Annotated in this window: 50 protein-coding genes and 3 pseudogenes (1 of these 53 only partly in view); 39 read left to right on the top strand and 14 right to left on the bottom strand. The window is 71.7% G+C overall.

Going from position 1 to position 56,843, the window contains the following annotated elements; translation table 11 throughout:
• Positions 1-73, top strand: the final stretch of a protein-coding gene (gene uvrA / locus ACFYVL_RS37895; protein WP_389253322.1) for an excinuclease ABC subunit UvrA. It extends 2,924 nt beyond the left edge of the window; only the last 73 of its 2,997 coding nucleotides appear in the window; its start codon lies off the left edge, out of view; the stop codon is at positions 71-73.
• A gap of 353 nt (positions 74-426) precedes the next feature.
• Positions 427-855, top strand: a complete 429-nt coding sequence (locus tag ACFYVL_RS37890; RefSeq protein WP_389253320.1) for a Rieske (2Fe-2S) protein — start codon at positions 427-429, stop codon at positions 853-855.
• A 402-nt stretch (positions 856-1,257) separates the two neighbouring features.
• Here ACFYVL_RS37890 and ACFYVL_RS37885 read toward each other — a convergent pair whose 3' ends face one another.
• The gene (locus ACFYVL_RS37885) at positions 1,258-2,322 is read right to left on the bottom strand and encodes a hypothetical protein (protein ID WP_389253318.1); all 1,065 of its coding nucleotides are present in this window, start codon (positions 2,320-2,322) and stop codon (positions 1,258-1,260) included.
• A gap of 269 nt (positions 2,323-2,591) precedes the next feature.
• On the opposite strand from ACFYVL_RS37885, the gene ACFYVL_RS37880 reads away from it, so the two are divergent.
• The 16 genes and pseudogenes from ACFYVL_RS37880 to ACFYVL_RS37805 all read left to right on the top strand — a co-directional run bounded on the left by ACFYVL_RS37880 (position 2,592) and on the right by ACFYVL_RS37805 (position 21,896).
• Complete coding sequence (locus ACFYVL_RS37880) at positions 2,592-3,242, top strand: papain-like cysteine protease family protein (protein WP_389253317.1); 651 nt, start codon at positions 2,592-2,594, stop codon at positions 3,240-3,242.
• Between the two features lie 5 nt (positions 3,243-3,247).
• On the top strand, positions 3,248-4,048 hold the full coding sequence (locus tag ACFYVL_RS37875) for a hypothetical protein (RefSeq protein WP_389253339.1): 801 nt from the start codon (positions 3,248-3,250) through the stop codon (positions 4,046-4,048).
• 88 nt (positions 4,049-4,136) lie between these two features.
• Positions 4,137-6,173, top strand: a complete 2,037-nt coding sequence (gene uvrC / locus ACFYVL_RS37870) for an excinuclease ABC subunit UvrC (protein WP_389253314.1) — start codon at positions 4,137-4,139, stop codon at positions 6,171-6,173.
• The gene (rapZ, locus tag ACFYVL_RS37865) at positions 6,148-7,125 is read left to right on the top strand and encodes an RNase adapter RapZ (RefSeq protein ID WP_389253312.1); all 978 of its coding nucleotides are present in this window, start codon (positions 6,148-6,150) and stop codon (positions 7,123-7,125) included. The genes uvrC and rapZ overlap by 26 nt, the downstream gene beginning before the upstream one ends.
• A complete protein-coding gene (yvcK, locus tag ACFYVL_RS37860; RefSeq protein ID WP_389253310.1) occupies positions 7,122-8,183 on the top strand; it encodes a uridine diphosphate-N-acetylglucosamine-binding protein YvcK in 1,062 nt (353 codons plus the stop codon). The genes rapZ and yvcK overlap by 4 nt, the downstream gene beginning before the upstream one ends.
• A pseudogene (gene whiA / locus ACFYVL_RS37855) lies at positions 8,174-9,154 on the top strand (DNA-binding protein WhiA); the annotation flags it as partial. The gene yvcK and the pseudogene whiA, both read left to right, overlap by 10 nt.
• 317 nt (positions 9,155-9,471) lie before the next feature.
• Positions 9,472-12,426 carry a M14 family zinc carboxypeptidase gene (locus tag ACFYVL_RS37850; RefSeq protein WP_389253308.1) on the top strand — a complete coding sequence of 985 codons (2,955 nt, stop codon included), beginning with the start codon at positions 9,472-9,474 and terminating at the stop codon, positions 12,424-12,426.
• Between the two features lie 255 nt (positions 12,427-12,681).
• On the top strand, positions 12,682-13,692 hold the full coding sequence (gap, locus tag ACFYVL_RS37845; protein WP_389253306.1) for a type I glyceraldehyde-3-phosphate dehydrogenase: 1,011 nt from the start codon (positions 12,682-12,684) through the stop codon (positions 13,690-13,692).
• A 108-nt stretch (positions 13,693-13,800) separates the two neighbouring features.
• Positions 13,801-15,012 carry a phosphoglycerate kinase gene (locus tag ACFYVL_RS37840; protein WP_389253304.1) on the top strand — a complete coding sequence of 404 codons (1,212 nt, stop codon included), beginning with the start codon at positions 13,801-13,803 and terminating at the stop codon, positions 15,010-15,012.
• A 7-nt stretch (positions 15,013-15,019) separates the two neighbouring features.
• Positions 15,020-15,799, top strand: a complete 780-nt coding sequence (gene tpiA, locus ACFYVL_RS37835; RefSeq protein ID WP_389253302.1) for a triose-phosphate isomerase — start codon at positions 15,020-15,022, stop codon at positions 15,797-15,799.
• Between the two features lie 124 nt (positions 15,800-15,923).
• Entirely contained in the window at positions 15,924-16,154 is a 231-nt protein-coding gene (secG, locus tag ACFYVL_RS37830) for a preprotein translocase subunit SecG (protein WP_389253300.1), read from the top strand.
• A gap of 171 nt (positions 16,155-16,325) precedes the next feature.
• Positions 16,326-16,661, top strand: coding sequence for an RNA polymerase-binding protein RbpA (locus ACFYVL_RS37825; RefSeq protein WP_078557164.1), 336 nt, complete (start codon positions 16,326-16,328; stop codon positions 16,659-16,661).
• Positions 16,662-16,834: 173 nt separating this feature from the next.
• Positions 16,835-18,055 (top strand): MFS transporter, encoded by a 1,221-nt coding sequence (locus tag ACFYVL_RS37820; RefSeq protein ID WP_389253298.1) that lies wholly within the window; start codon positions 16,835-16,837, stop codon positions 18,053-18,055.
• A gap of 50 nt (positions 18,056-18,105) precedes the next feature.
• A complete protein-coding gene (gene pgi, locus ACFYVL_RS37815; RefSeq protein ID WP_389253296.1) occupies positions 18,106-19,797 on the top strand; it encodes a glucose-6-phosphate isomerase in 1,692 nt (563 codons plus the stop codon).
• 30 nt (positions 19,798-19,827) lie between these two features.
• Positions 19,828-20,358 (top strand): PH domain-containing protein, encoded by a 531-nt coding sequence (locus ACFYVL_RS37810; protein WP_389253294.1) that lies wholly within the window; start codon positions 19,828-19,830, stop codon positions 20,356-20,358.
• A complete protein-coding gene (locus ACFYVL_RS37805) occupies positions 20,355-21,896 on the top strand; it encodes a PH domain-containing protein (RefSeq protein ID WP_389253293.1) in 1,542 nt (513 codons plus the stop codon). The genes ACFYVL_RS37810 and ACFYVL_RS37805 overlap by 4 nt, the downstream gene beginning before the upstream one ends.
• 459 nt (positions 21,897-22,355) lie before the next feature.
• Here the strand turns inward: ACFYVL_RS37805 and pgl are convergent, their stop codons facing one another.
• From pgl to tkt, 5 genes are read right to left on the bottom strand one after another with little or no spacing between them, the layout of a single operon-like run.
• The gene (pgl, locus tag ACFYVL_RS37800) at positions 22,356-23,138 is read right to left on the bottom strand and encodes a 6-phosphogluconolactonase (RefSeq protein WP_389253291.1); all 783 of its coding nucleotides are present in this window, start codon (positions 23,136-23,138) and stop codon (positions 22,356-22,358) included.
• Entirely contained in the window at positions 23,138-24,229 is a 1,092-nt protein-coding gene (gene opcA, locus ACFYVL_RS37795) for a glucose-6-phosphate dehydrogenase assembly protein OpcA (protein ID WP_389253289.1), read from the bottom strand. The genes pgl and opcA overlap by 1 nt, the downstream gene beginning before the upstream one ends.
• Positions 24,226-25,749, bottom strand: coding sequence for a glucose-6-phosphate dehydrogenase (zwf, locus tag ACFYVL_RS37790; protein WP_389253286.1), 1,524 nt, complete (start codon positions 25,747-25,749; stop codon positions 24,226-24,228). Before zwf ends, opcA begins: the two co-directional genes overlap by 4 nt.
• A gap of 5 nt (positions 25,750-25,754) precedes the next feature.
• Positions 25,755-26,873: a transaldolase gene (gene tal / locus ACFYVL_RS37785; protein WP_389253284.1), complete on the bottom strand. Its 1,119-nt coding sequence runs from the start codon at positions 26,871-26,873 to the stop codon at positions 25,755-25,757.
• Positions 26,874-26,909: 36 nt separating this feature from the next.
• The gene (tkt, locus tag ACFYVL_RS37780) at positions 26,910-28,997 is read right to left on the bottom strand and encodes a transketolase (RefSeq protein ID WP_389253282.1); all 2,088 of its coding nucleotides are present in this window, start codon (positions 28,995-28,997) and stop codon (positions 26,910-26,912) included.
• A 388-nt stretch (positions 28,998-29,385) separates the two neighbouring features.
• Here tkt and ACFYVL_RS37775 point away from each other — a divergent pair, with 388 nt between their 5' ends.
• The 3 genes from ACFYVL_RS37775 (at position 29,386) to ACFYVL_RS37765 (ending at position 32,025) form a co-directional block, all read left to right on the top strand.
• Positions 29,386-30,342 (top strand): heme o synthase, encoded by a 957-nt coding sequence (locus ACFYVL_RS37775; protein WP_389253337.1) that lies wholly within the window; start codon positions 29,386-29,388, stop codon positions 30,340-30,342.
• Positions 30,343-30,443: 101 nt separating this feature from the next.
• Positions 30,444-30,800: a hypothetical protein gene (locus ACFYVL_RS37770; protein WP_389253281.1), complete on the top strand. Its 357-nt coding sequence runs from the start codon at positions 30,444-30,446 to the stop codon at positions 30,798-30,800.
• Between the two features lie 121 nt (positions 30,801-30,921).
• A complete protein-coding gene (locus tag ACFYVL_RS37765; RefSeq protein WP_389253279.1) occupies positions 30,922-32,025 on the top strand; it encodes an amidohydrolase in 1,104 nt (367 codons plus the stop codon).
• Positions 32,026-32,050: 25 nt separating this feature from the next.
• Here ACFYVL_RS37765 and ACFYVL_RS37760 read toward each other — a convergent pair whose 3' ends face one another.
• The 3 genes from ACFYVL_RS37760 to ACFYVL_RS37750 are packed head-to-tail and all read right to left on the bottom strand — an operon-like array spanning position 32,051 to position 34,768.
• Entirely contained in the window at positions 32,051-33,022 is a 972-nt protein-coding gene (locus ACFYVL_RS37760; protein ID WP_389253277.1) for a heme A synthase, read from the bottom strand.
• Positions 33,023-33,077: 55 nt separating this feature from the next.
• Complete coding sequence (locus tag ACFYVL_RS37755) at positions 33,078-33,845, bottom strand: ABC transporter permease (RefSeq protein WP_389253275.1); 768 nt, start codon at positions 33,843-33,845, stop codon at positions 33,078-33,080.
• On the bottom strand, positions 33,842-34,768 hold the full coding sequence (locus ACFYVL_RS37750) for an ABC transporter ATP-binding protein (protein ID WP_389253273.1): 927 nt from the start codon (positions 34,766-34,768) through the stop codon (positions 33,842-33,844). The genes ACFYVL_RS37755 and ACFYVL_RS37750 overlap by 4 nt, the downstream gene beginning before the upstream one ends.
• Positions 34,769-34,901: 133 nt before the next feature.
• Here ACFYVL_RS37750 and ACFYVL_RS37745 point away from each other — a divergent pair, with 133 nt between their 5' ends.
• From ACFYVL_RS37745 to ACFYVL_RS37705, 9 genes are all read left to right on the top strand, one after another.
• On the top strand, positions 34,902-35,696 hold the full coding sequence (locus tag ACFYVL_RS37745) for a formate/nitrite transporter family protein (RefSeq protein ID WP_389253271.1): 795 nt from the start codon (positions 34,902-34,904) through the stop codon (positions 35,694-35,696).
• 142 nt (positions 35,697-35,838) lie between these two features.
• Positions 35,839-36,564, top strand: a complete 726-nt coding sequence (locus tag ACFYVL_RS37740; RefSeq protein ID WP_389253268.1) for a helix-turn-helix transcriptional regulator — start codon at positions 35,839-35,841, stop codon at positions 36,562-36,564.
• Positions 36,561-37,985 carry a Fe-S cluster assembly protein SufB gene (sufB, locus tag ACFYVL_RS37735; RefSeq protein ID WP_389253266.1) on the top strand — a complete coding sequence of 475 codons (1,425 nt, stop codon included), beginning with the start codon at positions 36,561-36,563 and terminating at the stop codon, positions 37,983-37,985. The genes ACFYVL_RS37740 and sufB overlap by 4 nt, the downstream gene beginning before the upstream one ends.
• A gap of 62 nt (positions 37,986-38,047) precedes the next feature.
• Positions 38,048-39,226: a Fe-S cluster assembly protein SufD gene (gene sufD, locus ACFYVL_RS37730; protein ID WP_389253264.1), complete on the top strand. Its 1,179-nt coding sequence runs from the start codon at positions 38,048-38,050 to the stop codon at positions 39,224-39,226.
• A complete protein-coding gene (locus ACFYVL_RS37725; RefSeq protein ID WP_389253262.1) occupies positions 39,226-39,543 on the top strand; it encodes a non-heme iron oxygenase ferredoxin subunit in 318 nt (105 codons plus the stop codon). Before sufD ends, ACFYVL_RS37725 begins: the two co-directional genes overlap by 1 nt.
• Positions 39,544-39,550: 7 nt before the next feature.
• Complete coding sequence (sufC, locus tag ACFYVL_RS37720) at positions 39,551-40,315, top strand: Fe-S cluster assembly ATPase SufC (RefSeq protein ID WP_189821525.1); 765 nt, start codon at positions 39,551-39,553, stop codon at positions 40,313-40,315.
• Positions 40,312-41,568 (top strand): cysteine desulfurase, encoded by a 1,257-nt coding sequence (locus tag ACFYVL_RS37715; RefSeq protein ID WP_389253259.1) that lies wholly within the window; start codon positions 40,312-40,314, stop codon positions 41,566-41,568. Before sufC ends, ACFYVL_RS37715 begins: the two co-directional genes overlap by 4 nt.
• 13 nt (positions 41,569-41,581) lie before the next feature.
• Positions 41,582-42,046 carry a Fe-S cluster assembly sulfur transfer protein SufU gene (sufU, locus tag ACFYVL_RS37710; protein ID WP_389253257.1) on the top strand — a complete coding sequence of 155 codons (465 nt, stop codon included), beginning with the start codon at positions 41,582-41,584 and terminating at the stop codon, positions 42,044-42,046.
• Positions 42,043-42,381 carry a metal-sulfur cluster assembly factor gene (locus ACFYVL_RS37705; RefSeq protein WP_389253255.1) on the top strand — a complete coding sequence of 113 codons (339 nt, stop codon included), beginning with the start codon at positions 42,043-42,045 and terminating at the stop codon, positions 42,379-42,381. Before sufU ends, ACFYVL_RS37705 begins: the two co-directional genes overlap by 4 nt.
• Before the next feature lie 87 nt (positions 42,382-42,468).
• Here the strand turns inward: ACFYVL_RS37705 and ACFYVL_RS37700 are convergent, their stop codons facing one another.
• A complete protein-coding gene (locus tag ACFYVL_RS37700) occupies positions 42,469-43,620 on the bottom strand; it encodes a hypothetical protein (RefSeq protein WP_389253253.1) in 1,152 nt (383 codons plus the stop codon).
• Positions 43,621-43,879: 259 nt separating this feature from the next.
• Here ACFYVL_RS37700 and ACFYVL_RS37695 point away from each other — a divergent pair, with 259 nt between their 5' ends.
• Positions 43,880-45,193: a DUF3616 domain-containing protein gene (locus ACFYVL_RS37695; RefSeq protein ID WP_389253251.1), complete on the top strand. Its 1,314-nt coding sequence runs from the start codon at positions 43,880-43,882 to the stop codon at positions 45,191-45,193.
• Positions 45,194-45,486: 293 nt separating this feature from the next.
• Here ACFYVL_RS37695 and ACFYVL_RS37690 read toward each other — a convergent pair whose 3' ends face one another.
• A complete protein-coding gene (locus ACFYVL_RS37690) occupies positions 45,487-46,035 on the bottom strand; it encodes a MarR family winged helix-turn-helix transcriptional regulator (RefSeq protein WP_389253249.1) in 549 nt (182 codons plus the stop codon).
• Positions 46,036-46,158: 123 nt separating this feature from the next.
• On the opposite strand from ACFYVL_RS37690, the gene ACFYVL_RS37685 reads away from it, so the two are divergent.
• Positions 46,159-46,659, top strand: a complete 501-nt coding sequence (locus ACFYVL_RS37685) for an SgcJ/EcaC family oxidoreductase (protein WP_389253247.1) — start codon at positions 46,159-46,161, stop codon at positions 46,657-46,659.
• A 43-nt stretch (positions 46,660-46,702) separates the two neighbouring features.
• Positions 46,703-47,023 carry a DMT family transporter gene (locus ACFYVL_RS37680; RefSeq protein ID WP_389253245.1) on the top strand — a complete coding sequence of 107 codons (321 nt, stop codon included), beginning with the start codon at positions 46,703-46,705 and terminating at the stop codon, positions 47,021-47,023.
• On the opposite strand, the pseudogene ACFYVL_RS37675 reads toward ACFYVL_RS37680, so the two are convergent.
• Positions 47,001-47,519, bottom strand: a pseudogene (locus ACFYVL_RS37675) (peroxiredoxin); the annotation flags it as partial. The gene ACFYVL_RS37680 and the pseudogene ACFYVL_RS37675 sit on opposite strands and share 23 nt — an antisense overlap.
• A gap of 52 nt (positions 47,520-47,571) precedes the next feature.
• On the opposite strand from ACFYVL_RS37675, the gene ACFYVL_RS37670 reads away from it, so the two are divergent.
• The 3 genes and pseudogenes from ACFYVL_RS37670 to ACFYVL_RS37660 all read left to right on the top strand — a co-directional run.
• Positions 47,572-48,909 carry an MFS transporter gene (locus ACFYVL_RS37670; protein ID WP_389253243.1) on the top strand — a complete coding sequence of 446 codons (1,338 nt, stop codon included), beginning with the start codon at positions 47,572-47,574 and terminating at the stop codon, positions 48,907-48,909.
• Between the two features lie 10 nt (positions 48,910-48,919).
• Entirely contained in the window at positions 48,920-49,909 is a 990-nt protein-coding gene (dapD, locus tag ACFYVL_RS37665; protein WP_389253241.1) for a 2,3,4,5-tetrahydropyridine-2,6-dicarboxylate N-succinyltransferase, read from the top strand.
• Positions 49,910-50,049: 140 nt separating this feature from the next.
• Positions 50,050-50,268 (top strand): annotated as a pseudogene (locus ACFYVL_RS37660) (hypothetical protein); the annotation flags it as partial.
• Between the two features lie 53 nt (positions 50,269-50,321).
• Here ACFYVL_RS37660 and ACFYVL_RS37655 read toward each other — a convergent pair.
• Positions 50,322-51,227, bottom strand: a complete 906-nt coding sequence (locus tag ACFYVL_RS37655; protein WP_389253239.1) for a 4-hydroxy-tetrahydrodipicolinate synthase family protein — start codon at positions 51,225-51,227, stop codon at positions 50,322-50,324.
• 115 nt (positions 51,228-51,342) lie between these two features.
• Here ACFYVL_RS37655 and ACFYVL_RS37650 point away from each other — a divergent pair, with 115 nt between their 5' ends.
• Positions 51,343-52,017: a DUF4232 domain-containing protein gene (locus ACFYVL_RS37650; RefSeq protein ID WP_389253237.1), complete on the top strand. Its 675-nt coding sequence runs from the start codon at positions 51,343-51,345 to the stop codon at positions 52,015-52,017.
• Positions 52,018-52,199: 182 nt separating this feature from the next.
• Positions 52,200-52,973, top strand: coding sequence for an antibiotic biosynthesis monooxygenase (locus ACFYVL_RS37645; protein ID WP_389253235.1), 774 nt, complete (start codon positions 52,200-52,202; stop codon positions 52,971-52,973).
• A 61-nt stretch (positions 52,974-53,034) separates the two neighbouring features.
• Here ACFYVL_RS37645 and ACFYVL_RS37640 read toward each other — a convergent pair whose 3' ends face one another.
• Positions 53,035-54,885: an endonuclease/exonuclease/phosphatase family protein gene (locus tag ACFYVL_RS37640; RefSeq protein ID WP_389253233.1), complete on the bottom strand. Its 1,851-nt coding sequence runs from the start codon at positions 54,883-54,885 to the stop codon at positions 53,035-53,037.
• A 233-nt stretch (positions 54,886-55,118) separates the two neighbouring features.
• Between ACFYVL_RS37640 and ACFYVL_RS37635 the strand changes: the two genes are divergently transcribed.
• A complete protein-coding gene (locus ACFYVL_RS37635; protein ID WP_389253231.1) occupies positions 55,119-56,594 on the top strand; it encodes a hypothetical protein in 1,476 nt (491 codons plus the stop codon).
• The last annotated feature ends 249 nt before the right edge of the window (positions 56,595-56,843 follow it).

The following is a 56,843-nucleotide window of genomic DNA, read 5'->3' as shown; positions in this document are numbered from 1 at the left end:
GAAGCCGGCGGCGGCCAAGAAGGCGGCCCCGGCGGCGAAGAAGACCGCGGCCAAGAAGTCCACCGCACGCTGACCCGCACACCGACGGGCGGCCCCGGCCCACGGGGCCGCCCGTCGCGTGCGTCCGGGGTCCGCGCGTCACACGGTCGCCCGGTAGCGGGTGCCCGTCCGTGCGCCGGGCGGCTGCCCGCCGTGGGGGTCCGGGCGGCGTGCCGCGGGGCGGTCGGGCGTGGGTGTCCGGGCGGCGTGCTGCGGGGGCGGTCGGCCGTGGGTGTCCGTGTCCGGGCGGCGCTTCGGGCGGTCGCCCGGCGCGTGCGGTTGGTCGTGCACCTCCCCGGCGACGTTCCGGCACCCGCCCCCGGTATCGTCGGTCAGGGTCCAGCGGACCCACCCGTACCGCCATCCCCTCGTACCACGGGAGTCACCATGTCCGGCCAGCCCACCCCCCGCCGCACCGTGCTGAAGGGCGCCGCACTCGCCGGCGCGGCAGGCCTGGGCGTGGCCGCGTGCTCCACCGAGTCCAAGCTGGGCCACGCCCAGACGCCGACCCCCACCGCTCCGGTCGACCTCGGCGACGCGGCGGCCGTGCCCGTCGGCGGCGCCAAGCTCTACCGCGACCAGCGCCTGGTCGTCAGCTGCCCGGCCAAGGGCGAGTACAAGGCGTTCAGCGCCCAGTGCACGCACGCCGGCTGCGTGCTGGACAAGCTGGAGGCCAACGAGGGCAACTGCCCCTGCCATGGCAGCCGGTTCGACGTCACCACCGGCAAGGCGCTCAAGGGCCCGGCCACCGCCCCGCTGCCCGCCGTCCCGGTCAAGGTCAAGGACGGCAAGCTGGTCGCGGGCCCGGACGCCTGAGACCCGGACCGCCGTCCCGCGGGGCCGGATCGGCCGGGCCGCGGCCGAGTCCCGTCGGCCCACGCACCGGATCGGCCGGGCCCCGGCCCGCGGTCCGGTCGGCCCGTGCACCGGATCGGCCTGGACCCGGGCCGCGGTCGCGTGACTGGAGGCCTGCGGTCCCGTCGGCCCGCCCACCGCAGAGCCGTACACCGGAGGCCCGCAGCCGCAGGCCCGTGCACCGGAGGCCCGCCCACCGGAGGTCCGCAGTCGCAGGGCCGCGCAACGCAGGCCCGCGCAACGCAGGGCCGCGCAACGCAGGCCCGCGCAACGCAGGCTCGCGCGCCGGAGGCCCGCCACCGGAGGCCCCGCAGGGCCGTACACCGCAGGCCCGCCGGCGTCGTACGCCTCCGTCCACGGGGGCTACTCCCAGTCCCAGTCCACCCCCAGGATCCCCGGCCGCACCCCCTGCTCCACGAAGTGCACCGTCCCGTGCCTGCCGCTCAGCGTCAGGTCCTGGCGGGCCGTGCGCGGGGCCGCGGCCGAGGCCTGGGCGAAGCGCCGGCAGCGCACCGGCAGGGCCGCCTCGTCGAACCGCACCTGCAGCACGTACTGCCCGCCCGCGAAGCTGAAGCCGCGCACGTACTCGCCGCTCTGACCGCCGGTGCCGTCCTCGAAGCCGTACCCGAAGAGGTACGTGTCCCCGGCCCGCAGCCGGGCGTCGAAGAGCAGTTCCGCGACCACCACCCCGGTGTCCCGCTGCCACCGCACCCGCCCCGTACGGCAGTTCTCCCGCGCCCGCACCACCACCCGCGCCGGGTCGCAGCCGGGGTCGCCGTGATGGATGGCCAGATAGCGGTCGATGCCGTCCCGGTGCGCCCGTACGACCTGCTGGGACTCGCGGCCCACCAGCGCCCGGTCGGGGCCGATCCGCACCCGTTCGTGGTGGCCGACCGTGTGCAGCCCGCCGTCCTGCGGCGACTCCAGCTCCGCGAGCAGCCGCTCCACCGAGCCGGACGCCTCCACCAGCGCCCGGTAGGAGCGGGTCGCGGGCCGCTCGGCCTCACCGCCGGGCCCCTCCGCCACCAGCAGCCGGATCAGCGACTCGGCGGGCAGGTGCAGCACCGCCTCCAACTCCCGTACGGCCCGCAGCGACTCCGGGCGCTGCGGGCGCCGGGCACCCTGCTGCCAGTAGCTGAGGCTGGTCACCCCGACCTTGACGCCCCGGCCCGCCAGATGGTGCTGCACCCGCTGCAACGGCAGCCCGCGCAGCGCCAGCGCGGCCCGCAGCGCCAGGTGGAACGGGCCGGTGCGCAGCAGCAGTTCGAGATCGGCCCCGGCGGGAACGTCGGGCACCCCCGAGGACAAGGAGGGCACCCCGGAGGGAAAGGAGGGCACCCCGGCGGGCACCGGCGGCGCCCCGGCGGGTTCGTGGGGGCCCCGGCCCGGTATCGGCGGGCCGGTGTCCGGCGACGGGTGCTGCCGCATCACAGCTCCTTGCGTGGCGGTGAACATTCACGACGGCACACCGCACCGGCCTGCCGCCGTCGGCGAAGCGGGCTGGTGGACGGGAACGGGACGTTCACATCCCGCTCACCCCGTTCACAGCACCGCGTCACCCCGCATTGAAGCGTGTTGACCTGCACTCGACAACACCGGATGCTCCTCAGCAGCGTCCGGACGCGCTCCTCCAACCCTCCCCGTCCCCGGTCCCGCCGGAGCGGGGGAGGGCCCACCCCCGCCTCGGGAGGAACGCGATGCGCAACCCCAGCAGGAGACGGCTCACCCTGGCCGCTCTCGCCACCGCGACCCTGCTCGCCGTCCCCACGGCGACAGCGGCCGCGGCACCCGCCCCCGCCGATCCCGCCGCCCCGGCCGCCGCCGGCCGGCAGGCCGCCCCGCAGTCCGGCGAGCAGGCCCCGCTGCTCGCCGCCAAGCGCCTCAACATCACCATGCAGGCCCAGGAGAAGACCAACTGGTGCTGGGCCGCCGGCGGCAACACCATCGCCTCCTGGTTCGGCAAGAAGTACAGCCAGAACCAGTTCTGCAACGCCGCCTTCGGCCGCAGCCAGAACACCACCTGCCCCAACAACCAGGCCACCCTGGGCAATGTCCAGAACGGCCTCGACTGGGCCGGCATCAACCCCGGCTCCTACGTCACCGGCTATCTGCGCTACACGACCGTGCAGAGCGAGATCGCCGCCGACCGCCCCGTCGAGACCCGCATCCAGTGGTCCAGCGGCGGCGGCCACATGCACGTGATCTACGGGTACGACACCGCCAACAGCTGGGTCTACTGGGGCGACCCGTGGCAGACCAGCGACCGCTACAACTGGGCCTCGCACGCCTGGTACGTGAACAACAACTCCTTCTCCTGGACCCACTCGCTCTACCAGATCGGGGCGTGACGACGATGACCTCCACCTTCCGGTCCGCCGCCGTCGCGGCCGTCACCGCCACCCTCCTGCTCGGCGCCGCCGCCGAGGCGGGCGCGGCCGGGCGGCCCGCCCCCGTGCCCGACCGGGCGGCGGCCCGCGCCGCGGCCACCGCCCCCGCCACCCTCGACACCCTGTCCCGCTTCTTCGCCCGGGACGGCGCACTCGCCCGCGCCGCCGCCGCCCCGCGCGTGCAGCAAGCCACCGTCGAGGTCAACACGCTCTCCCCGGACTTCGTCGCGGGCCGGCCCGGGGCGAAGGTGGCCGAACTGGAGTTCATGGCCAGCACTGCCGTCTCCTCCGACGGGCGGAAGGCGTCCCTGTGGGCCGCGCCCCTCCAGGGCAAGTGGCAGGTGGTGAACATCGCCACCGGCGACGACGAGACGCGCTACGCAACCGAGGGCGCCCGCAGGCTCCCCGGCGGCACCGTCTTCCGCGAGCCCCAGATCGACGGCTGGTACGTCGCCGACGCGCGGCGCGTACTGCCCCTCGACGAGGACGCCACCCGCGCCGTCGGCGCCCGGGGCGTGACCCTGGCCGCCTACGGGCAGCGGGTGCGCGCCGCGTACGCCGACAAGCTCCCCGGCAGCGCCTACGCCCGGCAGGGCAAGGCGGGCGGCTACGCGCAGGGGGCCACCGGCACCACCACGGCGGCGGCCGACGCACCCCCTGCCGAGGACGCCGCCTTGGCCGCGCCCCTGGCCGCCGCCGGCGGAGCCGCGCTGCTCGCCCTCGCGGGCTTCGCCGTCGTACGCCTGCGCCGTCGCGAACAGTCCTGACGCCCCGCACGGTGACACGCTCCTGAACAGTCGGGGCGCCCCACCCGGGGCGCCCCGACTGTCGGTGCCCGCAAGTAGGCTGTGGGGCATGGCAGACCCCTCCAGTTACCGTCCCAAGCCGGGCCAGATCCCCGACTCGCCGGGGGTCTACAAATTCCGCGACGAGCACCGCCGGGTGATCTACGTCGGGAAGGCCAAGAGCCTGCGCCCCCGCCTCTCCTCGTACTTCCAGGACCTGGCGAACCTCCACCCGCGCACCCGCACCATGGTCACCACCGCCGCCTCCGTGGAGTGGACGGTGGTGGCCACCGAGGTCGAGGCGCTCCAGCTGGAGTACTCCTGGATCAAGGAGTTCGACCCCCGGTTCAACGTCAAGTACCGCGACGACAAGAGCTACCCGTCCCTCGCCGTGACGATGAACGAGGAGTTCCCGCGCGTGCAGGTGATGCGCGGCCCCAAGAAGAAGGGCGTGCGCTACTTCGGCCCGTACGGCCACGCCTGGGCGATCCGCGAGACCGTCGACCTGATGCTCCGGGTCTTTCCCGTACGCACCTGCTCCGCCGGTGTGTTCAAGAACGCGGCCCGCTCCGGCCGCCCCTGCCTGCTCGGCTACATCGGCAAGTGCGCCGCCCCCTGCGTCGGCCGGGTCACCCCCGAGGAGCACCGCGAACTCGCCGAGGACTTCTGCGACTTCATGGCCGGCCGCACCGGTACGTACCTCAAGCGCATCGAGCAGCAGATGATGATCGCCGCCGAGGACATGGAGTACGAGAAGGCGGCCCGGCTGCGCGACGACATAGAGGCGCTCAAGCGCGCCCTGGAGAAGAACGCGATCGTCTTCAACGACGCCACCGACGCCGACCTCGTCGCGCTCGCCGAGGACGAGCTGGAGGCCGCCGTACAGATCTTCCACGTGCGCGGCGGACGGGTGCGCGGCCAGCGCGGCTGGGTCACCGACAAGGTCGAGAACGTCGACACGGCCGGCCTCGTCGAGCACGCCCTCCAGCAGCTGTACGGCGAGGAGAAGGGCGACGCGGTGCCCAAGGAGGTGCTCGTCCCCGCGCTCCCCGAGGACGCCGAGGCCGTCAACACGTGGCTGAGCGAGCGCCGGGGCTCCCAGGTCTCGCTGCGCGTCCCGCAGCGCGGCGACAAGAAGGACCTGATGGCCACGGTCCGGCGCAACGCCCAGCAGGCCCTGGTCCTGCACAAGACCAAGCGCGCCTCCGACCTGACCACCCGCTCGCGCGCCCTGGAGGAGATCGCCGAGGCGCTCGGGCTCGACGGCGCACCGCTGCGCATCGAATGCTTCGACATCTCGCACCTCCAGGGGGACGATGTCGTGGCGTCCATGGTGGTCTTCGAGGACGGGCTGGCCCGCAAGAGCGAGTACCGCCGCTTCGAGATCAAGAGCTTCGAGGGGCAGGACGACGTCCGGTCCATGCACGAGGTGATCGGCCGCCGGTTCCGGCGCTACCTCCAGGCGAAGGAGAAGACGGGGGACTGGGTGGGGGGTGAGGTGCCGGAGGAGGTCCAGGAGGAGGACGGGAAGCCGAAGCGGTTCGCCTACCCGCCGCAGCTCGTCGTCGTCGACGGCGGGCAGCCGCAGGTGGCCGCCGCCAAGCGGGCGCTCGACGAGCTCGGTATCGACGACGTCGCCGTCTGCGGTCTCGCCAAGCGCCTCGAAGAGGTCTGGCTGCCCGACGAGGACGACCCGGTGGTTTTGCCGCGCAGCAGCGAGGGCCTCTACCTCCTCCAGCGGGTACGTGACGAAGCCCACCGCTTCGCCATCACCTACCAGCGCAACAAACGGGCCAAGCGCTTCCGCAGCGGGCCCCTCGACGAGGTTCCCGGCCTCGGCGAAACCCGCAAGCAGGCACTGCTGAAGCACTTCGGTTCGGTGAAGCGACTCCGGTCCGCCACAATTGACCAGATCTGCGAGGTTCCCGGCATCGGTCGCAAGACCGCCGAGACCGTCGCCGCCACCCTCGCAAGCGCGGCCCCGGCCGCACCCGCCGTGAACACGGCGACAGGAGAGATCATTGAGGACGACGGGCCGACCGCACCCGCGGCCGTCCCGCCGGAGAACGGGGGCAGCACCGATGACCGAACAGCGCCAAGAACATGACCCGGCCCCAGACCACGGCCAGGACCCAGACCGAGACGGAGCACACGTGAGTACGGGCACGACGCGGGAGACCGCCGAGCCGGCCGAGACGCCCATCCCCGAGCTGGTCATCATCTCCGGCATGTCAGGGGCGGGCCGCAGCACCGCCGCGAAGTGCCTGGAGGACCTCGGCTGGTTCGTCGTCGACAACCTGCCGCCCGCGCTGATCCCCACCATGGTGGAGCTCGGCGCCCGCTCCCAGGGCAACGTGGCGCGCATCGCCGTCGTCGTCGACGTCCGCGGCCGCCGCTTCTTCGACAACCTCCGCGAATCCCTCGCCGACCTCGACGCCAAGGGCGTCACCCGGCGCATCGTCTTCCTGGAGTCCTCCGACGACGCCCTGGTCCGCCGCTTCGAGTCGGTCCGCCGCCCGCACCCCCTCCAGGGCGACGGCCGGATCACCGACGGCATCGCCGCCGAGCGCGACCTGCTGCGCGAGCTGCGCGGCGACGCCGACCTGGTGATCGACACCTCCAGCCTCAACGTCCACGAACTGCGCGCCAAGATGGACGCCCAGTTCGCCGGCGACGAGGAGCCGGAGCTGCGCGCCACCGTCATGTCGTTCGGCTACAAGTACGGGCTGCCCGTCGACGCCGACCTCGTGGTGGACTGCCGCTTCCTGCCCAACCCGCACTGGGTCCCCGAGCTGCGCCCCTTCACCGGCCTCAACGAGGAGGTCTCGGGCTACGTCTTCAACCAGCCCGGCGCCAAGGAGTTCCTCGACCGCTACACCGAACTGCTCCAGCTCATCGCCACCGGCTACCGCCGCGAGGGCAAGCGGTACGTCACCATCGCGGTCGGCTGCACCGGCGGCAAGCACCGCTCGGTCGCCATGTCCGAGAAGCTGGCCGCCCGCCTCTCCTCCGAGGGCGTCGAGACCGTCGTCGTGCACCGGGACATGGGGCGCGAGTGACCAACCGCACCGTCCGGCTCCGCCGCCTGCGCCGGGTCGCCCCCGCGCCCGGCGGCGAGCCGGCCCCGCGCGCCGCACGCGGCAGGCGGCGCGGCGCCACGCCCAAGGTCGTCGCCCTCGGCGGCGGCATGGGCCTGTCCGCCTCGCTGGCCGCCCTGCGGCGCATCACGGGCGACCTCACCGCGGTCGTCACCGTCGCCGACGACGGCGGCTCCAGCGGCCGGCTCCGGGAGGAGCTGGGCGTGCTGCCCCCCGGCGACCTGCGCAAGGCGCTGGCGGCCCTGTGCGGCGACGACGACTGGGGCCAGACCTGGGCCCGGGTCATCCAGCACCGCTTCCAGTCCAAGGGCGACCTGCACGAGCACGCGGTCGGCAACCTGCTGATCGTCGCCCTGTGGGAGCAGCTGGGCGACCACGTGCAGGCCCTGGACCTGGTCGGCAAGCTCCTGGGCGCGCACGGACGGGTGCTGCCCATGTCCGCGGTGCCGCTGGAGCTCCAGGCGCTGGTCCGCGGCCACGACCCGGAGCGGCCGGACGACGTGGACACCGTACGGGGGCAGGCGACGGTCGCGCTCACCCCCGGCGAGGTGCAGTCGGTGCATGTCGTACCGCACGATCCGCCCGCCGTGCCGGAGGCGGTGGCGGCGGTTCTTGACGCCGACTGGGTGGTTCTCGGACCCGGTTCCTGGTTCTCCTCGGTGATCCCCCACCTGCTGGTGCCGGAACTGCTCGATGCCCTGGTGGAGACCAAGGCGAGGCGGATTCTGTCCCTCAATCTGGCGCCCCAGCCGGGCGAAACCGAGGGCTTTTCACCGCAACGTCATTTGGAGGTTTTGGCCCGACACGCCCCTAAACTCGCCCTCGACGTGGTGCTGGCCGATCAGGCCGCCGTGCCCGACCTTCCCTCGCTCGCCGATGCCGCGAAACGCTTCGGTGCGACGGTCGAGCTGGCGCCGGTGGCCCGGCCCGACGGAGCCCCCAAGCACGACCCGGAGCTCCTGGCAGCCGCGTACGACCGTATTTTTCGGATGCATGGAAGGATCGGCCCATGGCGATGACGGCAGCGGTGAAGGACGAAATCTCCCGGCTCCCCGTCACCCGGACCTGCTGCAGAAAGGCGGAGGTCTCGGCGATCCTCAGGTTCGCGGGCGGGCTGCACCTGGTCAGCGGGCGCATCGTGATCGAGGCGGAGCTGGACACGAGCTACGCGGCACGCAGGCTCAAGAAGGACATCCTGGAGATCTTCGGGCACAGCTCGGAGCTGGTGGTGATGGCCCCCAGCGGCCTGCGCCGCGGCTCGCGCTACCTGGTACGGGTCGTGGCGGGCGGCGACCAGTTGGCGCGCCAGACCGGGCTCGTCGACGGCCGCGGACGGCCGATCCGCGGGCTGCCCCCGCAGGTGGTCTCCGGGGCCACCTGTGACGCCGAGGCGGCCTGGCGCGGCGCCTTCCTGGCCCACGGCTCCCTCACCGAGCCGGGCCGCTCCTCCTCCCTGGAGGTCACCTGCCCCGGCCCCGAGGCGGCGCTCGCGCTGGTCGGCGCGGCCCGCAGGCTCTCCATCGGAGCCAAGGCGCGCGAGGTGCGCGGCGTGGACCGGGTCGTCGTACGGGACGGCGACGCGATCGGCGCCCTGCTGACCCGGCTCGGCGCCCACGAGTCGGTACTGGCCTGGGAGGAGCGGCGGATGCGCCGCGAGGTCCGCGCCACCGCCAACCGGCTCGCCAACTTCGACGACGCCAACCTGCGCCGCTCGGCACGCGCCGCGGTCGCCGCCGGGGCCCGGGTGCAGCGCGCGCTGGAGATCCTCGGCGAGGAGGTGCCCGAGCACCTCGCCGCCGCGGGCCGGCTGCGCATGGAGCACAAGCAGGCCTCGCTGGAGGAGCTGGGCGCGCTGGCCGACCCGCCGCTCACCAAGGACGCGGTCGCGGGCCGCATCCGCCGGCTGCTCGCCATGGCGGACAAGCGGGCCCAGGACCTCGGCATCCCCGGTACGGAGTGCAACCTGACCGAGGACATGAACGAGGAGATCGAGGAAGAAATGGCCAAGGGCCTGGCCAACGGCATGGCCGGGGGACTGGCCGGCGGTATGGCCGGAGGACTGACCGGGGGACTGACCGGCGGGCTGGTCGGCTGACCCTCCGTCGCCGCGTCCGGGGCCGCCGCCGTCCGCGCGGCGGGCCCGCCGCCCCGCGAAATCCCTGACTCCGTTTCAACCCGCCGTCCCCGGCGCCCAGTTGGGTGCCGGGGACAGCTTTTTGTGTCTGATATGCCCTATTGACATGACCATGAATGGTCATGATTCTGACGTCTGTTCACTCACGTGACGGACAACAGCAAGGGGGGCACATGAGACGCAGAGCGAGATCGATCCTCGCCGCTTCTTCACTGCTGATAGCCGGGGTCGCGGCCGTTCCCGCCGCCCAGGCCCAGCCCGCCGGGAACGCCGCAGGGGGCGGCGACGGCATCTCGGTGTGGAACGCCAAGGTCACCCGCGCACAGGTGCCGCTGCTGCTGAGGGCGGGCACCGACGCGCACGAGCTGAGCGAGCAGGTGCCGGCCAAGGGGACCGCCACCGTCGAGCTCGTGCTGAGCGCCGAACAGGCCGGAGAACTCCGCGCCCAGGGCGTCGACATCAGCGAGCGCAAGATCGCGAACAACGCCAGGGCCGCGGCCCCCGGCGACGGCGTGTACCGCCCGTACAGCGGCAAGGGCGGCCTCCAGGAGGAGATCCTGGCCACCGCCCAGCAGAACCCGGGCATCACCAAGGTCGTCTCCATCGGCAAGACCGTCCAGGGCAAGGACATCCTGGCGCTCAAGCTGACCAAGAACGCGAAGAAGTCCGCGGACGGCTCCAAGCCCGCGACGCTCTACATGTCCAACCAGCACGCCCGCGAGTGGATCACCCCGGAGATGACCCGGCGGCTGATGCACCACTTCATCGGCAACTACGGCAAGGACAAGAAGATCACCAGGCTGGTCGACTCCAGCGAGGTGTGGTTCCTGCTGTCCGCCAACCCTGACGGGTACGACTACACGCACACCGCGCCCGCCGACCGCAACGTACGGCTGTGGCGCAAGAACCTGCGCGACACCAACGGCACCGGGAAGACCGACGCGGGCGACGGCATCGACCTCAACCGCAACTTCGCCTACAAGTGGGGCTACGACAACGAGGGTTCGTCCCCCGACCCGACGGACGAGACCTTCCGCGGCCCCAAGGCGATGTCCGAGCCGGAGACGACCGCGCTCGACCGCTTCCAGAAGCGCATCGGCTTCAAGTACGCCATCAACTACCACTCCGCGTCCGAGCTGCTGCTCTACGGCGTCGGCTGGCAGGTGGCCACCAACACCCCCGACGACGTGGCCCTCAAGGCGCTGGCCGGCACCCCGGACAACCCGGCCGTCCCCGGCTACTACCCGCAGGTCTCCTCCGAGCTGTACATCACCAACGGCGAGGCCGACGGACACGCCGGCAACGTCAACGGCATCAAGATGTTCACGCCGGAGATGACGACCTGCCAGACCGCCTCCGACCTCGACCCGAACGACCGCTGGAACGCCCGCGACTGCATGTCGGGCTTCAACTTCCCCGACGACGAGAAGCTGATCCAGCAGGAGTTCGCCAAGAACGTCCCGTTCGCGCTCTCGGTCGCCGAGACCACGCTCTCCCCGGACCACCCGGTCTCCTCCGTGGGCATCGACGCCCCGGACTTCACGATCGACCCCTTCACCTCCTCCTACGCCCGTGACAAGGACCAGGAGGTGAACGTCACGGCCCGCAGGTCGGTCCGCGACAAGGAGCTCAAGTACCGGGTCAACGGCGGCAAGGTGCACGACCAGGCCCTGCGGGGCTGGGACGGCGGCGAGGTCTACGGCGACGAGGACAACACCTACTTCGACGACTACCGCGCCAAGGTCAAGGACGGAAAGCCCGGCGACAAGGTCGAGGTCTGGTTCACCGGCGTCACCCGGGCCGGGAGGCCCACCTCCAGCAAGCACTTCACGTACACCCTCGCCGACCGCCCCAAGGCCGCCCACCTGGTGGTCGCCGAGGAGGGCGCACCGGCCACCGAGGTCCAGAAGTACGTGGACGCGCTGCGCGCCAACGGCCGCTCGGCCACCGTCTGGGACGTCGCCACCCAGGGCGCCCCGCACGCGCTCGGGGTCCTCGGCCACTTCGACTCGGTCGTCCACTACAGCGGGGCGAACGGCCCCGGCGGCGAGACCCAGCTCCAGCTGCGCGCGTACCTCAACGAGGGCGGCAAGCTGGTCGAGGCGGGCGAGAAGGCGGGCGGCACGGCCAAGCTCGGCCCGGCCGACACCGACGACTTCAGCCAGTACTACCTCGGCGCCTACGGCCGGGTGAACGCCCCCGGCGTCACCGGGCTGGCCGGTGCCGGAGCCCTCGCCGGAGTGACCACCCCGCTGGCCGGTACCCCCGGCAACCCGCTGGACACCGCGGGCGCCTACCTGGTCACCTCCGACTCGCTGCCGGCCGCGCAGTTCCCGCAGTTCAAGAGCGCGCAGGCGGGCCGCTACACCGGGGTCGCCAACCCGTACGCCCCGTTCGAGGGCTCCTGGATGGCGTCCGCGACCAGCAACAGCGGCAACTGGAAGCGGCTGACCCGCACCGTCGACCTGACCGGGGTGAGCGCGGCCGACCGGCCCACCCTGAAGGCGGCGCTCAACTGGAACACCGAGAACGGCTTCGACCACGCCCTCCTGGAGGCGCACACCGCGGGCGCCGAGGACTGGACGACGCTGCCGGAGGCGGGCGGTCTCACGAAGACCACCGTGCCGACCCAGTGCGAGCAGGGCTTCTTCATGGAGGCGCACCCGTTCCTGACGCACTACCTGACCCGCGGCGACACCAGCTGCACCCCGAGCGGCACGAGCGGCCAGTGGAACAGCTTCACCGGCTCCTCCGGCGGCTGGAAGCCGGTCTCCTTCGACCTGAGCGCGTACGCGGGCAAGAAGGTCGAGCTGTCGATGAGCTACGTCACCGACCCCAGCGACCTGGGCCGCGGCGTGTTCCTCGACGACACCCGGCTCTCCGTCGGCGGCGCCGACCGGGAGACCGAGGGCTTCGAGACCTCGCTGGGCGCCTGGGCGCCCACCGCGGCCCCGGCCGGCAGTCCGGCGGTGACGGCCCCGTGGGCCCGCACCGGCGAGCTCTTCCAGACGTACGCGGCCATCACCACGCGTGACACCGCACTTCTCGGCTTCGGCCTGGAACACGTCCCGGACGCGGGCCAGCGCGCCAAGATCCTGGAGAAGGCGCTCCGAGGCATCAAGGGGTGAGCCGACCCCCGCTCAGATGATGTCAAGCACCCCTCCTGATGCTCACTCAGAGTAGTCAGGGCGAAGGTCCCGACGACCCGTACTTCCCGCTCCACTACTGGGGAGTACGGGTCGTCGGCCCGTATTCGACCCTCGCTCGGGCCCGCTCGATGCGACGTCAAGGTCTACGGAGAGGTAGGGTCGGAAGCGGTCGGGGACATCCCATACAACTCGCCGTGGCGTCGAAACCCGGCGTACCAACGAGGAGATCGGTTCGTGACGATCCGCGTAGGCATCAACGGCTTCGGCCGTATCGGGCGCAACTACTTCCGGGCCCTGCTGGAGCAGGGTGCGGACATCGAGATTGTGGCTGTCAACGACCTGGGTGACACCGCCACCACCGCGCACCTTCTCAAGTACGACACCATCCTGGGCCGCCTCAAGGCCGAGGTGTCGCACACCGAGGACACCATCACCGTCGACGGTCACACCATCAAGGTGCTGTCCGAGCGCGACCCGGCCGACATCCCGTGGGGTCAGCTGGGCGTCGACATCGTGATCGAGTCCACCGGCATCTTCACCAAGAAGGCCGACGCCGCGAAGCACATCGCCGGCGGTGCGAAGAAGGTCCTCATCTCGGCTCCGGCCTCCGACGAGGACATCACCATCGTGATGGGCGTCAACCAGGACAAGTACGACGCGGCCCAGCACCACGTCATCTCCAACGCCTCCTGCACCACCAACTGCGTGGCGCCGATGGCCAAGGTTCTCGACGAGAACTTCGGCATCGTCAAGGGCCTGATGACGACGGTCCACGCGTACACCAACGACCAGCGCATCCTGGACTTCCCGCACAAGGACCTGCGCCGCGCCCGTGCCGCCGCGGAGAACATCATCCCGACCACGACGGGTGCCGCCAAGGCCACCGCCCTGGTCCTCCCGCAGCTCAAGGGCAAGCTCGACGGCATCGCCATGCGCGTGCCGGTCCCGACCGGTTCGGCCACCGACCTGGTCGTCGAGCTCGGCCGCGAGGTCACCAAGGACGAGGTCAACGCCGCGTTCAAGAAGGCCGCCGACGACGGCGACCTGAAGGGCTTCCTGTACTACACCGAGGACCCGATCGTGTCCTCGGACATCGTCAGCGACCCGGCCTCCTGCACCTTCGACTCCTCCATGACCATGGTCCAGGAGGGCAAGACGGTGAAGATCCTCGGCTGGTACGACAACGAGTGGGGCTACTCGAACCGTCTGGTCGACCTGACCGTCTTCGTCGGCGGTCAGCTCTGATCACGCAGTACTGAGATCATCACGATGTGAGCGGCAGGGCTCGGGCAGCGCGAAGAAGCGCTGTGCGGGCCCTGCCGTCTGTCCAGCCCTTCTGAGGAGCCGTACTTCATGAAGACGATCGACGAACTCATCGCCGACGGGGTCGCGGGCAAGCGGGTCTTCGTCCGCGCCGACCTCAACGTGCCGCTCGACGGCACCACGATCACCGACGACGGCCGCATCCGCGCCGTCGCCCCGACGATCGCCAAGCTCGCCGCCGCGGGCGCGCGCGTGATCGTCGCCTCGCACCTGGGCCGCCCCAAGGGCGCCCCGGACCCGGCCTTCTCGCTGGCCCCGGCCGCCGCCCGGCTCGGCGAGATCCTCGGCGCCGACGTGGCCTTCGCGACCGACACGGTCGGCGACTCCGCCCGCGCCACCGTCGCCGGCCTGGCCGACGGCCAGGTCGCCGTCGTCGAGAACCTGCGCTTCAACGCCGGTGAGACCGCCAAGGACGACGCCGAGCGCGGTGCGTTCGCGGACGAGCTGGCCACCCTCGCCGACCTGTACGTGGGCGACGGCTTCGGCGCGGTGCACCGCAAGCACGCCTCCGTCTTCGACCTCCCGGCCCGCCTCCCGCACGCGGCCGGCGACCTCATCGCCACCGAGGTCGGCGTCCTGAAGAAGCTCACCGAGGACGTCAAGCGCCCGTACACGGTGATCCTCGGCGGCGCCAAGGTCTCCGACAAGCTCGCCGTCATCGACGAGCTGCTCGGCAAGGCGGACCGGCTGCTGATCGGCGGCGGCATGGCGTACACCTTCCTCAAGGCCCAGGGCCACGAGGTGGGCATCTCGCTGCTGCAGGAGGACCAGATCCCCGCGGTCACCGAGTACATGGAGCGGGCGAAGAAGAACGGCGTCGAACTGGTGCTCCCGGTCGACGTGCTGGTCTCCGCGGAGTTCCCCGACCTGAAGACCAAGGCCCCCGCCGACTTCGAGACGGTCGACGCCGACAAGATCCCCTCCGACAAGGAGGGCCTCGACATCGGCCCGAAGTCCCGCGAGCTGTTCGCCTCGAAGATCGTGGACGCCGAGACGGTGTTCTGGAACGGCCCGGTGGGTGTCGCCGAGCACCCGGACTACGCCGGCGGCACCGCGGCGGTCGCGCGCGCCCTGCTCGACTCCGTGGGCTTTACCGTGGTCGGCGGCGGCGACTCCGCTGCCGCCGTGCGCAACCTCGGCTTCGACGAGAACGCGTTCGGGCACATCTCGACCGGCGGCGGCGCAAGCCTCGAATACCTGGAAGGCAAGACCCTGCCCGGCCTTGCCGCACTGGAGGACTGATCCTTACATGAGCACCACCCGTACCCCGCTGATGGCGGGCAACTGGAAGATGAACCTCAACCACCTCGAGGCCATCGCCCACGTCCAGAAGCTCGCCTTCGCGCTGGCCGACAAGGACTTCGACGCGTGCGAGGTCGCGGTCCTGCCGCCCTTCACCGACCTGCGGTCCGTGCAGACGCTGGTCGACGGCGACAAGCTGAAGATCAAGTACGGCGCCCAGGACCTCTCGGCGCACGACTCCGGCGCGTACACCGGTGAGATCTCCGGCGCGATGCTCGCCAAGTTCAAGTGCGCGTACGTCGCGATCGGCCACTCCGAGCGCCGCCAGTACCACAACGAGACCGACGAGGTCGTCAACGCCAAGGTGAAGGCCGCCTACAAGCACGGCCTGACCCCGATCATGTGCGTCGGCGAGGGCCTGGACATCCGCAAGGCCGGCAACCAGGTCGAGTACACCCTCGCCCAGGTCGACGGCGGACTGAAGGACATCCCGGCCGAGCAGGCCGAGTCCATCGTCATCGCCTACGAGCCCGTCTGGGCCATCGGCACCGGTGAGGTCGCCACCCCCGAGGACGCGCAGGAGGTCTGCGGGGCGATCCGCGGGCGTCTGGCCGAGCTGTACTCGCAGGAGCTGGCCGACAAGGTCCGCATCCAGTACGGCGGCTCCGTCAAGTCGGGCAACGTCGCGGCGATCATGGCGAAGCCGGACGTGGACGGCGCGCTGGTCGGCGGCGCCGCCCTGGACGCCGACGAGTTCGTCAAGATCGTGCGTTTCCGCGACCAGTAATCGCGACCGGTAGTACCGCAGCGAGTAGGCCCTCGGGCCGATCCGTCGTACCCTGACGGGGCCGGTGGCCAGCCACCGGCCCCGTTGTCTTATCTGATCCGAGGAAGTTGGTCCAGCCGTGGTTATGGGGTTCTCGATCGCCCTGATCGTATTCAGCCTGCTGCTGATGCTGCTGGTTCTGATGCACAAGGGGAAGGGCGGCGGCCTCTCCGACATGTTCGGCGGCGGCATGCAGTCCTCCGTCGGAGGGTCCTCGGTCGCCGAGCGCAACCTCGACCGGATCACCATCGTCGTCGCCGTGATCTGGTTCGCGTGCATCGTGGTGCTCGCGCTCCTGATGAAGCTCAACGGCTGACCGGACGACTCCGGTACACCGGGGCGGGCGCGGCCTATCATGGGCGCAGCGTCCCGCCGCCGGGGTGTAACTACCGTCACTGGACGCGCGTTGGGCCTTATCGAGACCGGGCGCCCGCCGCGAGGCCGCTCGACGAAGCTTCGCAGCACCATCACGCAGGGAGTTACGACCGTGGCAAGTGGCAACGCGATCCGGGGAAGCCGGGTCGGAGCGGGGCCGATGGGTGAGGCCGAGCGCGGCGAGTCCGCGCCCCGCCTGCGCATCTCCTTCTGGTGCTCCAACGGGCACGAGACCCAGCCGAGCTTCGCCAGCGACGCGCAGGTTCCGGACACCTGGGACTGCCCGCGCTGCGGATTCCCGGCCGGACAGGACCGGGACGACCCCCCGGCCCCGCCGCGCACCGAACCGTACAAGACGCACCTCGCGTACGTGCGGGAGCGGCGCAGCGACGCGGACGGCGAGGCGATCCTCGCGGAGGCGCTGGCGAAACTGCGCGGCGAGATCTAGCACCGCGGCGAGGTCCCGCGGGGCGGCACAGCAGCAGATCCGGAGCGGCCCGGACACCACCCAAGGTGTCCGGGCCGCTCCGTTTTCCCGCGTTCTGGCAGGTCGGGGGGATTGTCAGTGGCGCCGCCTACAGTTCTCCCAAGATCTGAACAGGCGTACGGGCGGGGGACGTTGTGGCAGGGGCGCAAGCGGTACCGGCGGCGGACGGCGCCGCGCCCGCCTGGCGCGGCGGCTTCGGACGGCTGTTCTCGGCCGCCGTCGTCTCCCGCTTCGGCGACGCGCTGCGCGGGGCCGCCATGCCGCTCCTCGCGGTCACCCTGACCACCGACCCGCTGCTGGTCTCGCTGGTCTCTGCCTGCGGCTTCCTGCCCTGGCTGCTGTTCGGGCTGCTGGGCGGCGCGCTCGCGGACCGGGTGGACCAGCGGAGGGCGATGTGGGCGGTCGATCTGGTGCGGGCCCTGCTGATGGCCGCCTTCGCGGTGGCGGTCGCCCTGGGGCACGCCTCGATCGCGCTGCTCGTCGTGGTGGCGTTCGCCCTCACCACGCTCCAGACGCTCTTCGACAACGCGGCCACCGCGCTGCTGCCCGCGATGGTGCCGCCCGGGGCCCTGGGGGCGGCCAACGCCCGGCTGATGACCGGACAGCAGCTGGCGAGCACCTTCCTGGCCGCGCCACTGGTGCCGGTGCTGCTGCTCTGGGGGCCGTCGGTGCCGTACGCCACCGACGCGTTCACCTACGTACTGGCGGCGCTCCTGGTGGCCTCGCTGCGCGGCCCGGCGCCGGAGCGGGAGGCACGGCCCGCGGGCAGCACCCTGCGCGCGGAGATCGCCGCCGGGCTCAGGGTCCTGTGGGCGGACCGGCCGCTGCGCGGGCTCTGCGCCGCCACCACCCTGTGCAACCTCGGGGTGGGCGCGCTCATCGCCACCCTGGTGCTGCACATCACCGGCTGGCTGGACGGCGGGCAGGCCGGATACGCGGCGGTGCTCACCGCGTACGGCATCGGCAGCGTGGCCGGCGGACTGGGGGCCGACCGGCTGGCCAGGCGGACCGGGCGAATACGCAGCGTCCTGATCGCCGGAGCCGCCCAGACCGGCTGTCTGGTCGTGCTGGGCACCGTGCGGGAGCTCTGGGCGGCGGTCGCGGCGATGGCGGTGTTCGGGCTGATGGGCGCCGTGTGGAACGCCAACCAGGTCACCCTGATGCAGGAGCGCAGCCCCGGGGCCATGCTGGGCAGGGTCAGCGCGGCCTTCCGGACGCTCGCCATCGGCGGCTCGCCGCTCGGCGCGGTGCTGGGCGGACTGGCCGCCTCGGGGTGGGGGCTCAACACGCCCGCCCTGCTGGCGGCGGCACTGTTCGGACTGGCCGTGGCCTCGCTCGTACCTCTGATCAATTAAGTTGGAGGAGGCAGCGGGGGATGCATGCGGATACGAGTAGAAGTGGGCTGATGTCCGAGATGAACGCAATGGATTCGAAGAGCGGTTCGACCGGCGCCGACGGTCGTCCGAGGCTGAACCAGCTGCCCGAGTGGGCGGCGCTCGGCAAGCACCGGGAGCAGCTGGGCGACACGCACCTGCGCGAGCTGTTCGCCGCCGACCCGGCGCGCGGCAGCGGCTACACCCTCCAGGTCGGCGACCTCTACCTGGACTACTCCAAGCACCTGGTCACCGACGAGACGCTCGGCCTGCTGCGCGACCTGGCCGCCGCCACCGGCGTCGCCGAGCTGCGCGACGCCATGTTCCGCGGCGAGAAGATCAACACCACCGAGGACCGGGCCGTCCTGCACACCGCGCTGCGCGCCCCGCGCGACGCCGTGATCGAGGTCGACGGCGAGAACGTGGTCCCGGCCGTGCACGCCGTCCTGGACAAGATGGCCGCCTTCGCCGACAAGGTCCGCTCCGGCGAGTGGACCGGGCACACCGGCAGGCGCATCAGGACCGTCGTCAACATCGGCATCGGCGGCTCCGACCTCGGCCCCGCCATGGCCTACGAGGTGCTGCGCTCCTTCAGCGACCGCGAGCTGGACTTCCGCTTCGTCTCCAACGTGGACGGCGCCGACCTGCACGAGGCGGTCCGGGACCTGGACGCGGCCGAGACCCTGTTCATCGTCGCCTCCAAGACCTTCACCACGATCGAGACGATCACCAACGCCACCTCGGCCCGCAACTGGCTGCTGACGAACCTGCGCGCCGACGCCTCCGCCGTCGCCAAGCACTTCGTGGCGCTCTCCACCAACGCCGAGAAGGTCGCCGACTTCGGCATCGACACGGCCAACATGTTCGAGTTCTGGGACTGGGTCGGCGGACGCTACTCCTACGACTCCGCCATCGGCCTCTCGCTGATGATCGCCATCGGCCCGGACCGCTTCCGCGAGATGCTCGACGGCTTCCACCAGGTCGACGAGCACTTCCGCACCGCGCCCCCGGAGCAGAACGCACCGCTGCTGCTCGGTCTGCTCGGCGTCTGGTACGGGGCGTTCTTCGACGCCCAGGCCCACGCGGTCCTCCCGTACAGCCACTACCTGTCCAAGTTCACCGCCTACCTCCAGCAGCTCGACATGGAGTCCAACGGCAAGTCCGTGGACCGTGCGGGCAACCCGGTCGACTGGCAGACCGGACCCGTCGTCTGGGGCACGCCGGGCACCAACGGACAGCACGCGTACTACCAGTTGCTGCACCAGGGAACCAAGGTCATCCCGGCCGACTTCATCGGCTTCGCCCGCCCGGTCGCCGACCTCACCCCCGGCCTGGAGCCCCAGCACGACCTGCTGATGGCGAACTTCTTCGCCCAGACACAGGCCCTCGCCTTCGGCAAGACCCCCGACGAGGTACGCGCCGAGGGCGTGGCCGAGGAGCTGGTGCCGCACAAGACCTTCCGCGGCAACCACCCCACCACCACCGTCCTCAGCGACGAGCTGACGCCTTCGGTGCTCGGCCAGCTGATCGCGCTGTACGAGCACAAGGTGTTCGTACAGGGCGCGATCTGGAACATCGACTCCTTCGACCAGTGGGGCGTCGAACTGGGCAAGGTCCTCGCCAAGAAGATCGAACCGGTGCTGACCGAGGGCGAGGGCGGCGACCAGCTCGACAGTTCGACCGCCGCGCTGGTGGGCAAGTACCGTACGCTGCGCGGCCGTTGAGGCCGATGAACTGAGGGGCGAGGGGGGAACGTGGCGGGCACGGGCACGACGGCGGGGGCGGACGCGGACGCGGGGACGGTGCGGCTGAGACCGCCGAGGAACAGGTTCGACCGCAGGGTCGTCCCCTGGTGGCGGGCGCAGTGGTTCGCCCTGTTCCTGCCGCCCGTCCTCGTGCTCGTCCTGCTGGGCGTGCTCATCGAGCCGGCCAGGTTCTGGCTGCTGCTGCCCGCGGCGCTGATCGGGGTGCCGGGCCTGGCCGCCGCGCTGTTCCTGCCCGTGTGGTGGTACCGGGTGCACCGCTGGGAGGTCACCGACTCGGCGGTGTACATCCACACCGGGTACTTCTGGCGGGAGTGGCGCATCGCGCCGATGTCGCGCATCCAGACCGTGGACACCGTGCGCGGTCCGCTCCAGCAGTACTTCGGACTGGCCACCGTCGTCGTCACCACCGCGTCCGCCAAGGGCGCGGTCAAGATCGAGGGGCTCGACCACGAGCTCGCCGCCGAACTGGCCGAGCAGCTCACGGAGATCACCGGTGCCACTCCCGGGGACGCGACATGAGCGGGGACACACGGGTCCGGGCCCCGGACGCCGCGGGCGAGGGCGAGTGGCAGAAGCTCGACCGGCGCACGGTGCTCGTCGCGGCACTGCTCATGGGCGGGATCGCCTTCAGCGGCGGCGTGCCCACCACCCTCGCCCTCGTCGGGCCCTTCGGGCTGCCGGCCGCGCTCGCCTGGGTGCTGGGCGGAGCGGTGCTGTTCATTGTGGGAAGCGCGTTCCTGGAGTACCTGCGGTGGCGGCACACCAAGTACCGGATCGGCCCCGAGCGGGCCGAACTGCGCACCGGCCTGGTGCTGGTGAAGCGGCGTTCCCTGGCGCGCGAGCGGATCCGTACGGTCGACCTGACCGCGCACCCGCTGCTGCGCGTCCTCGGCCTGGTCAAGGTCCGCATCGGGACCGGGGAGCACAGCGCAGCGGGCGCGGACTCCATCATCCAGCTCACCCCGGTCACCCGGCAGGAGGGCGACCGGCTGCGGCGCGAACTGCTGACCCGGGCGGCCCGGGAGGGGACGGAGGAGAACACCGTCGGAAGGCTCGCCACCTTCGACCCCGCCTGGATCAGGTACGCCCCGATGTCCTTCGGGGCGCCGCTCCTCGGTCTCGCGGCCGGTGGTGCGGTGATGCAGGGCAGCGAGTGGTTCGGCATGCAGCTGAGCGTCATCCACTGGGTCGGCGGGCTGTTCACCGGGGTCGCCGTGCTCTGGATGGTCGTCGTGCTCGCGGCGGTGCTGCTGGTGGCGGGCGTGGTGGGCGCGCTCGGGCTGTTCGTCGAGATGTGGTGGGGCTACCGCCTCGACCGCGAGCCCGGCGGCACGCTGCGGGTGCAGCGCGGACTGTTCACGTCGCGGTCCATCTCGATCGAGGAGAGGCGGCTGCGGGGCGTCGAACTGGTGGAACCGCTCGGCATACGGCTGTCGCGGGCGGCCCGGGTGGACGCGGTGGCCACCGGTCTCGCCGAGACCGAGACCGACCAGAAGACCGACCGCAAGACCCTCGTCCCGGCCGTGCCGAAGGAAGTGGCGGACGCCGTGGCCGCGAAGGTGCTGCGGGAGCCGGTCGCGCCGACCTCCGCGGCCCGGCTGCGGGCGCACCCGAAGGCGGCCAGGGGGCGGCGGCTGAGGTGGTCCCTGGAGGCGGTGCTGCTGGTGCCGGCCGTGCTGGTGCCGCTCGGGGTGCTGCTGACGGACGTGCTGTTGTGGGTGGCGCTGGCGTTCGCCGTGGTGATGCTGCCGGTCGGCGTGCTGCTGGCGGAGGACGCGTACCGCGCCCTCGGGCACGGGCTGAGCGGGAACTACCTGGTCGTACGGTCGGGGACGGTCCGGCGGGCGACGGTGGCGCTGCGGCGGGACGGGGTGATCGGGTTCACCGTGAAGCAGTCCGTGTTCCAGCGGCGGGCGGGGCTGGTGACGGTGACCGCGACGACGGCGGCGGGGACGGGGGCTTACTCCGCCTACGACGCGGCGGCGGGGGAGGGGCTGGAGTTCGCCGGGGAGGCGGTGGAGGGGCTGCTCGCGCCGTTCCTGGAGCGAGGACCCTAGCGGCGGCCTGCGGGCGTCGAGCGGTAGCCGTTGTCCGCGAGTGCGCCGACGGCCGGCCGCGCGGGTGGGGCCCGCGTCCCCGGACGTGTGCCCCGCGCCCCGGTAGCCGCACTTCATGCTGCCCGTACGCACACCGAGGCCCGGCCACCCCCCTGTCCGGAAGCGCACGGAGGCCCAGGCCCCCTGTCAGGAGTCACACCGCGACCAGACCACCGCCCTGTCCGGAAGCGCACCGCGGCCCAGCCCCCTGTCCGGAGGCGCACCGAGGCGCGGCCATCCCCCTGTCAGGAGTCACACCGCGACCAGGCCACCGCCCTGTCCGGAAGCGCACCGCGGCCCAGCCGCTCTGCCCGTACGCACACCGAGGCCCGGCCACCCCCCTGCCCGGAAACACACCGCGGCCCGGCACCCCCCTTGGGGGGAAGTGCCGGGCCGCGGTGTGCGTGGGTTCGGCCTCGGTCAGGCCGACGCCGGGGGGTAGAGGGACCTCGGGAGTTCCGAGGCCGCCGCCTTGTCCAGCAGCCACAGCGTGCGGGCCCGGCCGTACGCGCCCGAGGCCGGGGCCTGGACCTCGCCGGGGCCCGACAGGGCGAGGGCCGCAGCCTTCGCCTTGTCCTCGCCCGCCGCCAGCAGCCACACCTCGCGCGCCGCCCGGATCGCCGGGAGGGTGAGCGAGATGCGGGTGGGCGGGGGCTTGGGGGCGCCGTGCACGCCGACCACCGTCCGCTCGGTCTCGCGCACCGCCGGGTGCTCCGGGAAGAGCGACGCGACGTGCGTGTCCGGACCGACGCCCAGCATGAGGACGTCGAAGGTGGGCACCTTGCCGTGGTCCTCGGGACGGGCCGCCGCGGCCAGTTCGGCCGCGTACGCCGCTGCCGCGGAGTCCGCGTCGTCGTGGCCCGCGTCCGAGGCCGGCATCGCGTGCACCCGGGCCGGGTCCAGCGGGACCGCGTCCAGCAGGGCCTCCCTGGCCTGGGTGTAGTTGCGTTCCGGGTCGTCGGCGGGCACGAAGCGTTCGTCGCCCCACCACAGGTCCAGGCGCGACCAGTCGATCGCGTCCCGGGCCGGGGAGGAGGCGAGCGCCGCCAGCAGCCCGTTGCCGTTGCGTCCGCCGGTGAGGACGACCGACGCGCTGCCGCGGGCGGCCTGCGCGTCGACGACCTTGGTGATCAGCCGGGCAGCCGCGGCCTGGGCCATCAGCTCCTTGTCCCGGTGGACCACCAACTGCGGTGCACCGCTCATCACTTGGACGCCGCCTTCTTGGCCGGCGCGGACTTCTTGGCGGCGGTCTTCTTCTCCGCCGAGCCGCCCGAGCCGCCCGAGGTGTCCGACCCGTCCGACCCCTCCGAGGCCGCGGCGACCTTGTCGCCGCCCGTGGCGGACGCCTCCGCGGCCGCCTGGCCGACGACCGCGCCCAGCCGGTCCACGCCGAACTTCAGCGCCGACGCGTAGGTGTCGTCCGGGTCGAGCCGGCGCAGCTCTTCCGCCAGCAGCTCCGCGGTCTCGCGGCGCTTGAGCGCCACCGCACGGTCCGGCTGGCCGTTCATGCACAGCGTGGCCAGCGAGCCGTCCGCGCGGTCCAAGACGACCGGGCCGTCCTTGGTCTCCATCCGTACGGCCGTGAGACCGGGACCGGCGGAGAGGGTGCGCTTCACCGGCACGTGCAGCCGGTCCGCCAGCCACATGGCGAGCAGCTCGCAGCTCGGGTTGAACTCCTCGCCCTCCACCTCCACCGAGGTGACCTCGGTGGGCAACTGGTCGAGCGCGGCGGCGAGCATCGAGCGCCACGGGGTGATGCGGGCCCAGGACAGGTCCGTGTCGCCCGGCGTGTAGTTCTCGCTGCGCGCGGTCAGCTCGTGTATCGGCTGCTCGGCGGCGTACGTGTCGGTGACACGGCGCTGGCCGAGAGCGCCCAGCGGGTCCTTGGCCGGGTCCACGGGACCGTTCACCGGCCACCAGACGACGGTCGGGGCGTCGGGCAGCAGCAGCGGCAGGACGACCGACTGGGCGTGGTTGATGACCTCGCCGTACAGGCGCAGGACAACCGTTTCCCCGGTGCCCGCGTCCGCGCCGAGCCGCACCTCCGCGTCCAGCCGCGCCTTCGAGCGGTCGCGCGGCGAGCGGGAGAACCGCTTGACGACGACCAGGGTGCGCGAGGGGTGCTCGCGGGACGCCTCGTTCGCCGCCTTCAGGGCGTCGTACGCGTTCTCCTCGTCGGTGACGATGACGAGGGTCAGCACCATGCCCACGGCCGGCGTGCCGATGGCCCGCCGCCCCTGGACGAGTGCCTTGTTGATCTTGCTGGACGTGGTGTCCGTCAGGTCGATCCTCATGGCCGGCGCCAGCTCCGTCCGTCTCGTGCGAGCATGTCGTTCGCCTCGTCGGGGCCCCAGGTGCCGGACGCGTACTGCGCGGGCTTGCCGTGCGTGTCCCAGTACTGCTCGATCGGGTCGAGGATCCGCCAGGACTGCTCGACCTCCTCCAGCCTCGGGAACAGGTTGGCGTCGCCCAGGAGCACGTCGAGGATGAGTCGTTCGTACGCCTCGGGGCTGGACTCCGTGAAGGACTCGCCGTACGCGAAGTCCATCGAGACGTCCCGGATCTCCATGGAGGTGCCGGGCACCTTGGAGCCGAAGCGCACGGTGACGCCCTCGTCCGGCTGGACGCGGATGACGATCGCGTTCTGGCCGAGCTCCTCGGTGGCGGTGTGGTCGAAGGGGGAGTGCGGGGCGCGCTGGAAGACGACCGCGATCTCCGTGACCCGGCGGCCGAGCCGCTTTCCGGTACGGAGGTAGAACGGCACGCCCGCCCAGCGGCGGTTGTCGATCTCCAGCTTGATCGCGGCGTAGGTGTCGGTCTTCGACCCGGGGTCGATGCCCTCCTCCTGGAGGTAGCCGACGGCCTTCGCGCCGCCCTGCCAGCCCGCCGCGTACTGCCCGCGCACGGTGTCACGGCCCAGGTCCTTGGGGATCTTGACCGCGCCCAGCACCTTGGACTTCTCCGCGACCAGCGCGTCCGCCTCGAAGGAGGCGGGCTCCTCCATGGCGGTCAGCGCGAGCAGCTGGAGGAGGTGGTTCTGGATGACGTCGCGGGCCGCGCCGATGCCGTCGTAGTAGCCGGCCCGGCCGCCGATGCCGATGTCCTCGGCCATGGTGATCTGCACGTGGTCCACGTACGACCGGTTCCAGATCGGCTCGAACATCTGGTTGGCGAAGCGCAGCGCCAGGATGTTCTGGACCGTCTCCTTGCCCAGGTAGTGGTCGATCCGGAAGACCTCGTTGGGCGGGAAGACCTCGTGGACGATCCGGTTGAGCTCCTGAGCGGAGGCCAGGTCGTGCCCGAAGGGCTTCTCGATGACTGCGCGCCGCCAGGAGTTCGCCTTCTGGTCGGCCAGCCCGTGCTTCTTCAGCTGCTGGACGACCTTGGGGAAGAACTTCGGCGGGACCGAGAGGTAGAAGGCGAAGTTGCCGCCGGTGCCCTGCTGCTCGTCGAGCTCCTGGATCGTCGACTTCAGCGTCTCGAACGCCTTGTCGTCGTCGAAGTCGCCCTGGACGAAGCGCATGCCCTGGATCAGCTGCTGCCAGACCTCCTCGCGGAACTCGGTGCGCGCGTGCTCCTTGACGGCGTCGTGGACGACCTGGGCGAAGTCCTCGTTCTCCCAGTCGCGGCGGGCGAAGCCGATGAGCGAGAAGCCCGGCGGCAGCAGGCCGCGATTGGCCAGGTCGTACACGGCAGGCATCAACTTTTTACGGGACAAATCGCCCGTGACGCCGAAGATGACCAGGCCCGACGGCCCCGCGATGCGCGGAAGCCGTCGGTCCTGTGCGTCACGCAGCGGATTGCTGCTGGACAAAGTGGTCAGCCCTCCGAAGGTGCGAGGCGCTTGAGCTCGGCCTCGGTCGACTTGAGCAGGTCGTTCCAGGAGTCCTCGAACTTGGAGACGCCCTCGGTCTCCAGCAGGCCCACGACGTCGTCGTAGGCGATGCCGAGCTTCTCGACGGCGTCGAGGTCGGCACGGGCCTGCTCGTACGTCCCGGCGATGGTGTTGCCGGTGATCGAGCCGTGGTCGGCGGTGGCCTCCAGGGTGGCCTCCGGCATGGTGTTCACCGTGCCCGGCGCGACCAGGTCGTCGACGTACAGGGTGTCCTTGTACGCCGGGTCCTTGACGCCGGTCGAGGCCCACAGCGGACGCTGCTTGTTGGCCTGCGCCTTGTCCAGGGCGGCCCACCGCTCGGAGGCGAAGACCTCCTCGTACGCCTGGTAGGCGAGCCGGGCGTTGGCGAGCGCGGCCTTGCCCTTGAGGGCCTTGGCCTCGTCCGTGCCCAGGCCGTCGAGGCGCTTGTCGATCTCGGTGTCCACGCGGGACACGAAGAAGGAGGCCACCGAGTGGATCTTGGAGAGGTCCAGGCCCGCGGCCTTCGCCTTCTCCAGGCCCGCCAGGTAGGCGTCCATGACCTCGCGGTAGCGCTCCAGCGAGAAGATCAGCGTGACGTTGACGCTGATGCCCCTGCCGATGACCTCGGTGATGGCCGGCAGGCCGGCCTTCGTCGCCGGGATCTTGATGAGCGTGTTGGGGCGGTCCACCAGCCAGGCGAGCTGCTTGGCCTCGGCGACCGTCGCCAGGGTGTTGTGCGCCAGGCGCGGGTCGACCTCGATGGAGACCCGGCCGTCCTGGCCCTGCGTCGCGTCGAAGACCGGGCGGAGGATGTCGGCGGCGTCCCTCACGTCCGCCGTCGTGATCATCCGGATGGCTTCCTCGACGGTGACCTTGCGCGCGGCGAGATCGGTCAGCTGGACGTCGTAGCCGTCGCCCTGCGAGATCGCCTTCTGGAAGATCGAGGGGTTGGTGGTGACGCCCACGACGTGCTGCTGGTCGATCAGTTCGGCCAGGTTGCCGGACGTGATCCGCTTGCGCGACAGGTCGTCGAGCCAGATCGCAACGCCCTCGTCGGAGAGGCGCTTGAGTGCGTCTGTCATGAGAATTGCATCTCCTACTTGTTGTCTGTACGAGCGTCAGCGCTGAGCGGCGGAAAGGGATTCCCGGGCGGCGGCGGCGACCGCCTCGCCGGTGAAGCCGAACTCCTTGAAGAGGACCTTGCCGTCCGCCGAGGCACCGAAGTGCTCCAGCGACACGATCCGGCCCGCGTCACCGACGTAACGGTGCCAGGTGAGCCCGATACCGGCCTCGACTGCCACTCGCGCCTTGACCGACGGCGGCAGGACGCTCTCCCGGTACCCCTGGTCCTGCTCCTCGAACCACTCGACCGACGGCATCGACACCACGCGCGTCGGGATGCCCTCGGCCTGCAGCGCCTCGCGCGCCTCGACCGCGAGCTGGACCTCGGAGCCGGTGCCGATGAGGACGACCTGCGGCGCGCCGCCGTCGGCCTCCAGGAGCACGTAACCGCCCTTGGCGGCGTCCTCGTTCACCTCGTACGTCGGCACGCCCTGGCGGGTCAGCACGAGGCCCGTGGGGGCGCCCTTGCCGAAGACCTTCGTGTAGCGGCGCATGATCTCGCGCCAGGCGATGGCGGTCTCGTTGGCGTCCGCCGGGCGGACCACGTTGAGGCCGGGGATCGCGCGCAGCGAGGCCAGGTGCTCGACCGGCTGGTGGGTCGGGCCGTCCTCGCCGAGGCCGACCGAGTCGTGCGTCCACACGTACGTCACCGGCAGGTGCATCAGCGCGGACAGTCGCACGGAGTTGCGCATGTAGTCGGAGAACACCAGGAAGGTGCCGCCGTAGATGCGGGTGTTGCCGTGCAGCGCGATGCCGTTCATCTCGGCGGCCATCGAGTGCTCGCGGATGCCGAAGTGGATCGTGCGGCCGTACGGGTCGGCCTCCGGGAGCGGGTTGCCCTCGGGGAGGAACGACGACGTCTTGTCGATCGTCGTGTTGTTGGAGCCGGCCAGGTCGGCCGAGCCGCCCCACAGCTCCGGGACGACCGCGCCCAGCGCCTGGAGGACCTTGCCGGAGGCGGCGCGGGTGGCGACGCCCTTGCCGGTCTCGAAGACGGGGAGCTTCTCCTCCCAGCCCTCGGGCAGCTCGCCCGCGGCGATGCGGTCGAACTCGGCGGCGCGCTCGCCGTTGGCGGTGCGCCAGGCGGCGAAGCCCTTCTCCCACTCGGCCTTGGCCTGGGCGCCGCGGTCCAGCGCCTTGCGGGTGTGCGCGATGACCTCGTCGGAGACCTCGAAGGTCTGCTCGGGGTCGAAGCCCAGCACGCGCTTGGTGGCCGCGACCTCCTCGTCGCCGAGCGCCGAGCCGTGCGCGGCCTCGGTGTTCTGCGCGTTCGGGGCCGGCCAGGCGATGATCGAGCGCATCGCGATGAAGGACGGCCTGTCGGTGACGGCCTTCGCCTGCTGGATGGCGTCGTACAGCGCCGCCGGGTCGAGGTCGCCGTCCGCCTTGGGCTCGACGCGCTGGACGTGCCAGCCGTACGCCTCGTACCGCTTGAGGGTGTCCTCGGAGATCGCCGTCTCGGTGTCGCCCTCGATCGAGATGTGGTTGTCGTCCCACAGCAGGATCAGGTTGCCGAGCTTCTGGTGCCCGGCCATCGAGGACGCCTCGGCGGAGATGCCCTCCTGGAGGCAGCCGTCACCGGCGATGGCGTAGATGAAGTGGTCGAACGGGGACTCGCCCGTCGCCGCCTCCGGGTCGAACAGACCGCGCTCGAAGCGGGCGGCCATCGCCATGCCCACCGCGTTGGCGACACCCTGGCCGAGCGGGCCGGTGGTGGTCTCGACACCGGTGGTGTGCCCGTACTCCGGGTGGCCCGGCGTCTTCGAACCCCAGGTGCGGAACGCCTTCAGGTCGTCCAGCTCCAGGCCGAAACCGGCCAGGTAGAGCTGGATGTAGAGGGTCAGGGACGAGTGGCCCGCGGAAAGTACGAAGCGGTCGCGGCCCGTCCACTCGGCGTCCGCCGGGTCGTGCCGCATCACCTTCTGGAAGAGGGTGTAGGCGGCCGGCGCCAGGCTCATCGCCGTACCGGGATGGCCGTTGCCGACCTTCTGTACGGCGTCCGCGGCCAGGATGCGGGCGGTGTCCACGGCCCGCTGGTCCCACTCGGTCCACTCAAGGTCTGTGGTGGTCGGCTTGGTGCTCACCCTGGTCAGGGCTCCTCTCCACAATGATTTGGGCCCGGTGGCTATTGGTCGCACCGGGGCGCTGTCGAGCCTACCCCCGCAGGAACGTGCGGGATTTCGGCTTTGGGTGGACGCCCGCGACGGGGAAAACACAGCTGCGTCCAGAGTGCGCGCGAGGCGGGCAGTCCGCCTCCCGGCGGACCCCCGAGGAGTGCATTTCCGTATACATCCGGACAGTACTCCTCGTGTACGGCGCCTCCCGGGCCGCTCGGCCGCCCGTTCACGGTCGGCCCAACACGGGGCACCCCGACGAAGGGCGACGTATGGGCAACGTCTAGAGTGGCGTGGTACGCGCAAGTCTTTACCGGGCCTTCACGCCCGGAGCTTGCTTAAGAATTCTCTGTCAGGGGTGTGCGTGACGGCCGTCGAGTCCCGACCCGCAGGGGTCGCCTTGACTTCCAGCCCGGGGGGCCATCGGCCGTTCGGAGCACGGGTCAAGGCGTTTGTGGCACTGACCAAGCCGAGGATCATCGAGCTTCTGCTGATCACCACCGTTCCGGTGATGTTCCTGGCGGAGCAGGGTGTCCCCGACCTGTGGCTGGTGCTGGCGACCTGCTTCGGCGGATATCTGTCCGCCGGCGGTGCCAATGCGCTCAACATGTACATCGACCGCGACATCGACGCGCTGATGGACCGCACCTCGCAGCGTCCGCTGGTCACCGGCATGGTCAGCCCCGTCGAGTGCCTGGTCTTCGGCATCTCGCTCGCGGTGGTCTCCACGGTCTGGTTCGGCCTGCTGGTCAACTGGCTGTCCGCCGCACTGTCGCTCGGTGCGCTGCTCTTCTACGTCGTGATCTACACGATGATCCTGAAGCGCCGCACCGCCCAGAACATCGTCTGGGGCGGCATCGCCGGCTGCCTGCCGGTGCTCATCGGCTGGTCCTCGGTCACCAACTCGATGTCCTGGGCCGCGGTCATCCTCTTCCTCGTCATCTTCTTCTGGACGCCGCCGCACTACTGGCCGCTGTCGATGAAGGTCAAGGACGACTACGCCCGCGCGGGCGTGCCGATGCTGCCGGTCGTCGCGGGCAACAAGGCCGTCGCCAAGCAGATCGTGGCCTACAGCTGGGTCATGGTCCTCGTCTCGCTGCTGCTCCAGCCGCTCGGCTACACGGGCTGGTTCTACACCGTGGTCGCGGCCGTCACCGGCGGCTGGTGGCTGTGGGAGGCGCACGGCCTGCAGGCCCGCGCCAAGGCGGAGGTGACGGGCGCCAAGCTCAAGGAGATGCGGCTGTTCCACTGGTCCATCACCTATGTCTCGCTGCTCTTCGTGGCGGTCGCGGTGGACCCCTTCATCCGCTTCTAGGCACCCGCGGCGCCGTGCCGCGGCCGACGGGCGGGACACGTGGTCAAAACCACGTGTCCCGCCCGTCGCGCGTTTGGCTACTCGTCGGTAGCATCCTGCTCATGGCAGACACCAAGCAGGCAGAGCGGGCCGAGAAGTCGGCCGAGCGCAGGACCGCGAAGCTCGCCAAGCAGATCGGCGCCTTCGCCGGGCAGCACGGCGGTGCCGAGGGGCAGCTCGCGTACATCGGGCAGCGGGGCACCCGCATCGTCCTGGTCGGCGAGGACGGCGCCTGGGGCGATCTGGTGGCCCCGACCTACGACGTGGCCAGGGCGGCCACCGAGAAGGCCGGCATCACCGTCCACGAGGACTTCGACGGCGAGTTCGCGGCCAAGGTCGAGACCGGGCCCTACGAGTGGAAGCGGATGGCCGGCCTCCAGCTCGGCGGCACCCCCAACCCGCCCGCCGCCAAGGCCTGAACACGCCCGGCCCGGTCCCCGCGGCGGCTTCGGCCGGGGTCCGGCAGTACCCGGAGGCGGGGCTCACCCGTTAGGACCTGTGCAGGCGTCGCATCCGCACAGGTCCGTCCCGGGAGCCCCGATGTTCGTCACCCCGTTGTCCCTGGTGGACCAGTACTGCCACGGGGTGCTCCGCACCGAGCTGGGCCTGGGCACCTTCGAGGCGCACCTCGCCCGCACCCCGGCCCCGCCCGCGCCGGGCACCACCTTCTTCGACACCCAGACCGGCTTCGCCGTACGCCGCTGGTGTCCGCCCCTGCTGGGCCTGGAGCCGCACTGTCCGCCCGCCGGCTACCTCGCCAGACGCCGTGAGCTGGGCGCGCCCGCCGCGGGACGGCTGCTGCTGCGGGGCACCGGGATCGTCACCTATCTGGTCGACACCGGGCCGCCCGGCGACCTGATGGGCCCCGGGGAGCTGGCCGCGGCGGGGGACGCCGAGGCGCGCGAGATCGTACGGCTGGAAATGCTCGCGGAGCAGATCGCCGACACGTCGGGAACGGCCGAGGGGTTCCTCGCCAACCTGGGCGAGGCCATGCAGGCCGCGACCGCGTCCGCCGTGGCGTTCACCTCCGTCGCGGCGGCACGCCACGCCCGCGCGCTCGCCCCGCACCCGCCGGGTCCCGGCGAGGTGCGCGGGGCGGCCGGGCGGTGGCTGGCCGGACGCCGGGCGGGGGAGCGGCTGCGGGACCCCGTACTCCTGCGGCACCTGCTGTGGAACGCGCTGGGCCGGGGGCTGCCGCTGCAGCTGCACGTGACGGGGGAGCCGGAGCAGCTGACGGAGTTCGCGGCGGCCAGTGCCGGGCTCGGCACCGACCTGGTGCTGCTGCACGGCCACCCCCACCACCGGTACGCGGCACGGCTGGCGAGCGACTTCCCGCACGTGTACGCGGACCTGGGGCCCGCGCTCGCGCACACGGGCGCGCGGGCCCCGGACGTACTGGCGGAGATCCTGGAGATCGCGCCCTTCGGCAAGCTGCTGTTCTCCAGCGGAGCGCGCGGACTGCCCGAACTGCACGTGGTGGCCGCACAGGTGTTCCGGTCGGCACTGCGCCGGGTGCTCGGCGGCTGGGTGGCCGACGGGGCGTGGTCGGGGGCGGACGCGGAACGGGTGGCGGGGCTGATCGCGGCGGGCAACGCCCGCCGCGTCTACCGGCTCACCGAATCCCTGTCCGACACCCGCGGCTGAGGGCCCCGCCCTCGGGCCGCGTACCTCAGACCGCGGCGGAGAGGGAGGGGTCGGACTGCGCCGGGATCGCCGGGCTCTCCACCGTGCGCTCGCGCAGGCTCAGCAGCAGCCGGACCACCGCGATCCACAGCAGCGCGGAACCGAGCATGTGCAGGCCGACCAGGATCTCCGGCACCCCGGTGAAGTACTGGACGTAACCGATGGCGCCCTGCGCGAGCAGCACCACCAGCAGGTCGCGGGCGCGGGCCCGGGTGTCGGCGGGGGCGTCGACCATGCGCAGCACCAGCCACATCGCGATGGCCAGCGCGCACACCACCCACGCCGCGATGGCGTGCAGATGGGCGGCGGCGGTCCAGTCCCACGGCATGCGCGGCACCTCGCTCTTGTCGCCCGCGTGCTTGCCCGAACCCGTCACCGTCGTACCGAGGACGATGAGGACCACCGTGACGGCGGCCAGCGCCCACGACAGCTTGCGGACCGGGCGCGGCACGCGCGGCTTCGGCTCGCCGTCGCCCTCGCCGGTGCGGTGCCAGACGACGGTCGCGACGGTCAGCAGGACGTTGGCGAGCAGGAAGTGCCCGGCCACCGACCAGGGGTTGAGGCCCATCCACACCGTGATGCCGCCGATGACGGCGTTGCCCATCACCAGCCAGAACATCGACCAGGCGGTACGGGTCAGTCCGCGCCGCCGGGGCTTGACCGACCGTACGGCGATGATCGCCAGGCCGACCGCGGCGGACAGGACGTAGGTGAGCATCCGGTTGCCGAACTCGACGAACCCGTGGAAGCCCTGTTCGGGCGTCACGAACAGGCTGTCTTCCGTGCACTTGGGCCAGGTGTCGCAGCCGAGGCCGGAACCGGTGAGGCGGACCGCACCACCGGTCACGATGATGAAGACGCTCATCACGACGGCCGTGAGCGCGGCGCGCCGCAGGGCGCGGGGGGTGGGAGTCCATCGCTGGGCGATGAGAGCGAGGGGGTTCAACACGGCAACCATCGTAGGCGGGCGCTTGTGCAGGATTTCACGAGGGGGGCCGTGGCGGACTGTGATGTCACTCCCAGCGGAAGAACCTGGCCGCCGCACCCAGTCCCAGCACCGCCCACGCCGCGAGGATCCCGAGGCTGCCCCACGGCATCGGGGCGCCGTGCTGGAGCACGTCGCGCAGCCCCTCGGAGAGCGCCGAGATCGGCAGCAGACCCAGCAGGTCCCGCACCGCTTCGGGGAACTTCTCCAGCGGCACGATCACCCCGCCGCCCACCAGCAGCAGCAGGAACACCAGGTTCGCCGCGGCCAGCGTCGCCTCCGCCTTGAGCGTGCCCGCCATCAGCAGGCCGAGCCCGGAGAAGGCGGCCGTGCCGAGGACCAGCAGGAGCAGCACCGCCAGCGGGTTCCCCCGCGGCGACCAGCCGAGCCCGAAGGCGATGGCGGTCAGCAGCACCACCTGGAGCACCTCGGTGAGCAGCACCGACAGCGTCTTGGCGGTCATCAGCGCCCACCTCGGCAGCGGCGAGGTGCCGAGCCGCTTGAGCACTCCGTACCGCCGCTCGAACCCGGTGGCGATGGCCTGGCCGGTGAACGCGGTGGACATGACGGCCAGCGCGAGGATGCCGGGGGCCAGGAAGTCCACGGACCGGCCGTCGCCGGTGTCGATGATGTCGACGGCGGAGAACAGCACCAGCAGCAGCGCCGGGATGATCACCGTCAGCAGCAGCTGCTCGCCGTTGCGCAGCAGCATCCTGGTTTCGAGCGCGGTCTGCGCCGCGATCATCCGGCCGAGCGGAGCCGCTCCCGGCATCGGGGCGTAGGGGGCGGTGCTCATGGACGCAGGTCCTTACCGGTCAGTTCGAGGAAGACGTCTTCGAGGGTGCGCCGTTCGACCGAGATGCCGTCCGGCATGACGCCGTGCTGGGCGCACCAGGTGGTCACCGTGGCCAGCAGCTGCGGGTCGATCTTCCCGCCGATGCGGTACGTCCCCGGGATCAGCTCCTCCGCGACGGTGTCGGCGGGCAGGGCCTTGAGGAGCGAGGCGAGCTCCAGACCGGGACGGCCGGTGAAGCGCAGGGTGTTCTCGGCGCCGCCGCGGCACAGGTCCGCGGGGGTGCCCTGGGCGATGACCCGGCCCGAGTCGACGATCACCACGTCGTCGGCGAGCTGTTCGGCCTCGTCCATGAAGTGGGTGGTGAGGATGACGCCGACGCCCGAGGAGCGCAGTTCGCGCACCAGGTCCCAGGTGGAGCGGCGGGCGTGCGGGTCGAGCCCGGCGGTCGGTTCGTCCAGGAAGACCAGCTCGGGGCGGCCGACCACGGCCATCGCGAGCGCGAGGCGCTGCTGCTGCCCGCCGGACAGCCGCCGGTAGGACGTACGTCCGCAGCCGGCGAGCCCCAGCCGCTCGATGAGCGCGTCCACGTCCAGCGGGTGGGCGTGCAGCTTGGCCATGTGGCGCAGCATCTCGTCCGCGCGGGCGCCGGAGTAGACGCCGCCGGACTGGAGCATCACACCGATGCGGGGGCGGAGCTTCGCCGCGTCGGCGACCGGGTCCAGGCCCAGGACGCGGACGGTGCCGGCGTCCGGCTTCCGGTAGCCCTCGCAGGTCTCGACGGTGGTGGTCTTGCCGGCGCCGTTGGGGCCGAGGACTGCGGTGACGGTGCCTGCGGCGACGGTGAGATCGAGGCCGTCGACCGCGGTCTTCGCTCCGTACCGCTTGACCAGGCCGTGGACCTGGACGACGGGCTCTTGTGACATGGGAGCGAGTCTAGGTCCCGCCCGCCGGGGCCCGGGGCAGGGGGCGGAGGTCCCGGGCGCGGGGGCCGGAAGCCTCGCAAGAGGTGACCTTTTCGGGCACGGGCCGGGGGCCGGGCGGTTCTAGCGTCGAAGCGTGATCAGCATCGCGGAGAACGTCGAGGAGACCGCCCGTCAGGCCGCCCACAAGGCGCACGGCCTCAGACGACCCAGCGGCTACCTGGTCTCCGCGCTGCTGGCCGGCGCGTACATCGCGGTGGGCGAGGTGCTGCTGCTCACCGCCGTCTCCCCGCTGGTCACCGCGGGGTCGCCGTGGGTGCGGCTGGTCGAGGGCGCGGTGTTCCCGATCGCCCTGACGCTGGTGATGTGCACCGGCGCGCAGCTGTTCACCTCGAACGTGCTGGTGATGATGGTGGGCGCGTTCACCGGCCGGACCGGCCGGCGCGCCCTGGTCGGCACCTGGGCCCTGTGCCTGGTCGGCAACCTCCTGGGCACCCTCGGACTGGCCGCCATGGCGCACGCCTCCGGGGTCACCGCCGCGCCCGGCGCCCGCGCGATGCTGCACGAGATGCTCCAGGCCAAGGAGGCGCTCACCGGCGGGCAGCTCTTCTGGCGCGCGGTGCTCTGCAACCTGCTGGTCTGCCTCGGGGTCTGGATGTACTTCCGGATGAGCGGCGAGGTCGCCAAGATCCTCGTGCTGTGGCTGCCGGTGCTGGTGTTCGTCGCGGCGGGCTTCGAGCACTGCGTCGCCGACATGGCGCTGTACGCGATCGGGATCTTCGAGGGCTTCTCGTCGCCCGGCGAACTGGTCCGCAACCTCCTGTTCACCGTGCCCGGCAATATCGTCGGCGGCGGACTGCTGGTCGGCGGGCTGAACTGGTACGTCGGCGGAGCGCTTCGTTCGGGTGGTGATCGCCCGGCAGCCGGGTGAGCCGGGGGCATACCCCCAGGTCAACAACGCTCATAGTGATCGTTTCCGCAGGTCAGCTTAGGTTTGCCTAAGTGACGCAGGGCACCGGAGTCGCCCAAGATCCGGGTTGTCAGGCTCTGAGGAATTACGCAACAATGGCGTTGTGAAATACGTCGACGAGGTCCCGCAGGAGGACGTGGCGACCGGAGAGCGGTCCACCCGCAACCGGGTCGCGCGCTCCATCCTGGACCACGGCCCGTCCACGGTCGCCGATCTGGCGAAGCGCCTCGGTCTCACCCAGGCCGCTGTGCGCCGCCACCTCGACGCGCTGGCCGCGGACGACGTGGTCGAGGCGAAGGAGCAGCGCGTCTACGGCGCGCGCACGCGAGGCCGGCCCGCCAAGGTCTTCGCGCTCACCGACTGCGGCCGCGACGCCTTCGACCAGTCCTACGACAAGCTCGCGGCGGACGCCCTCACCTGGATCTCCCGGGCGGCCGGCGGCGGCGAGCAGGGCGAGGCGGCCGTCACCGCGTTCGCCCGCGCCCGGATCGCCGCGCAGGCCGAGGCGTACCGCGAAGCGGTCGAGGCCGCACCCCCCGAACAGCGCACCGAGGCGCTGGCGAAGGCCCTGAGCGCCGACGGGTACGCTGCTACGGCGCGTAGCGCACCGGTCGGAGAGCAGCTGTGCCAGCACCACTGCCCTGTCGCCCACGTCGCGGAACAGTTCCCGCAGCTCTGCGAGGCGGAGACCGAGGTCTTCTCCGCGCTGCTCGGGACCCACGTACAGCGACTGGCCACCATCGCCCATGGCGACGGGGTCTGCACGACGTACATCCCCAAGACCAGTCATTCAGCATCAGCAAGCACGGCCGGGAGGAACCCCGCATGACTCTCCCTATCGAGGAGACTGCCCACCCCGAACTTGAGGGCCTGGGTACGTACGAATTCGGCTGGGCCGACTCCGACGCGGCAGGCGCCGCGGCCAAGCGAGGCCTGTCCGAGGCTGTCGTCCGCGACATCTCGGAGAAGAAGAACGAGCCCGAGTGGATGCTGAAGCTGCGTCTCAAGGGACTGAAGCTCTTCGGCAAGAAGCCCATGCCCAACTGGGGCTCGGACCTGTCGGGCATCGACTTCGACAACATCAAGTACTTCGTGCGCTCCACCGAGAAGCAGGCCGCTTCCTGGGAGGAACTGCCCGAGGACATCAAGAACACGTACGACAAGCTCGGCATCCCGGAGGCGGAGAAGCAGCGCCTCGTCGCCGGTGTCGCCGCCCAGTACGAGTCCGAGGTCGTCTACCACCAGATCCGTGAGGACCTGGAGGAGCAGGGCGTCATCTTCGTCGACACCGACACCGCGCTGAAGGAGCACGAGGAGCTCTTCAAGGAGTACTTCGGCACCGTCATCCCGGTCGGCGACAACAAGTTCGCGTCGCTGAACACGGCCGTGTGGTCCGGCGGCTCGTTCATCTACGTGCCCAAGGGCGTCCACGTGGACATCCCGCTCCAGGCCTACTTCCGTATCAACACGGAGAACATGGGCCAGTTCGAGCGGACGCTGATCATCGTGGACGAGGACGCCTACGTCCACTACGTCGAGGGCTGCACCGCGCCGATCTACTCCTCGGACTCGCTGCACTCCGCCGTGGTCGAGATCATCGTGAAGAAGGGCGGCCGCTGCCGCTACACGACGATCCAGAACTGGTCGAACAACGTCTACAACCTGGTGACCAAGCGCGCCGTGGCCTACGAGGGCGCGACCATGGAGTGGGTCGACGGCAACATCGGCTCCAAGGTGACGATGAAGTACCCGGCCGTCTACCTGATGGGCGAGCACGCCAAGGGCGAGACCCTGTCCATCGCCTTCGCGGGCGAGGGCCAGCACCAGGACGCCGGCGCCAAGATGGTGCACATGGCGCCGAACACGTCGTCCAACATCGTCTCGAAGTCCGTGGCGCGCGGCGGTGGCCGCACCTCCTACCGCGGTCTCATCGAGATCGGCGAGGGCGCCCCGGGCTCCAAGTCCAACGTGCTCTGCGACGCGCTGCTCGTCGACACCATCTCCCGTTCCGACACGTACCCCTACGTGGACGTGCGCGAGGACGACGTGTCCATGGGCCACGAGGCGACCGTCTCCAAGGTCTCCGAGGACCAGCTCTTCTACCTGATGAGCCGCGGTCTGACCGAGTTCGAGGCGATGGCCATGATCGTGCGCGGCTTCGTCGAGCCGATCGCCAAGGAACTCCCGATGGAGTACGCCCTGGAGCTCAACCGGCTGATCGAGCTGCAGATGGAGGGTTCGGTCGGCTGACCGGACTCCCTCAGGCAGCAACCGACTTCTTCTTGATCCAGAGAGAGAGCGCTACGACAGCCATGGCTGAGGCTCAGAACATCCCGGTGGGTTCCACCACCGCCGGTTCCATCGCGGTAGCGGCGGAGTCCACCACCGCCACCCGCATGAGTGCGCCGCCGTCCTTCGACGTGGCGGACTTCCCCGTGCCGCACGGCCGCGAGGAGGAGTGGCGGTTCACCCCGCTGTCCCGGCTGCGCGGGCTGCACGACGGCTCCGCCGAGGCCGGTGGCGTGCTAACCGTCCAGGTCGACGCCCCCGAGGGCGTCACCGTCGAGACGGTCGACCGCTCGGACGCCCGCCTCGGCAGGGCCGGCAAGCCGGTGGACCGGGTCGCGGCCCAGGCGTACACCTCCTTCGAGAAGGCCTCGGTCGTCACCGTGCCCAAGGAGAAGGTGCTCGACCAGCCGATCCGCATCGCGGTGCACGGCGAGGGCGGCACGGCCTACGGCCACCAGGTGATCGAGCTCGGCGCGTTCGCCGAGGCCGTCGTGGTCATCGACCACACCGGTGACGGCGTGCTCGCCGCCAACGTCGACTACGTGCTCGGCGACGGCGCGAAGCTCACCGTGGTCTCCGTCCAGGACTGGGACGACAAGGCCGTCCACGTCGCCCAGCACAACGCGCTGGTCGGCCGCGACGCCTCCTTCAAGTCCGTCGTCGTCACCTTCGGCGGCGACCTGGTCCGGCTGCACCCGCGCGTCTCGTACGCCGGAACGGGCGGCTCCGCCGAGCTGTTCGGCCTGTACTTCACCGACGAGGGCCAGCACCAGGAGCACCGCCTCCTGGTCGACCACAACGTCGCGCACTGCAAGTCCAACGTGGCCTACAAGGGCGCCCTCCAGGGCCAGGACGCGCACGCGGTGTGGATCGGCGACGTCCTGATCCAGGCCGCCGCCGAGGGCACCGACTCCTACGAGATGAACCGCAACCTGGTGCTCACCGACGGCGCCCGCGTCGACTCGGTGCCCAACCTGGAGATCGAGACCGGCGAGATCGCCGGAGCGGGCCACGCCTCGGCGACCGGCCGCTTCGACGACGAGCAGCTCTTCTACCTCCAGTCGCGCGGCATCCGCGAGGACGAGGCCCGCCGGCTGGTCGTGCGCGGCTTCTTCGCCGAGCTGGTCCAGCAGATCGGCCTCGACGACGTCGAGGAGCGGCTGCTCGCGAAGATCGACGAGGAGCTGGAGGCGTCCGTCTGATGGCGTTCGTACGAGTGGCCGCGCTGAGCGAGCTGGAGGCCGACACCCCCAAGCGGGTCGAGGTCGACGGCACGCCGGTGTCGCTCGTCCACACCGAGGGCGAAGTCTTCGCGATCAACGACATCTGCTCGCACGCGAACGTCTCGCTGTCCGAGGGCGAGGTGGAGGACTGCGCCATCGAATGCTGGCTGCACGGCTCCAGCTTCGACCTGCGCACCGGCAAGCCGTCCGGCCTGCCCGCGACGCGCCCCGTCCCCGTTTACCCCGTAAAGATCGAAGGGGACGATGTGCTCGTCTCCGTCACCCAGGAGTCCTGAGTACCCCATGGCAACGCTTGAAATCCGCGACCTGCACGTCTCCGTCGATGTCGAGAACGGCACCAAGGAGATCCTCAAGGGCGTCGACCTGACCGTGAAGCAGGGCGAGACCCACGCCATCATGGGCCCCAACGGCTCCGGCAAGTCCACCCTCGCGTACTCGATCGCGGGTCACCCCAAGTACACGATCACCAGCGGCACCGTCACCCTCGACGGCGAGGACGTCCTGGAGATGTCCGTCGACGAGCGTGCCCGCGCCGGCATGTTCCTCGCCATGCAGTACCCGGTCGAGGTCCCCGGCGTCTCGGTCTCCAACTTCCTGCGCACCTCGGCCACCGCCCTGCGCGGCGAGGCCCCCAAGCTGCGCACCTGGGTGAAGGAGGTCAAGTCCGCGATGGAGCAGCTCCAGATGGACCCGTCCTTCGCCGAGCGCAACGTCAACGAGGGCTTCTCCGGCGGTGAGAAGAAGCGTCACGAGATCCTCCAGATGGAGCTCATGAAGCCGAAGATCGCCATCCTCGACGAGACCGACTCCGGCCTCGACGTGGACGCCCTGCGCCAGGTCTCCGACGGCGTCAACCGGGTCCGCGAGACCGGCGAGGTCGGCACCCTGCTGATCACGCACTACACGCGCATCCTGCGCTACATCAAGCCGGACTTCGTGCACGTCTTCTCGGCGGGCAAGATCGTCGAGTCCGGTGGCCCCGAGCTGGCCGACCAGCTCGAGGCCGAGGGCTACGAGAAGTACACGAAGGGTGGCGCAGCCGCGTGACACACCTGCCGGGCCTCCTCGACACGGACGCGATCCGCAAGGACTTCCCCCTGCTGGACCGTGTCGTCCACGGGGACAAGAAGATCGTTTACCTGGACTCCGCTGCGACCTCGCAGAAGCCGCGCCAGGTGCTCGACGCGCTGAACGAGTACTACGAGCGGCACAACGCCAACGTGCACCGCGGTGTGTACACGGTCGCCGAGGAGGCCACGGCGCTGTACGAGGGCGCCCGCGACAAGGTCGCCGCCTTCATCAACGCGCCGAGCCGCGACGAGGTGATCTTCACCAAGAACGCCTCGGAGTCGCTCAACCTCGTGGCCAACATGCTCGGCTGGGCCGACGAGCCCTACCGGGTCGACCGCGACACCGAGATCGTCATCACGGAGATGGAGCACCACTCCAACATCGTCCCGTGGCAGCTGCTCGCGCAGCGCACCGGCGCGAAGCTGAAGTGGTTCGGCCTCACCGACGACGGGCGCCTCGACCTGTCCAACATCGAGGAGATCATCAACGAGAAGACGAAGATCGTCTCCTTCACGCTGGTCTCCAACCTGCTGGGCACCGTCAACCCGGTCGAGACGATCATCCGGCGCGCCCAGCAGGTCGGCGCGCTGGTCTGCATCGACGCCTCGCAGGCCGCCCCGCACATGGTGCTGGACGTGCAGGCGCTGCAGGCCGACTTCGTGGCCTTCACCGGCCACAAGATGGTCGGCCCGACGGGCATCGGCGTCCTGTGGGGACGGCAGGAGCTCCTGGAGGACCTCCCGCCCTTCCTCGGCGGCGGCGAGATGATCGAGACCGTCTCGATGCACTCCTCCACCTACGCCCCCGCGCCGCACAAGTTCGAGGCCGGTACGCCCCCGATCGCGCAGGCCGTGGGCCTCGGCGCGGCCGTGGACTACCTCACGGCGATCGGCATGGAGAACATCGCGCGCCACGAGCACGCGATCACCGAGTACGCGGTCAAGCGCCTGCTCGAAGTACCGGACCTGCGCATCATCGGTCCGGCGACGGCGGAGGACCGCGGCGCGGCCCTCTCCTTCACCCTCGGCGACATCCACCCGCACGACGTGGGCCAGGTGCTCGACGAGGAGGGCATCGCGGTGCGCGTCGGCCACCACTGCGCGCGCCCGGTCTGCCTGCGGTACGGAATTCCCGCGACGACGCGAGCGTCCTTCTATCTGTACTCCACGCCGGCCGAGGTCGATGCCCTGGTCGACGGCCTGGAGCACGTACGGAATTTCTTCGGGTAGGCGGGTAGCGACAGTGAAGCTGGATTCGATGTACCAGGAAGTCATCCTGGACCACTACAAGCACCCGCACGGGCGGGGGCTGCGCGACGGCGACGCCGAGGTGCACCACGTCAACCCGACCTGCGGCGACGAGATCACGCTGCGGGTGAAGTACGACGGGGAGCGCGTCGAGGACGTCAGCTACGAGGGGCAGGGCTGCTCCATCAGCCAGGCCAGCGCCTCGGTGCTGAACGACCTGCTGGTCGGCAAGGACCTGGACCAGGCCAGGAAGATCCAGGAGACCTTCCTGGAGCTGATGCAGTCGAAGGGCTCCATCGAGCCGGACGACGCGATGGAGGAGGTCCTGGAGGACGCGGTCGCGTTCGCCGGGGTCTCGAAGTTCCCGGCCCGGGTGAAGTGCGCCCTGCTGAGCTGGATGGCATGGAAGGACGCGACCGCTCAGGCCCTGGGCGAGAGTGCGAAGAAGGAGACGGCATGAGTGACGAGCAGACCCTGACGACCAAGCCGGCCTCCGAGGAAGAGGTCCGCGAAGCCCTGTACGACGTGGTCGACCCCGAGCTGGGCATCGACGTCGTCAACCTGGGCCTCATCTACGGCATCCACGTCGACGACGCCAACATCGCCACCCTCGACATGACGCTGACGTCCGCGGCCTGCCCGCTGACCGACGTCATCGAGGACCAGGCGAAGTCCGCCACGGAGGGCATCGTCAACGAACTCAAGATCAACTGGGTCTGGATGCCGCCGTGGGGCCCGGACAAGATCACGGACGACGGCCGCGAGCAGCTGCGGGCGCTCGGCTTCAACGTCTGAGTTCCGCCGCTTGTCGGCCCGTTCCCGCGGACCGCGTACGACCGTGCCCCCGGCGCTCCTCGTGAGCGCCGGGGGCACGGTCGTTTGTCAGTGCTGGGGGGCTTGAGGGTACTGCTGCGGCGGGGGCGGCAGGTGGGCCGCCTCGGCGAGGACCGGGGCCAGGTTCTCGCGGCGGATGCGCTGGTCCACGTAGAGCAGGCCGGTGGAGAGCTGGGGGAAGAAGGTCACCACGATCTGGCTGACGAAGCCGCCCAGCATGGTGATCAGCAGGTAGCCGCCCAGGGAGACCAGGAACTGGAGGGCCTCGGCCTCGGCGTTGCTGCCCGGGTCGAAGTTCATGCCGGGGAGCATCGAGAACATCCCCAGGAAGGTGAACGGCACCTGGATGAACCAGCTGGCGACCGTCGCCATGCCCCACACCAGCAGCGTGATCCCGAAGATCCGCCACCACGCCCCCTTGACCAGCTGGGCCGAGCGGTGCAGCGCCCGCATCGGGCCCGCGGTCTCGAAGACCGCGACGGCGGGGGCCAGCGAGAACAGCACCCAGAGCCAGATCGCCAGCGGCCCCAGGAGCAGTGCTCCCAGCAGCCCCACACCGGTCAGCGTGAGGGCCAGGTCGCTGCCGCCGCTCTCCACCAGGCCGAACATCAGGGCCGCGTAACCCGTGACGAGCAGGCCCAGCACCACGAACACGGCCAGCCACGGGACCAGCAGCACCCCGAGCACCGCGGGCAGCCTGCGGACGGCACGGTTCCAGATCGCGCCGAAGGTGGTGCGGCGGCCGAGCACCGCCTCCTGGAGCGCGGCGGGGGAGGCCGCCTGGGTCATCGCGGTGGCCAGCAGCAGGCACACCAGACCGACCAGGGCCACCACGCCGAAGGTGTAGCCGATGGTGCGGAACGCCTCCCAGGGCGGCTCCGGGTCCCCGGCCCGGATCGACTGCTCGATCACGTCGAACTCGTCGGTGAGCGAGTCGACCGCGAGGGCCACGGCACCGCCGGTGACCACCAGCGCCAGGCAGTACACCAGCGCGGCTATGCCCATCAGCTGTTTCCAGTGGCGGCCGAAGGCGGCGAAGGTGCCGCTCAGTATGTCGCCGACGGCCAGCGGGCGCAGCGGTACCACCCCGGGCTTCGGGGCCTCCGGGGGCGGACCCCAGCCGCCGCCCCAGCCCTGTCCCGGAGCGGCGCCCGGTCCGGGCGGAGGGCTTGAGTAGGGTCCGCCCGAGTAGTGACTCACTGCGCGCTCCGTGGTGTTCGTGGTGGTCGTGCGGGGTGTGCCCCTCGCGCGGGCGCGGGATGCGGGTGTGCCCGGCGGGGGTGGGGATGATCGGCGGTCCACCGTAGCCGGGTTCGCACGGTTGACGGAACGGCCGAGCGGCGGGGCCCTCGGGGCCGGTGGCCGCGGGCGGGGGGCCGGGGCGGGTACCGGGTGTTCTGATCAAGGCCGGTTCGTCCTAGGTTGTCGCCCAACAGCCGTGCCGAAGAAGGGCGTTGCCATGACTCCGTCGTCCGCTGCCCCGGTGCTCACCCTCTCCGCCGACCGCCTCTCCGGTGCGGTCGGCGCCGTCGGCGATCCGACCCTCCTGGTCTTCGTCGCGCAGGAGGGCGTCCCGCCCGCCGAGTTGTCCGTGGTCGCGGTCGCCTCGTCCGACTCGCGGGTCGCGGGGGCCGGGGACGTCACGGTGCGCGGCCGGGGCGAGCGGCGGGAGGTCTCGGTACGGGCCCGGGGGCGCGGCAGCTGCGACCTGACGCTGCGGGTCACCGGGCGCGGCGGAGCCACCGCCTCCGCGGTCCTGGGCTTCGCCGCCTCCGGGCCCGTCCGGTGCGCCGGGGACACCCGCTACTTCACCGGGGTCAGCGACGCGTCCGCCGCCTTCGACGCCGGGGGCGGCCACCTCGTGCTCGCCGAGGACGAGACCAACCTGCTGCGGCTCTACGCGCGCGCGAACTCCGGCGGACCGGTGCGGACCTGGGACTTCGCCAAGAGGCTCGGCACCGTCAAGGAGATCGACATCGAGGGGGTGGCGCGTGCCGGGGACATCGCGTACTGGATGGGCTCGATGTCCAACGGCAAGGACGGCGGGCTCAGGGCGGACCGCTCGACGCTCTTCGCGACCGTGGTGCGGGGCAGCGGCCGGGACACCGTGCTGGAGTACGCGGGGGCCTACCGGCATCTGCGCGCCGACCTGATCTCCTGGGACGAGGGGCGCGGCGGCGAGCTGGGCTTCGCCGCCGGGGCGGCCAGGGGCCGCGCACCCAAGCGGATCGACGGGTTCAACGCGGAGGGCATCGAGTTCGCGCCCGGCAGTACGAGCATCGCGTACCTCGGTTTCCGGGCGCCCCTGGTCCCGGCCAAGGCGGGCGGCGAGGCACTGCTGGTCCCCGTGCTGAACATGGACGAGCTGATGACGGAGCGGGCGGACGAGGGCGGCCGGGCCAGGTTCGGCGAGCCGGTGCTGCTCGACCTGGACGGGCTGAGCATCCGCGACCTGCGGCGCAACTCGGCCGACCAGTACCTGATCGTGGCCGGGTCCTGGTCAGGCGGCGACGAGGCCGCGCCGGCCGCGCTGTACGCCTGGGACGGTCAGCCCGGACACGGCGCGGCCCGGCTGATGGATTTGCCCATGGGTGACCCGGGCGCCTGGGAGTGCGTGGTGTCCGTACCGGACCTCGACGTGCCCGGTGCGCGGGTGCAGCTGATCGCGGACTGCGGCACCGTCGACTGGTACGGGGACGGCGTGGCGGCCAAGGACCTGGAGCACCCGGAGTGGAAGAAGTCGCGGGCGGTGACGTTCACGGTGAGCGAGTGATCCTCACGGTGGCCGGTGTCCCTTGCGGTGACCGGGTGTTCTTCGGGCCGGGTGTCTGTCGCGGTGGCCGAGGGTCCCTCGTGACCGGGGGGCCGAGTGTTCCTCGTGACCGGGTGGCCGTGGCGGTGATCGTGTGCCGTTCGCGGCAGGGTGTCTCCCACGGTGGCCGAGGGTCTCGCGTGGCCGGGCGGCCCTCGTGACCGGGTGCCCCTCGCGGCCATGTGCCCCTCGCGACCGGGTGCTCCCGGTGGCCGCGCCCTGCCGAGGTGCGTCCGGGCGCCCGTGGCGGGCGGCTATCGCGTCCGGCCGCTCTCCTCGGCCGTACCTCCGGCCGCGTCCCGTGCCGTCTCCCCGGCCCCGTCCCGCCCCGTCTCCCGGGCTGCTTCCCGCGTCCGGGTCGCCGCCTCGCGCAGTGCGGGGGCCGCCGCCTCGAAGTAGCGGTACAGGACGCCCAGTTCGGCGGTGTCGAAGGTGTCGAGCACCTCCGCCAGCCGGCGGCGTACCGGGCCGAGGGTCCGTTCCTGCTGCTGCGGGGTGAGCGGTACCGCCTCGACCACGACGCGCCGCCGGTCGGCCGGGTCCGGGGCGCGGTGCGCCCAGCCGTTGCGCTCCAGGCGGTCGACGAGCCGGGTGGTGGCGCTCTGCGAGAGACCGATCCGGGCGGCCAGGGCGCCGGTGGTGAGCGGCCCCGAGAACTCCAGGACGTTGAGGGCGTGGAAGTCGGTGGGGTTCTGGCCGAGGGCGTCGGCGGCGGTCTGGCCGCAGAGGGTCATGGCGGTGAAGTACGCGCGATAGGTGGCCGCGTGGTCGCGGAACAGCTGGTCGCGGGCGGGGTCGGACATGGGCTCCTCCTCGTGGGGGTCCCTCGCGGGGCGTCGTGCGGGCAGGATGCTTGCCAGAAACTTGCACGGCTGCATATATTGCATGTGTGCAAGCAACGTTAGCCCACTTCCAGGGGAGAAGCCATGACCACCCGGCCGAGCACCACCGCTGAAGGCACCGCGACCGCCACGGACACCGCCACCCTCGCCACCGCCGAGGCCGAGGTCCGCGCCCACTTCGAGAAGAACCGGCTCGCCTGGGCCGACACCGACGCGTACGGCGCGACCTTCACCGAGGACGCCGACTACGTCACCTTCTTCGGCGGCCGGATGCGCGGGCGCCACGAGATCGAGGAGGGCCACCGGGGGCTGTTCGAGGGCGTGCTGAAGGGGTCCCGGCTGTGGGCGGCCGTCGACAGCGTGGTCCTCCCCGCCCCGGACGTCGCACTCGTCCACGCGCGCGGCGGCGTCCTCAAGGGGCGGCGGACCAGGCCCTCTGCGCGGGCGCGCTCCGTGCAGACGTACGTCATGGTGCGCGGCGCGGACGGCGAGTGGCTGATCCGGGCCTTCCAGAACACCCGTCGCAGGCCGCGCGTCGAGGCCTTCAGCAACTGGCTCGCCGGGTTCGCCCCGAAGCAGCGCTGACGACCGCCGGATACGTGTGCAGGGCATGCGTACCCTCGGACGCATGCCCTACGTTCTGCTTGCCGCGGCCATCGCGGCGGAGGTGGCGGGTACCACCGCCATGAAGTACAGCGACGGATTCAGCAGGCTCTGGCCCTCGCTCATCACCGTCGTCGGCTATCTGCTGGCCTTCGGCCTGCTCGCACAGACCCTCAAGTCGATGTCGGTGGGCACCGCCTACGCGATCTGGGCGGGGGTCGGCACCGCCGCCGTCGCCTGCATCGGGATGGTCTTCCTCGGCGAGTCCGCCAGCGCCGTCAAGGTGGCCGGCGTCGCACTGGTCATCGGCGGGGTGGTGCTGCTCAATCTCGGCGGGGCGCACTGAGGACCACCGCGAGGGCCGCCCGTACGCTCTCCTCGACGTCGCCGGAGGCGGGGATCACCTCGCGGACCGTGCGGTCCCGGTCGACGACCATCGTCAGCCGGCGCAGCCGCCGCACCCCGGCGACCTCGAACACCGGCAGCTCCAGCGCGCCGGCCAGGACGAGGTCCGCGTCGGAGAGCAGCGGGAAGCGCAGCCGCTCCTTCGCCCCGAACTCCCGCTGCTCCTGCGGCGACTGGGTCGACACGCCCCGCACCGTCGCCCCCGCGGCACGGAACTCGGCGAGCCGGTCGCGGTACGCGCAGGACTGACGGGTGCAGCCGGTCGCGCCCGGAATCCCGGCCCAGCCCGGCGGATACGACTCGCGCCGGGCGTAGGCGCCGGGAAAGAAGTACAGGACGGTGTACGGGGTGCCCGGCGCGACGGGGTCGCGCGGCTCGTCCCCGTGGTCGCGCAGGCGGAGGTCCGGGAAGCGGGTGCCGCGCAGCGCGAGCGTCCGGTCGGTCTCGGCGGCGGTCATCGCGGCCGTCGTGGCGGTCGGTGCGGTACTCATGATCTTGATCCCCCTGTCGTTGACCTGCGACGACGATGCTGCCATAGTCAGTTCCGAAAAGGAACTGAGTGACGGGGTGGGGATGTTGGGCAGCTTCAAGGACATACCGAGAGCCGTCTGGATGCTGGCCCTGGGCCTCTTCTTCAACAGCGCCGTCGCCTTCACCTTCGTCTACCTCTTCCTCTACCTGACGGACGAGCGCGGACTGCCGCTCACCCAGGCGGGACTGATCAGCGGCATCGGCGGCCTCGGGCTCATCACCGGCAACTTCACCGGCGGCTGGTTCGGCGACCGGTTCGGCCACCGGCGGGCGCTGCTGTGCGCCGCCGTACTGGCCGGGGCGATGCTGGTGCTGCTCCCGCTGATCCCGGTCGCGGCCCTGTACGCGGCCCTGCCCCTGTGCAACTACGCACAGGGCGCGCTGCGCGCCTGCAACTCCGCCCTCGTCGCCGTGACCGTTCCCAAGGAGGCGCGCCGCCAGGGCTTCGCCGTCATGCGGGCCGCGGGCAACGCCGGATTCACCGTGGGCGCGCCGCTCGGGGCGCTGGTCGCCGCCCAGTTCTCGTACACCACCGTCTTCGTCGCCGACGGCATCGGGACTCTGCTCTTCGCGGCCTACGCGGCACGCGTGCTGCCCTCGCGCGGCGCGGGCAGGGCCCCGGGCGGCCGGGGGAGCGGCGGCGAGGGGCGGAGCATCCGGCGCGAGCTGCGGGACCGCCCCGCCGTCGTGGTGCTCCTCGTCGCGGTCTTCTGCGCCGACCTCGTCTACCGGCAGCTCTTCTCCACCTTCCCCGTCTTCCTCGGCGACCACGGCTTCGGCATCGAGGTCTACGGCTGGCTGTTCGCCGTCAACGGCGGAGTGATCCTGCTGCTGGAATTGCCCGCCACCGCCGCCCTGCGCCGGTTCGTCCCGCTGACGATCGTCGGGACCGGACTGGTCCTGGTCGGACTCGGCTACGGGCTGCTGGTGTTCGGCGCGGGCATCGGGCTCGCCGTCGCGATGATGCTGCTGCTGACGGCCGGGGAGATCCTCTACAAGACCCCGGCCACCGCATACGTCGCCGACCAGGCGCCGGACCACGCGCAGGGCCGTTTCCAGAGCCTGTACGCGGGCGTCTCGGTGAGCGGCGTCGTCCTGGCACCGCCGCTGGGCGGGGCGCTGTACGCCGCGGCACCGGACCTGCTGTGGCCGCTGTGCACGGGGCTGGCGGTGCTCGCGGGACTCGTGGTGATCGGGGCGGGGCGGCTGCGGAGCGGGCCGCCGCCGTCGGCCGCGGCGGACGGGGCACGCCCGCTGGGCGAGACCGGTTCGCCCGTGCGGGGCGCCGCCGGTTAGGTTTTCCGTCATGACCGATACGACTGCTACTCGCACCACCGGCGCCGTCGCCGCCGGACTCGCCACGATCGCCGCCGACGGCACCGTCCTCGACACCTGGTTCCCCGCCCCCGAGCTCGTCGCAGAGCCCGGCGAGGCCGGCACCGAGCGCCTCTCCGCCGAGCGCGCCACCGAACTGCTGGGCGCCGCCGCGCCCAAGGCGGTGGGCCCCGACGCCCGCCGCGGCGTCGAGGTCGTCGCCGTCCGTACGGTCATCGCCTCCCTCGACGACAAGCCGCTGGACGCCCACGACGCGTACCTGCGCCTGCACCTGCTCTCGCACCGCCTGGTCCGGCCGCACGGCCAGAACCTCGACGGCCTCTTCGGGCTGCTCGCCAACGTCGCCTGGACCTCGCTCGGCCCGGTCGCCGTGGACAGCCTCGAAGAGGTGCGGCTCAACGCGCGCGCCGAGGGCCTGCACCTCCAGGTCACCTCGGTCGACAAGTTCCCGCGCATGACCGACTACGTCGCGCCCAAGGGCGTGCGCATCGCCGACGCCGACCGCGTCCGCCTCGGCGCGCACCTCGCGGCCGGCACCACCGTCATGCACGAGGGCTTCGTCAACTTCAACGCCGGCACGCTCGGCACCTCCATGGTCGAGGGCCGCATCTCGGCCGGTGTCGTGGTCGGCGACGGCTCCGACATCGGCGGCGGCGCGTCCACCATGGGCACCCTGTCCGGCGGCGGCAACGTCCGCATCGTCATCGGCGAGCGCTGCCTGGTCGGCGCGGAGGCCGGCGTGGGCATCGCGCTGGGCGACGAGTGCGTCGTCGAGGCGGGCCTGTACGTCACCGCGGGCACCCGCGTCACGATGCCCGACGGCCAGATCGTCAAGGCCCGCGAGCTCTCCGGCGCCTCGAACATCCTCTTCCGCCGCAACTCGGTCACCGGCACCGTCGAGGCCCGCCCGAACAACGCGGTCTGGGGCGGCCTGAACGAGGTGCTGCACAGCCACAACTGAGTGGCCGGGCGCGGACGGCGGGCGGGTGACGGGACCAGGGGGTTCCGCGCCCGCCCGCCGGGCTGTCGGGGGCGGCCGGCCGGGCGGGCGCGTCCCGGGCGGGGCGTGTCCTTTGGGCCGTACGAGTGGTTAAGCGGATCATGAATGAAGCGCACAAACTGATCCGTCTGCTCGCCGCCCTCGGGGCGGGGGCCGCGCTCGCCGTCGTGCTGTCCGCGCCGGCCGCGTACGCCGACGAGACCCACACCGGCTCGCACAACGCACCGCGCGTCTCGCTGCTCAGCACGGGACAGATCGACGACCCGCTGGAGGACGTGCTGGAGCACGCGACCATCCTCGGGCGGACGTACCTCGTCGAGGGCGCCGAGGCACCCGAGGCCCCGGAGGCACCCGAGGCTCCGGAGGGGGCCGGTCAGCCCTGAGCCGTGAGGTCGTGGTGGGCGGTCAGCAGGGCTTCGGTGACCGCCGCCGCGGCGGGCTGCAGCGGCTCGCGGACCGGGCCCGCGGGCATGCCCAGGGCGTTGAGGAGCGCCTTGGCGGTGACCGTGCCGGGCAGGCCGGCCGCCATCATCAGCTCCACCAGCGGGAGCGTCCGGCGGTACTGCCGGGTGGCCTCGGCGACCTCGCCCCGGTCGTACGCGTCCAGGGCGGCGCGCAGTTCGCCCGGGGCCGCGTTCGCCACCGTGCTGACGTAGCCGGTGCCGCCCGCGGTGCGCAGCGGAAGGATGAGTTCCTCGCTGCCCGCGTAGTAGGCGAGCCCGGTGCGGGCGAGCACCCCGGCGCTGCCGAGCAGGTCGTACGCACAGTCCTTGACGGCCGCGATCCGGGGGTGCTCGGAGAGCCGCAGCATGGTCTCGGGCTCGATGCGCACCCCCGTGCGGACCGGGATGTCGTACAGCATGACGGGGACGGAGACCGCGTCCGCGACCCGCCGGAAGTGCGCCTCCAGCGCGGCCTGGGGCGGCCTGCTGTAGTACGGCGCGACCACCAGCAGACCGTCGGCGCCCGCCCGTTCGGCGGCCAGGGCCAGTTCGACCGTGTGCGCCGTGTCGGCGCTGCCGACACCCGCGACGAGCGGTGTTCCGGGGCCGACCGCCTCCCGGACGGCCCGCACCAGCGCCGTCTTCTCCGCGTCGGTGGTGGTCGGGGACTCACCGGTGGTGCCGTTCAGGACGAGTCCGTCGCAGCCGCCGGAGAGCAGTCCGGCGGCCAGCTTCTGGGCGCCGGGCAGATCGAGCGCGTCACCGGCCGGGGAGAACGGAGTGATCATCGCGCAGAGGGCGCGTCCGAAGGGTGCCGCGGGGGCGGGGAGCGTCATGGGTGCAGTGTCGGCCGCCGCGACCGTGAAGGTCCACTTAGATCTCCTACGGTGAAATGGTCAGCAGGGGTTAAGTGTGGAGGGAGCGGCGGCGGTGCGGCCCCGGCTCTCTGGCATGATCCCGGCAGAGCAGGCGCGGGAGCACCGCGCGGCGGAGGGCGAGGGGCGCGCGATGGGTGTACGGATACGGGCGGTGGCGGTCGTGCTGCTGTGCGGGGCGGTGCTGACCGGCTGCGACGGGTTCCTGGTGCCCGCGGGCGAAGGGGAACCGCGCCCGGAGCAGAGCAGCGCGTCGCCCTCGCCGTCGGCCGCCGCGGGCGGCGCCCCCGCCTCCGGCGGTCTCGCCCGCCCCACCGCCCCCGCGTCCGGCGGCTACAGCCCGCCCGCCCCGCAGGACTGCCCCGCCGGACTGCGGGTGGACATGGGCGAGATCCAGGCGGCCCTGAGCCACCGGATCGCCGTCCTCACCCTCACCAACTGCGACCGGAAGCCCCAGAAGATCTCCGGCCGCCCCTCCGTCAAGGCGTACGCCGCCGACGGCACGGCCGTCGACATCGAGGTGAACGTCCGCGAGGAGGGCAAGAAGGCGGACGCCGAACTGACGCTGCCGCCGGGCGGTGTCGCGTACTCCCGGCTCGACTGGCGGCCCTACGACGGGGTCGAGAAGGCCCAGGCGCTGGAGATCGCGGCCGGCCCCGGGCACCATCCGCGCGGCTTCCCGCTGGAGGGGGACGTGCGCATGGTGGACGCCTTCGACGTCACGCCGTGGGCGAGCGCCCCGCCCCGGTGACGGAGGGCCGGGTTCCGGCCTGGCGGCGGAGGTTCCGGGTTCTGCCGGGGGAGACGCCGGGCCCTGTCGGGGCCCGTCCGGGGGTGGATGGAAACGCTTGACCTCAGGCGCGGTTGAGGTTCGATCATGGTTTCCGAAGCAGCGCACGGAACGGATCCGGGCGCCCGAGCGAGGAGACCGGAATGACCGCGACCGTGGCCCACAGCCGTACCGACCTGCTCCGTCCGGGAGTCGGCCTCGTCAAGGTCAGCACCTGGGACGTGGGTTCGCCGGACGGGCAGCGGGCGGCCGTGGAGGCGATCGGGAAGGCGTGGCTCTCGCGGGAGTGGCCGGCCGAGGGGCCGCTGTCGTACAGCGTGTACACCGGTGAGGACGGCCGGACGCTGCTGCACTACAGCCAGTGGGCCGACGAGGAGACGTATCAGGCCTTCTTCCGCCGGGGGCGCGACGAGCGCAACGCGGAGATCGACGCCGCCGTGCCCGGGGTGCGGCGACTGGGCCTCGCGTCGTACGCGCTGTACCGCAGCCGGGTGACCGAGGGCGACGACCGGCTGCCGGGCTGCGTCGCGGTGATCGAGGCCGACTTCGAGGGGGTGGATCCGGCGCGGCTGCGGACCTGGGTGGACGCGGTGTTCGACGCGTCCGGGGACGAACCGAGCAAGGCGGACGGGCCGAGCAAGTCGGACGGTGCGCGAGAAGCGGATGGTGCGGGAGAAGCGGACGGTGCGGGGGCCGAGGCGGGGTCGCTCTCCGCGCACTTCCACGTCGGCCTGGACGGCACCCGCGTCCTGAACTTCGCCGAGTGGACCGACGCCGCCGCCCACCGCGCCATGCTCGACGCCCCCGGGGACGGCGTGCCGTCCCCGGCGTGGGAGCGCGTGCACACCTTCCCCGGGCTGACGGGCAGCCGGACGACGCGCTACGCGCCCGCGCTCAGCCTGAGCGCGGACGCGTAGCGGCCCCGCACGGCAGCCCGTCGCCGGCTGCCCGGGGAGCCGCCGCCGCGGGCGGGACGGGCTACGGCCGGAAGCGCAGCACCTGCGGGTCGTGGTCGCTGTTCTGGTCCGCGAACTCGGCGTTGATGTGCACGCTGTCGTAGGCGAAGCCGCGGATCGACGGGCTGGTCAGGATCTGGTCCAGGACCTGGGTGTTGCCCTGGTAGACGTAGGAGTAGCGCTCCGGGCGCGGCAGCGACTTGACGGCGGCGTTCAGCGCGCCGCCCGCCGTCAGGGCCTTCGTCGTCGCCGAGAACTCGAAATCGTTGATGTCGCCGAGGACCAGGACGTTCGCCCGCCGGTCGGCCTTCAGCACGTCCTTCACGAAGGTGTTGACCGTCTGCGCCTGGAGCAGGCGCTTGGTCTCCGAGGAGCGGACCGGCGGCTGGTGGTGCGAGGTCAGGGCCTCGTCGCCGCCCTTGGAGCCGAAGTGGTTGGCGACGACGATCACCGGCTCGCCGCGGAAGGAGAACTCGGCGGCCAGCGGCTTGCGGCTGTCCGTCCAGGCCGCGTTCGCCGGGTCGACCCGGCCGGGGGACAGGGTCAGGGCCGCGCGGCCCTTCTCCCGTACGACACCCGTCGCGGTCGTCGCGTCGCCGCCCGGCCGGTGGGTGAAGGAGACCCGGGCCGGGTTGTAGAGGAAGACCTGGCGGATGTTGCCGCCGGGCTCGCCGCCGTCCTTGTTGTTCTGCGGGTCGATGGACGTCGAGGCGTAGCCGGGGCCGCCCGCCGCGACGATCGCGTCCGTGAATTTCTTGACCGTTGCCGCGCTGCTCACGGTGCCGTCGTTCTTCGCGCCGTTGTCGTCCTGGATCTCCTCCAGGGCGATGATGTCGGGCGAGGAGAGGTTGGCGACGACCGCCTTCGCGAGCGCGTCGAACTTCTCCTGCGGGTCGGTCGGGTCGAGGTTCTCCACGTTGTACGTGGCCACGGCCAGTTCGTTCTTCGCCTGCTTGCGGGTCTGCTCGCGCCGCAGGCCGCGGTCCACGACCTTGCCGAGGGTGCGGGCGGTGAGGGTGTAGCCGCCGTACTGGTTGAAGTCGAGCGGGCCCTCGGTCGTCCCCGAGAGCACGTCGCCGACGTTCGCCTTCGGGAAGGGCTGCTGGGCGAGCGGGGCCAGCTGCTGGATCTGGATGCGGCCGGTGTTCTGGGCGTCGTAGCCGCCGTAGACGGTGCCGCCGCGGCGGTTGTCGTTCTCGTGCGGCTTGACCGTCACCCACAGCTCGGCGTGCGCGTCGGTCGCGCCGACCACCCGGGAGGTGCCGATGCGGACGTTGGTGCCTTCGAGGGACTCGTAGAGGTCGAGGGCGTAGCGGCGCGGGTTCAGGGTCAGGCCGTTGATACTGTTGCCGGCCGCCGGGTCGCCCTCGGGGGCGTAACGCGAGGGCACCGTACGGGAGTCGATGACGACCGGGGCCGGGACCGCGTTGCCCGAGGAGAGCACCGTGACGGCGGGCTTCGAGAGCTGGGTGAGGGACTGGTTGCCGGAGGCCGCGCCGCCGGGGACGTACTCGGTGACCGTGCCGGAGACCTTCACGGCGTCGCCGACCGCCACGGTCGGGGCGGCCGAGGTGAAGACGAAGATCCCCTCGCTGGTGGCGGGGTTGCCGTCGCCCTTCGCGTCCTGGAACCAGAAGCCCTTGGAGCCGTAGGTGCGCACTCCCGTGACGATGCCCTCGACGTCGGTGACCTGCTGGCCGGCCAGCGGGGATATCCGGGTGGTGCCCTGGATGTCGTGGATACGGACGGTGGGCGCGGCGTCGGTGTCGCCCGCGGCGGCGCTGGTGGCGCCGGAGAGCAGGCCCGCGGCGAGAGCGGTGGTGAGGAGGGTGGCGACCGCGGTGCTTCTCGGCAGGGAACGGCGGGACGTCATCGGGTACTCCGAGGGTGAGGGCAGAACGGAGGGGGACAGGTTTCTACGCGCGTCAATCTCTTGCGTGCGTACGGGTGTTGTCAAGGTTCGGCGGGTGATCCCCCGGTGCACGAAACCTGACGGGTACATGAACCCCATGGGACCGGTGCAAATGCGTCTACGCTGGGTGCCGCTCGAACCCCCCTCTTTTCGTCAGTTCACATCTCAACGTTTCGTCCGAGGAGAACCCCCAGATGCCCGAAGACCGCCCCACCCTGCCGCCGGTGCGGCTGCACTCGGACGCGGAGCTGGCGCGGGACGCGCTGGCCGCACCGCTGTTTGCGCGGGCCGTGAAGCTCGCCCGCTGGGCCTCGCCGGACACCCGGGTCGGGGCGGGCGGCGAACTCGTCGAGGAGCAACTCCCGGCAGCGGCAGCCGAGTTGGGCCTGGGCCTGGCCGACGGCGTCGAGGACGACGAGGACGCGGCGGCGTACGCCAGCGAGGCCTGGCGCACCGCGGTCGACACCGGCCTCGTCGACATCACCGACCCCGAGGACCCGGAGGCGGAGGGGGCGCTGGGGACGGCCGCCCCCGGCGAGGCCCTCGCGCTGCTGGCCGGCGGCAGCCCGCAGGACATCCTCGCGCTCTGGCTGGAGGCCTTCGAGACGGCCTTCGCCGACGCCACCGCACCGGTGCTCGACGACCTCGGCGCACTGCTCGGCGACGACGGCGAGCTGGACTTCGACGCGCTGGACTGGGACCCGCAGCAGGAGGCGGACTTCCTGGAGGGCGTGCTCGGCAACCTGTACCTGCTGACCGTGGCCGACGGCGGCGCGGGCGAGGGGCCGGTCCCGCTGCCCGCGCTGGCCGCCTCGATGATCGTCCCCGACGACATGGGCGAGCCCACCGACGACGTACTGGAGCAGGTCTCCGACGCGATGATGCGGCTCGACGACCAGTTCCGGGTGCTGGAGCCGGTCGGGCTCGTGGAGTACACGCCGGTGGACGAGGCACTGATGGCGGAGGAGGGCGAGGAGCCCGTGCCGTCGGACGGCCGGCTCGACGAGGAGGACGTCGCACGGTACGGCATGGTCCGGCTGACCCCGCTCGGACTGTACGGAGTGCGGGCCCGGATGCTGGAGGCCGGGGTGGACGCCCCGGCGGTCGGCGACCTCGCGGACAAGGGCGCCGACGTCCTGCTGGACGCGGTCGGCCTCTTTCCCGAGCTGGCGGTGCGCGCCGAGATCGAGCAGTGGCTCGCCCGGCGCGAGACGGACCGGGCGGCCCGGGAGCTGCTGGACGCGGCGCGCGGCGCCGACGACGGCGGGCCGCTGCGCCGGCTGCGCTGCCAGCAGGCGCTGTCGCTGGCGGGCGAGGCCGCCGAACCCGCGGTGCGCGAGCGCCTGGACGATCCCGAACTCGGCGGTCTGGCCCGGGTCTGGCTCGTCGAGCAGGGCCGGGCCCAAGTGCCCGCCCCGCCGGAGGAGATGGTCTTCTGGCTGGCCATCGACACCATCGCGGCCCAGCTGGACGTCGCGGACGAGTCGCCCGAACTGCACGAGCTGGTGGCCGGGCTGACGGGACAGCACGAAGGGTTCTTCGACAAGGCGTGGCGCGTCGAACACCCCGCCACCGCCGAGGTGCTGGAGGCGGTCGGCCGGCTGCACCCGGAGAAGAAGGCGGCCAAGGAGGCCCGCAAGGCGGCCTTCAAGGCGAGGTCCCGGGCGTAGTCGGGCGCGGGCCCGCCTCCCGCGGACGTACCGGCGCGGACGTACCTGCCCGGACGCACCGGTCCTGACGGCACGGGACCTGGTGCGGCGGACCTGGTGCGGCGGCCGGGCGGCCCGCGGTCGAGGAGGGGCGGGGGGGGGGGGTGGCCCCCCCCCCCCCCCCCCGGGGGCCCCGGCGCCCCCCCCCCCCCCGGGGGGGGGCTCGGGCGGGGCGCCGCCCCCACCCACCAAAAGGACCGCGCCGCACTG

Origin of the sequence: Streptomyces sp. NPDC004111 (assembly GCF_042874215.1) — a bacterium.
Taxonomy (GTDB): Bacteria; Actinomycetota; Actinomycetes; order Streptomycetales; family Streptomycetaceae; genus Streptomyces.
Note: the sequence above shows the minus strand (reverse complement) of the source record. Positions and strands in the feature narration are given on the sequence as shown.

Coding starts and splice junctions, on each gene's coding strand:
- ACFYVL_RS37635 (WP_389253231.1), top strand. CDS start 55,119: ATGCCCGAAGACCGCCCCACCCTGCCGCCGGTGCGGCTGCACTCGGAC.
- ACFYVL_RS37760 (WP_389253277.1), bottom strand. CDS start 33,022: ATGGTTGCCGTGTTGAACCCCCTCGCTCTCATCGCCCAGCGATGGACT.
- ACFYVL_RS37750 (WP_389253273.1), bottom strand. CDS start 34,768: ATGTCACAAGAGCCCGTCGTCCAGGTCCACGGCCTGGTCAAGCGGTAC.
- uvrC (WP_389253314.1), top strand. CDS start 4,137: ATGGCAGACCCCTCCAGTTACCGTCCCAAGCCGGGCCAGATCCCCGAC.
- ACFYVL_RS37705 (WP_389253255.1), top strand. CDS start 42,043: ATGAGTGACGAGCAGACCCTGACGACCAAGCCGGCCTCCGAGGAAGAG.
- pgi (WP_389253296.1), top strand. CDS start 18,106: ATGTCCGAGATGAACGCAATGGATTCGAAGAGCGGTTCGACCGGCGCC.
- ACFYVL_RS37670 (WP_389253243.1), top strand. CDS start 47,572: ATGATCTTGATCCCCCTGTCGTTGACCTGCGACGACGATGCTGCCATA.
- ACFYVL_RS37640 (WP_389253233.1), bottom strand. CDS start 54,885: ATGACGTCCCGCCGTTCCCTGCCGAGAAGCACCGCGGTCGCCACCCTC.
- rapZ (WP_389253312.1), top strand. CDS start 6,148: ATGACCGAACAGCGCCAAGAACATGACCCGGCCCCAGACCACGGCCAG.
- ACFYVL_RS37645 (WP_389253235.1), top strand. CDS start 52,200: ATGACCGCGACCGTGGCCCACAGCCGTACCGACCTGCTCCGTCCGGGA.
- ACFYVL_RS37725 (WP_389253262.1), top strand. CDS start 39,226: ATGGCGTTCGTACGAGTGGCCGCGCTGAGCGAGCTGGAGGCCGACACC.
- ACFYVL_RS37765 (WP_389253279.1), top strand. CDS start 30,922: ATGTTCGTCACCCCGTTGTCCCTGGTGGACCAGTACTGCCACGGGGTG.
- ACFYVL_RS37655 (WP_389253239.1), bottom strand. CDS start 51,227: ATGACGCTCCCCGCCCCCGCGGCACCCTTCGGACGCGCCCTCTGCGCG.
- tpiA (WP_389253302.1), top strand. CDS start 15,020: ATGAGCACCACCCGTACCCCGCTGATGGCGGGCAACTGGAAGATGAAC.
- ACFYVL_RS37690 (WP_389253249.1), bottom strand. CDS start 46,035: ATGTCCGACCCCGCCCGCGACCAGCTGTTCCGCGACCACGCGGCCACC.
- ACFYVL_RS37850 (WP_389253308.1), top strand. CDS start 9,472: ATGAGACGCAGAGCGAGATCGATCCTCGCCGCTTCTTCACTGCTGATA.
- ACFYVL_RS37805 (WP_389253293.1), top strand. CDS start 20,355: ATGAGCGGGGACACACGGGTCCGGGCCCCGGACGCCGCGGGCGAGGGC.
- ACFYVL_RS37890 (WP_389253320.1), top strand. CDS start 427: ATGTCCGGCCAGCCCACCCCCCGCCGCACCGTGCTGAAGGGCGCCGCA.
- dapD (WP_389253241.1), top strand. CDS start 48,920: ATGACCGATACGACTGCTACTCGCACCACCGGCGCCGTCGCCGCCGGA.
- ACFYVL_RS37650 (WP_389253237.1), top strand. CDS start 51,343: ATGATCCCGGCAGAGCAGGCGCGGGAGCACCGCGCGGCGGAGGGCGAG.
- ACFYVL_RS37770 (WP_389253281.1), top strand. CDS start 30,444: ATGGCAGACACCAAGCAGGCAGAGCGGGCCGAGAAGTCGGCCGAGCGC.
- ACFYVL_RS37840 (WP_389253304.1), top strand. CDS start 13,801: ATGAAGACGATCGACGAACTCATCGCCGACGGGGTCGCGGGCAAGCGG.
- ACFYVL_RS37685 (WP_389253247.1), top strand. CDS start 46,159: ATGACCACCCGGCCGAGCACCACCGCTGAAGGCACCGCGACCGCCACG.
- pgl (WP_389253291.1), bottom strand. CDS start 23,138: ATGAGCGGTGCACCGCAGTTGGTGGTCCACCGGGACAAGGAGCTGATG.
- sufB (WP_389253266.1), top strand. CDS start 36,561: ATGACTCTCCCTATCGAGGAGACTGCCCACCCCGAACTTGAGGGCCTG.
- ACFYVL_RS37885 (WP_389253318.1), bottom strand. CDS start 2,322: ATGCGGCAGCACCCGTCGCCGGACACCGGCCCGCCGATACCGGGCCGG.
- sufD (WP_389253264.1), top strand. CDS start 38,048: ATGGCTGAGGCTCAGAACATCCCGGTGGGTTCCACCACCGCCGGTTCC.
- ACFYVL_RS37695 (WP_389253251.1), top strand. CDS start 43,880: ATGACTCCGTCGTCCGCTGCCCCGGTGCTCACCCTCTCCGCCGACCGC.
- secG (WP_389253300.1), top strand. CDS start 15,924: ATGGGGTTCTCGATCGCCCTGATCGTATTCAGCCTGCTGCTGATGCTG.
- tal (WP_389253284.1), bottom strand. CDS start 26,873: ATGACAGACGCACTCAAGCGCCTCTCCGACGAGGGCGTTGCGATCTGG.
- ACFYVL_RS37680 (WP_389253245.1), top strand. CDS start 46,703: ATGCCCTACGTTCTGCTTGCCGCGGCCATCGCGGCGGAGGTGGCGGGT.
- opcA (WP_389253289.1), bottom strand. CDS start 24,229: ATGAGGATCGACCTGACGGACACCACGTCCAGCAAGATCAACAAGGCA.
- ACFYVL_RS37875 (WP_389253339.1), top strand. CDS start 3,248: ATGACCTCCACCTTCCGGTCCGCCGCCGTCGCGGCCGTCACCGCCACC.
- ACFYVL_RS37755 (WP_389253275.1), bottom strand. CDS start 33,845: ATGAGCACCGCCCCCTACGCCCCGATGCCGGGAGCGGCTCCGCTCGGC.
- ACFYVL_RS37880 (WP_389253317.1), top strand. CDS start 2,592: ATGCGCAACCCCAGCAGGAGACGGCTCACCCTGGCCGCTCTCGCCACC.
- sufC (WP_189821525.1), top strand. CDS start 39,551: ATGGCAACGCTTGAAATCCGCGACCTGCACGTCTCCGTCGATGTCGAG.